Source organism: Bradyrhizobium sp. 138, from assembly GCF_023074075.1.
Classification (GTDB): domain Bacteria; phylum Pseudomonadota; class Alphaproteobacteria; order Rhizobiales; family Xanthobacteraceae; genus Bradyrhizobium.
The window spans coordinates 111,757-166,633 of the sequence record NZ_JADPKT010000020.1; the positions used below are offsets into that span (position 1 = coordinate 111,757).

The following is a 54,877-nucleotide window of genomic DNA, read 5'->3' on the forward strand; positions in this document are numbered from 1 at the left end:
ACTGGTCCATATGGTGGTATTTGCAGTCTACGTGTTCATGGTCTTCGTGCCGTGAAGTGCGATAGGGGGAGTTCCGATGCTTGCCGCCAAGTCCGAGGTTCAGGTCGACAATCAGGAGGTCCGGGTGACGGAATGGCGCCTTCCGCCCGGCGGTGCCACCGGGTACCACACCCACGGCATGGACTACGTCATTGTTCCCGTCGTCGCGGGGGAGATGACCATCGTTGCGCCCGGCGGCGAGCGTTCCAAGGCGCAGCTTGCGGCAGGGAAATCCTATTTCCGCAAGGCCGGTGTCCAACATGACGTACTTAACGAAACCTCAACCGAGATCGTGTTCCTTGAAATCGAGTTGAAACCGTAGGTTAGCGCCCCTGTTTGCCATCGATCCGTCGCAGTTGATCCCTCACAATGCCCTAAAGTTCCCGCATCAGATCGCGCGGGGAGTGGCCGAGAAATGCTGAAATACCTCGCTAAAATCTCGATGGATATTTTCCCCTCGGTGCTCGCGACGATCATCGGGGCGTACATCGTTAACCATTACATCAACGCCAAGCCGGCGGCTGATGCCCCCGCGGCCGTCGTGGCGCCGGCCGAGGCCGGCAAGAACGGCAAGCCCGCCGATGTCGCCAATCTCCCAGCGCCCGGCGTCAAGGCCAAAGGCATTCCCGAGAAGAGCGTGACGGACAAGCCGGCGGCCGAGAAGGCCGCCGATCAGCCGGTCGTCGAGCACAAGGCTGCGGATGTGACACCGGCCGAGGCCAATCCGCGCGGCAAGCCAGCGCGTGAGAAGGCGGCCGCCAAGTCTGCGCCGACCTCGACCCCGGCCGTCACTGCAGCCGCTCCCGCTGCCCCGGTGGCGGAGGCTAATGCGGCGCCGGCTGCAACCCCCGACGCCAACGATCTCGTGCGTGCCGCGATCGAGCGCCTGCGCAAGTCGCCTGAGGGCAAATCCGCTGAGGGCAAATCGTCCGCTGAGGCCAGATCTTCCGAAACCAAGCCCGCCGAGGTTCGGCCGGCCGAGGCCAAAGCAGCCGAGAGGCCGCCAGAGCCTGCGGTGCGGGAAGCCGCTCGCACGCCGGAGGCCCCGCGGGTCATCAGCATGGAGCCGGCTCCGGTCCGCCCGCTGCCGCCGCCGATCACGGTATCGACGCCCTCATCTGATGCTTATGGCAATGATGGCGCCTCGTCGGCCAATCCGCCCCACACGGCCTCGGTCAGCAACGACGATCCGAATCGAGTGACGCCGCCGGCTGACATTCCCGTGCCGGTGATCGCGCCGCCGCTCGATCTGCGCGCCGATGCCGGTGCCTCCTTGCCGCGGCCGAAGAAGACCAATGTCGCCGACGAGATGCTCTCGGGCATGAAGTCGATGTTCAACTCCGTTCTGCCGAAGAGCGCCACCCCCGACTAAGACAGCGCCTGCGCCGCGTCCAAATCGTCACCCGCCGACGCGAGCGAGGCCGCTGCGCGCAGCGTCGTCGCGTGGGCGAAGCGAGACAGCCCTGGTGTAGGACGCCGCCGCCTTGGTCTTGTCGCCCAGCCTTTCATAGGCCTGTCCGCGCGTGGTCCAGACCTGGGCGTTGTGCGGATCGGCCTCGGAGGCCTCATCGAGATCGGCCGCGGCCTCCTTGACCTTGCCGAGCGCAAGATAGCTGGCGGCGCGGCCGAGCAGCGGCTCGACCTTCTGCGGGTTGAGGCCGCTCGCAGCACTGAAATCGGCGATCGCGAAATCGTGCTGGTGATTGCCCTGGTAGATCAGGGCGCGGCCATAAAGCGCCTGCGCATTATAGGGATCGAGCCCGACGGCGCGATTGAACTCGTCGAGCGCTGCCGCGGTCTCGCCGGACTTGGCCAGGGATTGGGCTTTTGCAGTGTGGGCCTGGGCTTCGGTGACGTTGCCGGCGCTCACCGCGCTCTCAACCGGCGCAGCCGCCTTGGGTGCTTCCTGAGGCTTGTCCTTCTCCGGCATCAGCGATCCCAGATCGAAGGAGCAGCCGCACAGTGCGATCCCCATCAAGGTCAGCGCGAACGGCCGCTGCCAGGTCTGGCGTAGCCGTGCCAAGCCGCGCTCGGAGAAAGGAGAGGCCATCTACGGTTCGCTCGCGCTAGAGCATGATCCGGACCCGAAGGGCCGCGTTAGCGAAAAGTGGGCAGTGATCTTCCAAAGAGATCATGCCCAGACAACAAACTAAAGGGCGATGACACTTTGTCCTAAACTCATCGCGCATTGGCGCCGCATCGGGAAGTGCCGGTTTAGAAAGGCACCGCTCACAAACAATAACGCGGGCCAGGGGGCCCGCGTCATCGGAAACTGAAATCTTGCTAAATGCGGTAGGTCAATCAGCGCGGACCGCGCGGACCCGCACCGGGGCCGCCACGACCGCCGCGATCACCGCCCGGGCCGGCGCCGAACACCGGCTTCGGCTTCATCGGCAGCAGGCCTTCGCGCTGCAGCTTCTTGCGGGCCAGCTTGCGCGCGCGGCGCACGGCTTCGGCCTTTTCGCGGGCCTTCTTCTCGGAGGGCTTTTCGTAGTGACCGCGGAGCTTCATCTCGCGGAAAATTCCCTCGCGCTGCATCTTCTTCTTCAGCGCCTTGAGGGCTTGATCGACATTGTTATCGCGAACGAGAACCTGCACGCGGCATCCTCTTTGGTGGATCGGATTTGAATTCTGATAAGACGAAGGGGATGGCGAAACGCGCAAGCCCTTAACCTTGAGGGCGCGGATGTATCAGACAAAAGGGGGGATGTCCACCGGCCAAGCGGGGATTCGGGCCAAGTTCAGCCATTAAATGAGGCAGAATGCCTCCGTGCGGCCCTGATTTGGGAGATTCGACGCCAAAGGTGGGGCCGTTTCCGGAGCCTTGTTCCGGATACTTGAAAGTAGGGGACGACACATGGATATCAAGAAATACGCCGCTGAAGCCATCGGCACGTTTTGGCTCACATTCGCAGGTTGCGGGAGCGCGGTGATCGCCGCGGGCTTTCCTCAGGTCGGAATCGGCCTGGTCGGTGTTTCCCTCGCGTTCGGCTTGAGCGTCGTCACCATGGCCTATGCCATCGGCCATATCTCGGGTTGCCATCTCAACCCGGCCGTCACGGTCGGTCTTGCTGCCGGCGGCCGTTTTCCCGCCGGGCAGATCCTGCCCTATGTGATCGCCCAGGTCGCCGGGGCGATCGTGGCGGCGTGGCTGCTCTATGTCATCGCCAGCGGGGCTCCCGGATTCGACGTCAGCAAGGGCTTCGCATCCAACGGCTATGACGCGCATTCGCCCGGCCAGTACAGCATGATCGTGTGCTTCCTCACCGAGGTGGTGATGACCATGATGTTCCTGTTCATCATCATGGGCGCCACGCATGGCCGCGCGCCCGCAGGCTTCGCACCGCTCGCGATCGGGCTCGCGCTGGTGATGATCCATCTCGTCAGCATCCCCGTCACCAACACCTCGGTGAACCCGGCGCGCAGCACCGGCCCAGCGTTGTTCGTCGGCGGATGGGCAACGGCGCAGCTCTGGCTGTTCTGGGTCGCGCCGTTGATCGGCGGCGCGCTGGGCGGGGTGGTCTATCGCTGGCTCAGCGAGGAGCCCGCGGGCGTCGTCGCGGGCGCGAAGACGGCGTAGAGAGCGTTTTCGAGCGAAGTGGATACCGGTTCGCGTCAAGAAAACGCGTCAAAACAAAAATCGCAAAGTGGGATCGCAGCGGTTGCTGCGGTCCCGCTACGTGCCCTTCGGCGGCCTGACTTCGGTGACGTGACCCATCTTGCGGCCGGGGCGCGGCGTGCCCTTGCCGTAGATGTGCACGGTCGCGCCCGGCATGCTGAGCCACTTCTCGTAGTCGTTGATCTCGTCGCCGATCAGATTGGTCATGGTGACGATGTCACCGTGGCGCACCGGCTTGCCGAGCGGCCAGCCGGCGATGGCGCGGATATGCTGCTCGAACTGCGAGACGGAGGCGCCGTCCAGCGTCCAGTGCCCGGAATTGTGCACGCGCGGGGCGATCTCGTTGACCAGCACCTTCGGCCCGGTGCCGTTGGCGAGCACGAACATCTCGACGGCGAGAACGCCGACATAGTCGAGCGCGCTCGCGATCTTGCCGGCGATGCTGCGCGCGTCCTCGGCGAGCGAATCCGGGATCGGTGCGGGCGCGCGCGATATTTTCAGGATGTGGTCGCGGTGCTCGTTCTCGGTGACGTCGAAGCATTCGACCTGGCCTGTGACCGATCGTGCGGCGATCACGGAGATCTCGCGCTCGTACGGCACGAAGGCTTCCAGGATCGCCGATTTCGTGGCGAGGCTGGTCCACACCTTGGCGATGTCGTCGCCCTCGCGGATGATGGCCTGGCCCTTGCCGTCATAACCGAAGCGGCGGGTCTTGAGCACGGCGGGAAGACCGATCCTGAGGATCGCCTCGCGCAATAAAGCCACTGAGGTGACATCGGCGTAGGCTGCGGTGCCGATGCCGAGCCGGGTGACAAAATCCTTCTCGGCGAGCCGGTCCTGGGTGGTCTCGAGAATCTTGCGGTTGGGCAGCACGGGTCGGCGCGCATCGAGCACCATCGCGGCCGCGGCGGGCACGTTCTCGAATTCGTAGGTGATGACGTCGACGTCGCCCGCGAACATTTCGAGCGCTTCGACATCGGCATATTCGGCACAGGTCGCGTTCAAGACGACGTCGAAGGCCGGCGAGTCCGGATCGGGCGAGAACACCTGGGAGCGTAGGCCGAGCCGCGCCGCAGCCATGGCCAGCATCCGGCCCAATTGTCCGCCGCCGAGGATTCCGATGGTGTCACCGGGCTTCAGCTTGACGTGCCTGCTGTCGGTCACGCCTTGTCCTCCGGGAACTCGGCGACGGCCTCGGTCTGAGCCTTGCGCCAGGCGGCGAGGCGATTGGACAAGGCCGGGTCGGACAAGGCCAGGACGGACGCTGCCAGCAGCGCGGCGTTGATCGCGCCGGCCTTGCCGATGGCGAGGGTGCCGACCGGGATGCCGGCGGGCATCTGGACGATTGAATAGAGCGAATCGAGGCCCTTGAGCGTCTTGGATTCGACGGGAACGCCGAACACCGGAAGCTCGGTCAGGGCCGCCGCCATGCCGGGCAGATGGGCAGCGCCTCCAGCGCCGGCGATGATGACCTTGTAACCCGCCGCCTTGGCTCCCTTGGCGAAAGCAAACAGCCGGTCGGGGGTGCGGTGAGCCGAAACGATGCGGCTGTCGGCGGCAACGCCGAGTGCGGCAAGCGTGTCGGCGGCGTGCCGCATCGTGTCCCAGTCCGACTGGCTTCCCATGATGATGGCGATCGGCGCGGTCATGACTTTAATTGTGCCCGAAAAACAGAAGGATAGGCCAGATTAACGGTTCCGGCCGGCGGCTCGCAAGGCGGTGGCAAGGAGAAGGGAATCCACTATCCTGTCTTGGTGAATCCCCGCAAGCCTTCATTGAGCAGGATGCCCATGAAGAAACTGAAAAGGGCGAGCGCTGCGAAGGCCAAAAAGGGCCGGAAGACCAGCGCCGGCCGATCCAAAGCCACCCCAAAGCGACTGACCAAGCGTCCGGCGAAGCCGCCGGCGCCCGGCGCGTCGGGCGATGATGGAGCCAGGGATGGCGTAAGGGCGACGATCCGGGGCTTGCGGACCAAGCTCAAGGCGGCACAGCGCCGGGTCGCGGAACTGGAAGCTGCGGCCGACACCGATTTCCTGCTCGAGATTCCCAACCGGCGCGGCTTCGAGCGCGAGCTCGCGCGCGCCGTCGCCTACATGAAGCGCTACCGCGCCAGCGGGGCGCTGATCGTGCTCGACGTCGATCGGTTGAAGCCGATCAACGATTCATTCGGTCATGGCGCCGGCGACGAGGTGCTCAAGGCGATTGCCGCCACGCTGACGCGGCAGGTCCGTGCCTCCGATGTGGTCGGCCGGCTCGGGGGCGACGAGTTCGCGCTGCTGCTCTGGAATCTCAGCGAGACCGACGCCAAGGCGAAGGCGGCCGCCTTTGAGCAGGCGGTCGACGAATTGTCCTTTGTCTTTCGCGGCCAGCACGTGACTGCGGGCGCCTCCGCAGGGGTCGCGCTGCTGGGGGCGCAGTCCGACGCAAGCCGCGCCCTGGAGGAGGCGGATGCCGCCATGTATGTGCGCAAGGCACACCGGCGGCACGAGCCGCGGATCAGGCTGGTCAGCAGCTGACTTCTACAGCGTGGCGAGATCTTCGGGCACGTTGCCGAATTTGCGCAACAGCGTGGCGTCGCCGAATTCGCCGGTCATGGGATCACCGCTGCGGCTGAAGGCGACCGCGCCGATATGGCCTGCACCCCGCGACAAGAGTTCGGCGCGCCGCAACGCGGCCGTCGAACTCTGGCATTCTTCCGCTGCGCCCGCGACAGGCGAGCCGTCGGCATCGATCAAAAAGGGCATTGCAACGTAATAGGTCACGTCCGACATGGCGTTGCTCCAATACTAAAACTCAGGCGGCGCTGCTCCGCATCTTGCTGCGTGAAGTCTCCGGAATGCAGCCGGCGGAAATCGCCGCCTGCAATTCCTCCAGCTCGGCTTCCAGATATTCGTTGGCCATGATCAGCGCCTTGATGGTGCTGCGCAGATTGCCGTCGCACATTGCGATCGCCTGATCGCAGGCCTGTTCATAATGGCTGTTGTCGAGAAGGGCGGTTGGCGACATCTGCGTTGTCCTGTTGTCCTTGGGCGTTTCCTGGGGGCGTTGGGGTGCTCAAATGTTCCTATTTTGTTCTTTTCGAGTCAAGCGGATTCATGTGGCGATCCACTGCACGAAGTGGCGCACGGATCAGGCGATGATGTCCGGGGTAATCTGGTCTTCGATGAACGCGATGCGGTCCCGCAACAACAGCTTGCGCTTCTTCAACCGCTGTAGTCGCAACAGGTCGGGGGCGGGCGATTGATGCAGTGCATCGATCGCCGCATCGAGATCTCGGTGTTCCTGCTGCAACCGGGTGAGCTCGGTTTCGAGCTCACGCTCGTCTTCATTGGTCATGTCTGCGGTGGCCGAAAACCGATAGGCGTGAGACTTAAGGCTGTGGATGCCCTGTGGAAATTATCGTCCTTGCGCGGCGTGATCGCAAGCGATCTGCAACCTTCGCTCGCCGATCTCCCGCAAGATATTTCTGCGGGGTGCTTATAGGTGCCGCGCAAGCGCATTGATATCATGGATTTTTCCCTGTGCGGTTCCTTTACTCACGCTTCGTTACATATGAATTTTCAAAAATGAAGCTGCGACGACGGATACCCATCGACAGAACGAATCGGTGATGTAGACTTCGGTGTCCGGATCGAATCCTGAGGTTCAACCCTACCGAGGAGGTTTCGAATGACAATTCAGGCACATCTCGTTGAATTGGAGCGGAAGCACAAACTTCTCGAAAACGAATTGCACGAAGCTCTCGTGCACCTTTCAACAGACGACCTGCAAATTGTTGAGTTGAAGCGCCGGAAGTTGATGGTCAAGGACCAGATCGAGCGTCTCAGGCAAGGCGACACGCTCCACTAGTAACCCCCGTAACAGCGTAGAGTTGATCGTACCCTATCCCGCAGGGATGAGTGCCTTTGCGCTCATCCCTGCGGCAGGGTGCGTACCGTGCAAAGATGTTTGCGCGATTTAGCTGCTTGCGAGCTCGGCGACGTGATCGGCGATCGCGAGCGACGACGTCAGTCCCGGGGATTCGATACCGAACAGGTTGACCAGCCCTGCGACGCCGTGATCGCGCGGGCCTTGCATCAGGAAGTCCTGCGTCGCCACCGCGGGCGGCACGATCTTCGGCCGGATTCCCGAATAGCTCGGCATCAATGCGCCGTCCGGCAGTGTCGGCCAGTATTTGCGGATCGCCGGATAGAAGCGCTCGGCGCGTGACGGATCGACCTCGTAATTGATCGTCTCGATCCACTCGACGTCGGGGCCGAAGCGCGCTTGTCCCGCCATGTCCAGCGTCAGGTGCACCCCTAAGCCGCCGGGCTCGGGCACCGGGTAGATCAGGCGCGAGAACGGCGCCTTGGCATTGCAGCTGAAGTAATTTCCCTTGGCGAGATAGGCCGGCGGAATCCGCTCCAGCGGCATGCCCTCGATGTTGCGGGCCACATGCGTCGCCGACAGCCCCGCGGCGTTGACGAGGAGGCTGCATTGCAGCGTCATCGGCGCCTCGCCGCCGGCCTCGATTTCGATGAGGCCGTTCGCCGCCTTGGCGCGGATCAGCGGGGTATGAAACGCGAAGGCCGCGCCCGATGCCTCGGCTTCGCCGCGCAGCGAAAGCATGTAGGCGTGGCTGTCGATGATGCCCGTTGATGGCGACAGCAGCGCGGCGTCGCAGGCGAGCGCCGGCTCCAGCGCGCGTGCCGCCTCGCCCGTGAGCAGCTGCATGTCGAGCACGCCATTGGCCTCGGCATGCGCCTTGATCGATTGCAGCTTCGCGGTCTCCTGCGGGCTGGTCGCGACGATCAGCTTGCCGCAATTGCTGTGCGGGATGCCGCGCTCGGCACAATAGCGGTAGAGCGCGTGCTTGCCGTCGACGCACATGCGCGCCATCCAGCTCCCGGCCCGGTAGTAGATGCCGGCATGGATCACCTCACTGTTGCGCGAGGAGGTGATGGTGCCGATCGCCTCGGCCTCCTCGAGCACGATGACTTCGCGCCCGGCCTGCGCCAGCTTTCGGGCCACCGCGAGCCCGACCACGCCGGCTCCGATGACAACGCAATCGACCCTATCCATGGTTGTGCAGGATGTCCGCTGGAAGCGCCGGTGGCATCAGGCCTGGGAAGAGCGGCGCGGGGCCATTTTCCGTTAAGGAAGAATTTATCATGTCAGGCCAATTGGCGTATTTTACGTCACATTTTTCTGTTGCGCGTACAGGCGTTTACCCGATCCAAACGCGTGAAGCCAGACAATCCGACGTTGAAATCGCGGGTGGCTGATGGCTGAGAAGAACTGGCACGTGGGCAGCACGCTTCTGATTGCTGTGCAGGCCGTTGTGTGCCTGGCCGGCACGGTTGCGCCCGCGCGCGCCTTTGCGCTGTCGGACAGCCTCGCCGCGCCGAGCTATCTCGGCCAGCTGGATCCCAACGTGGTCTGGGAAGTCCTGATCGCGGGCATCGTCGTCTGCGCGTTCCTCGCCGCGATCGTGCTGTGGATCCATTCCTCGCTGCGCCGGACCAGGCGTTTGCAGTTGCGGCGCAACGCCTTCGTCTCCTCCGCCATGAACAATCTCAATCAGGGCGTAGTGATGACGGATGCGCAGCGACGCGTCATCTTCTGCAATGACCGCTATCTCGAGATCTACGGGCTGACCCGCTCGGAAGTCTGGGCCAACATGAGCGGCCATGAGCTCCTCGAACTGCGACGCAAGCGCGGCGTGCTCGGCGTCGCCTCCGACGACGAGTTCTACGAGAAGGCGGCCAGCACCAACGGTCTGATCACGGAACTGCCGGACGGACGGGCCATCCTGGTGAAATATTTCGTGCTGCCGAACGGCGGCTCGGTGGCGACGCATCTCGACGTCAGCGAGCAGCGCCGGCTGTCGCGACAGCTCGCCTCGACCAAGCAGTTCCTCGAAACGGTGCTGGACAATGTGCCGGCCTGCGTGGCCGCGAAGAACATCGAGGACGGCCGCTATATCTTCGCCAACACCGCCTATGAGCGGTTCTGGGGGTTTTCGCGCGATCATGTCGTGGGCAAGAATGCGCGCGAGCTGTTCGCGTCCGTCTCGGCGGCCACCATCGAGGCGACCGACCAGGCGGCGCTCAATTCACCGGACGGCCAGTTCCGCAACGAATTCGAGGTCGATCGTGGCGGCGAGCGGCGCATGGTCGCCTCGGTCCGGATCGTGGTCCGCAACGAGAGCAACAAGCCCGAATTCCTGATGCTGGTGTTCGAGGACATCACGGACCGCCGCTCGCTGTCGAAGGAACTGGAGAGCGCCAAGAAGTTCCTCGATCTGGTGGTCGACAACATCCCGGTGGCGCTGATCGTCGAGCAGGTCAAGGACGGCCGCTATCTGCTCGCCAATCGCAGCGCGGAGACGATCCTCAACCGCCGGCGCGAGGAGGCCACGGGCCTCACCGCGTCCGACATCTTCAATCCCAAGGAAGCCAAGCTGATCGTCGCGCGCGACGAGGCCGCGATCAAGAAACGCGGGATGATCACCGAGGAGCATCCGATCTCCACCAAGGACGGCCTGCGGCTGTTCCTGACCCGCCGCGCTACCGTGCTGAGCGATGCCGGCGAGCCGCAATATCTGATCAAGACCCACGAAGACGTCACCGACCGCCGGCAGACCGAGTCGCGCATGGCGCACATGGCCTATCACGACGGCCTCACCGATTTGCCGAACCGCGCCGCCTTCCTTCAAGCGCTGACCCAGATGATCGAGGCCTGCGAAGGCACCAGCGAGGAGTTCGCCGTCCTCTGTGTCGACCTCGACGGCCTCAAGGAGGTCAACGACGTCTTCGGCCATGCGCTCGGCGACAAGCTCCTGATCGAGGTGGCCCAGCGGCTTCAGGATTCCGCCCGCGGCGGCGTGGTCGCGCGCCTGTCCGGCGACGAATTCGGCCTCATCATCGACGGCAAGCAGCCGGACGCGGGCCTCGCGCTGGCCCAGCAGCTCGGCGAAGCCGTCGCGAGGGAATTCCAGATCGACGGTCGGGCTGTCCGCGCCGGCGTCACCACCGGCATGGCGGTCTTCCCGCACAATGGCAGCGACGGCGCCTCGCTGCTCGCCAATGCCGGTGCGGCGCTGTTCCGCGCCAAGCAGAAGTCCCGCGGCACGATCAGCCTCTACCAGCCCGAGATGGACCAGCAGATCCGCGATCGCCGCGTGCTGCACCAGGATCTGTCGATGGCGATCAAGAACGGCGAGCTCTCGCTCGCCTTTCAGCCGCAAGGCGCCGCCGGCCAAAGCGTCGCCGAGAGCGAGATCATCGGCTTCGAGGCGCTGGCGCGCTGGCAGCATCCGGTGCGCGGCCAGGTCTCGCCGGCCGAATTCATCCCAATCGCCGAAGAGAGCGGCCTGATCGTCGAGATGGGCGAGTGGATCCTGCGCGAGGCCTGCCGCGAGGCGGCGTCCTGGCCGAAGCCGCTCCAGGTCGCGGTCAACCTGTCGCCGGCGCAGTTCATGCACGGCGACGTGGTTGGCCTCGTCCATTCGATCCTGATCGAGACCGGCCTTGCACCCGGCCGGCTCGAGCTCGAGATCACCGAGGGCGTGCTGATCGAAGATTTCGACCGGGGCCTGGCGCTGCTGCGCCGCCTGAAGGCGCTCGGCGTGCGGATTTCCATGGACGATTTCGGCAGCGGCTACTCCTCGCTGAGCTATCTCCAGGCGTTCCCGTTCGACAAGATCAAGATCGACCGCACCTTCATCATCAATCTCGGCCGCAACCCGCAATCGGCGGCGATCGTTCGCGCGGTGATCGATCTCGGCCACGGCCTCGACATGTCGATCATCGCCGAGGGCGTCGAGACGATCGAACAACTCGCCTTCCTGGCCAAGGAGGGCTGTGACGGCGTGCAGGGTTATCTGCTCGGCAAGCCCTCGCCGATCGGGAAATATGCCGGCCTCGTCGGCCGCGCCGAAGTCATGGAGCTAGCGCTGAAGACCGGCTAGAAGCGTTTTCGAGCGAAGTGGATACCGGTTCGCGTCAAGAAAACGTGTCAAAACAAGAATCTAGAGCCCCGTTCCGATTTCATCGGAACGGAAATGGCTCTAGTGATGATGGGGCGCTTCGCTCCTTCTCGACGGCTTCATGGCGGACTACGACCTTGCGATCATCGGCGGCGGTCTGAACGGTGTCAGCCTTGCGCGCGATGCGGCGGGCCGCGGCCTGCGGGTTATCCTGTTCGAGCAGGGCGATCTCGGCGGCGCGGCGTCGTCGGCGACCCCGCGTCTGATCCACGGCGATCTGTCAGTGCTGGAACGTCGCGGCTTCCGGCGGGTGCGCCGGGCGTTGGCGGAGCGCCGGATCTGGCTCGCCATCGCGCCGCATCTGGTCCGGCCGATGCGCTTCGTGATCCCCGCGCATTCCGAGGAACGTCCGCCATGGCTGCTGCGTGCCGGCCTGTTCCTCTATGACAGCCTCGCCAGCCGGAGCGGGCTGCCTGGATCGGCGACGCTCGACATCACCCATCATCCGGTCGGCAACGCGCTCAAGCGCCCGTTCGGCACGGCCTTCGAATATTCGGACTGCGTCGTCGACGATTCCCGCCTGGTGGTGCTCACCGCGCTCGACGCCGTCGAACGCGGCGCGGCGATCCGGACCGGGGCGCGCTGCGTGCGCGCCGATCGAACCGATACCTGGCGGCTCGCGGTGGTCGATCGCGGCCATCGCCGCACCATCACGGCCCGGGCGCTGGCCAACACCACCGGGGCGTGGGCGCCGATGGTCGCGGAGACCGTGCTGCGGCAGCCGCAGCCCACTGTCGCGGCCATGCAGATGAGCCAGATCGTCGTGCCCAAGCTGTTCGATTCAGACAACGTCTACGTCTTCCAGAACAGCGATGGCCGACTGATCTTCGCATCCCCCTTCGAGCGCGACTTCACCCTGATCGGCACGGTCACGCATGATTTCACCGGCGATCCTGCAATCGTCGCGATGCGAGGGGCTGATGTGAGTTATCTCTGCGAGGCGGCCAGCCGCTATTTCCGTGAGCGCGTCGCCCCGACCGATGTGGTCCGGACGGTCTCCGGCGTCAATCTGGCACCCGCGTCCGCTCGCCGGGGTGACGGCACGACCCTGTTCCATGCGCGCCGGCGCAAAGCGCCGTTGCTCACGATGTTCGGCGGCGACGTCACCACCTCGCGTCTGCGCGCCGAGCGGGCGGTGACGAAGCTGACGCCGTTCTATCCGATGTCGCCGCCTTGGACCGCCGGCGCAACGCTGCCCGGCGGCGATTTCGCCTGGGACCGCTTCGACACGGAGGTCGACCTTGCGCGCGACCGCTGGCGGTTTCTTGGGGAGACGGAGGCCCAGCGGCTGGTCGCGGCCTATGGCTCGCGCGTGTCGGTGGTGTTCGGCGAGGCGAAGACGCGCGAAGAACTCGGCCCAGCCTTCGGCCCCGAACTGACCGGTGCCGAGGTGCGCTATCTCATGACCTGCGAATGGGCGCGTTTTCCGGATGATGTCCTGTGGCGTCGTTCCAAGCTGGGCCTGACGATGCCGGCGGCGGATCGCGACGCGCTGGCGGTATTCATGGCAAGTGTGAACGATCCATCCCGAACCTGTTGAGCAAAGCCTGATCGGCCGCTAGCGTGCGGCGGAATCGGGGTTGGCAGGGAACATGACCGACGTATTGCCCAAAACGCACGCCGCAACAGGTGCGGCCGATGGAGACCCGGCCGCCGCCGGCCAGCCGTTGCTGCGCATCGAGGGCGTTGCCAAGACCTTTGGGACGTTCCGCGCCGTGGACGGCGTCTCGCTCGACATCAAGGCCGGCGAGTTCTTCGCGCTGCTGGGCCCGAGCGGCTGCGGCAAGACCACGCTGCTCCGCATGCTCGCCGGCTTCGAGGCGCCGGACGAGGGGCGCATTTTGCTCGGCGGCAAGGACATCGCGAGTACGATGCCGCATGAGCGCCCGATCAACATGATGTTCCAGAACTACGCGCTGTTTCCGCATCTGTCGGTGCGCGACAACATCGCCTTCGGCCTGAAGCGCGCAGGTATGGCGCGCGCTGATATCGCCACGCGTGTTGCGGAGATGGTTGCGCTGGTGAAGCTCGACGGGCTGGAGAAGCGCAAGCCGGACCAGCTCTCCGGCGGCCAGCGCCAGCGCGTCGCGCTCGCGCGCGCATTGGCGCGTCGGCCGCAGCTCCTGCTGCTCGACGAGCCGCTCGCGGCGCTCGATAAGAAGCTGCGCGAGAGCACGCAAGCCGAGCTGATGGAGCTGCAGCGCCGGCTCGGCATGACCTTCATCATCGTCACCCACGACCAGGAGGAGGCGATGACGATGGCGAGCCGGATCGGCGTGATGAAATCAGGCAAGCTGGCCCAGGTCGCGAGCCCGCGCGAACTTTACGAGGGGCCGCGCTCGCGCTGGATCGCCGAGTTCGTCGGCGACGTCAATGTGTTCGACGGCGAGTTCAAGCTGCGTGACGGTCATCGCCTGGTGATTGCCACGCGTGAAGCGGGCACGCTGGTGACGGCCGAGCCGCGCGAGCCGGTCGGCGAGACGAGATTGTCGGTCGCGATCCGGCCCGAGAAGGTCAAGCTGTCGCGTCGCGCCCCGGTGTCCGAGGCCGGCCGTGAAACGGCGATCAACAGTCTGGACGGCGTGATCGCCGACATCTGCTATCTCGGCGGCACCACCACGTACAGGGTGAAGCTCGACACCGGTGGAACGGTGCAAGCTTCAGTCGTCAACAGCGCGCGTCTCGACGTCGACGCCTACAGCGTGAACCAGAACGTGGTCGCATGGTTCACCCCCGACGATTGCGTGGTGCTGCAATCATGAGCTCCCGCCGCATCTTCGCGCGGCCGGCGCGCTTTGCTGCCATAACACCCTATGTCTGGATGGTGCTGTTCTTCCTGGTGCCGTTCGCCTTCGTGCTGAAGATCAGCCTGTCGCAGACCGCGATCGCGCAGCCGCCCTACGATCCGGTGTTCGACCTGACGGCGGGATGGGAGACGCTGAAGACGGCGCTTGCCGCGTTGTCGATCGACAATTTCAGGCTGCTGATCTCCGACGACATCTACGTGTTCGCTTACGTGCGCAGCCTCACCGTCGCCGTCACGGCGACTGCGCTGTTGCTCCTGATCGGCTATCCCATCGCCTATGGCATGGCGCGGCTGCCGAAGAGTTGGCAGGCGGTGGCGATGGTGCTGGTGATCGTGCCGTTCTGGACCTCGTTCCTGATCCGCATCTATGCCTGGATCAACATCCTCCAGCACGACGGCCTGCTCAACCAGATCCTGCTTACGCTGCATCTGGTCAGCCAACCCGTAGTGTGGCTCTCCACCGACAGCGCGATGTATATCGGCATCGTCTATTCCTATCTGCCGTTCATGATCCTGCCGCTCTATGCCACGCTCGCCAAGATGGAGCCGGCGCTGGAGGAGGCCGCCGGTGATCTCGGCGCGCCGCCCTGGCAGGTGTTCTGGCTCGTCACCTTCCCATTGTCGCTGCCCGGCGTCGGTGCCGGCGTGCTCCTGTGTTTCATCCCGATCGTCGGTGAGTTCGTCATCCCGGACCTTCTGGCCGGCTCCAATTCGCTGATGATCGGCCAGACGCTCTGGCTCGAATTCTTCACCAACAAGGACTGGCCGGTCGCGTCCGCGGCGGCCATCGTGCTGCTGGTGGTGTTGCTGGCGCCGCTGTTGCTGTATGAGCGGCTGCAGAAGCGGCAGCTGGAACAGGGGCGCTGAGACGATGCGCAAGCTCTCCCGTCTCTCCCGCTTCAACATCGCCGCGCTCACGCTCGGGCTGGCGTTCCTTTACCTGCCGATCCTCATCCTCGTCATCTATTCCTTCAACGCCTCGCGGCTGGTGACGGTGTGGGGCGGCTGGTCGCTGCGCTGGTATCACGAGTTCTTCAATGACCGCGCCATGATCGAGGCGGCCTGGATGAGCCTGCGGGTCGCGGTCTCCTCCGCCACCATCGCCACGCTGCTCGGCACGCTCGCGGCGGTCGCGCTGTCGCGCGGCGAGCGGTTTCGCGGCCGGACGCTGTTCTCCGGCATGCTCTATGCGCCGCTGGTGATGCCGGAGGTGATCACGGGATTGTCGCTGCTGCTGTTGTTCGTGGCGCTCAACGCCGAGCGCGGCTTCTGGACCGTGACGATCGCCCATACCACGCTGACGATGTGCTTCGTCGCCGTGGTCGTGCAGTCCCGGCTCGGCTCGCTCGATCGCTCGCTGGAGGAGGCCGCGATGGACCTCGGCTGCGACCCGGTCCGCGCTTTTCTTTCGGTGACGCTGCCGCTGATCGCGCCTGCGATCGTCGCCGGCTGGATGCTGGCCTTCACGCTGTCGCTGGACGATCTCGTGATCGCGAGCTTCACCACCGGCCCCGGCTCAGCCACACTGCCGATCCGGATCTACTCGGAGGTGCGGCTGGGCGTGAAGCCCGAGATCAACGCGATCTGCACGCTGGTGATCGCCCTGATCGCAGGGGTCATCGTCATCGCCTCGCTCGCTTCGAAACTGTCGAGCTCGCAGGGCGAGAGCGCCGCGCCGCTGTAGCCGTCCGCGCCGCGAACCGCGCTCGGGTTGCGTCCTGGACGGCCGCGCCGAGCTGCCGCAGCGCCAGCGCATCGAGTGGAAACTCCAGAAGGATATGGATCAGGCTCAGCGCAAGCAGGAAGGTGAAGCCGAATGCATAGTCGTAGAAATAGAGCGCAGTGGCAGCTGCACTGGCGGCGGCCATCGCCGCCAGCCGCACCTTCGGCACCGCGGTCCAGCGGATCACGTCGGCTTTGATGAACCAGTTGAGGTAGTGATAGGTGTAGACGAACGCGAGCAGGCTGGTCAGCCTTGCGTCGAGGACGAGGCCGGGCACGCCGAACAGCCGGCCGAGGGCCGGGCCGACATTGCCGAAATAGTCCTGTCCGACGCGGGCAAAGCTTGCAACGCGGATTTCGGCGGTTGGCGGCAGCAACAGGATCGTGGCGATGGCGACGAGGTAGGCCACCACCAGCGCAGCCTGCACCCGGCTTCCGGACCGGTAAGCGCCGAGCACCATGAAGATCAGTGTGAACAATGAGACGTGGATCAGGGTCGGAATCAAGATGCCGATGACGGCGAGCGAGGACCCGCTCGAATACATGATCGCGGACAAAGCGATCGCCGCCATGAACAGCAGCATGCTCTCGATCGCCGAATTCGTTGCCGCCAGCATGGCGCACGCGATCAGCGCTGCCCACATCGCAAAACCGAACCACGAGGCGTTGTCGATCAGCGCCGCGACCACGGCCACGATGGCGAGGGCCGCGGCAATCCCGCGATGGGGCAGATAGTAGCTGCGGTCATGCAGCCACGAGATCTCGGTGAAGTAATGCGCCGGACCGAGCACGACATAGGCCAACAGCAGCAGCTCGAACGGAACTAGATAGGCGGCCGCGAGCGCCAGCAGCATCAGGCCGAGATGGATCGCGTCGTTGCTGCGCATGATGCGGGCCCCCGCCATAGGACCCGGAGGTTAGAGCAGGCGTGGACAATCTTCAATTGCCCACGCTGTCACTCAAACATCCCTGCTTGCAGCGCCGCGATGCGTCCTGCAGCGTCAGGACTTCACCGCGCCCGCCGTGAGACCGCCCACCATATAGCGGCGGAAGGCGTAGTAGACTGCGGCCGGCGGCAGCGCGTAGATGAAGCCGGTGGTCATCAGCAGCTCCCAGGGCGAATCGTCGGCGGCGAGGAAGTTGCCGAGCGCGACGGGGAGGGTGATCTCGCGGTCGTTGGAGAGCAGCAGGAACGCGTAGAGATATTCGTTCCAGGCCAGCAGCACCGCATAGGTGCCGATCGCGACCAGCGAGGGCATCATCAGCGGCAGGTAGACCAGGCGGAAGATCTGAAGCGTCGTCGCGCCGTCCATCACGGCGGCCTCGTCCAGCTCGACCGGCAGCTTGTCGGAGGCCTGCTTGAGCACCCAGATCGCGTAGGGGCTGGCGATCGTCACCATGGCCAGGATCAGCGACCAGTGATTGTTGAGCAGGCCGTAATTGCCCATGGTCCGGTACATCGGCACGGCGAGGAACGCCGCCGGGATGAAATAGGTGAAGAGCGCGAGGTTGAGCACCACGCGTCCGCCCGGCACCTTCAGCCGCGAGATCGAAAACGCGGCCGCGGTCGCGATGAACAGCGTCAGCACGCCGACCGATGCCGCGATCACCACCGAATTCCAGAACTGCACGTAGAAATCGCGCAGGAAGTAGTGCTGCTGCTTGAACACGATCTCGAAATTATGCAGCGTCGGATGATCCGGCCACAGCTTGCCCGAGAACGCGTCCTCCTTCGGGGAAATCGCGAACAGGAACATGTGATAGATCGGGATCATCGTCCACAGGAAGACGGGAATGCCGATCAGCAGGAGCCGCGCTTCGGTCCCGACTTCGCGCAAGGAGGGGATCTTCATCGCGACAACCGTTTCATCATGAAGTACACGAGCGGCAGGACGAACGGCATCGCGCAGACGATGGATGCCATTGCCAGCGAGAGCTGGTCGAGCCGGAGATAGCGGATGCCGAGCGTCGACAGCACATGCGTGAGGTCGGCAGGTCCCCCGCCGGTGAGCAGATAGACGCTGTTGAAGTCGCCGAGCGTCCAGATCATCGAGAGCAGCGTGCAAGTGACGTAGAGCGTCTGCATCGACGGCCAGGTGATGTAGCGGAATTTCTGCCACCAGCTCGCGCCGTCGACCTCGGCGGCCTCGAACAGATCATGCGAGATCGCAAGGCGGCCGGTGATCAGGATCAGCGTCCAGAACGGCAGCGACTTCCAGATGTGCACGGCGATCGCCATGCTGAGCGCCACGGTCGGGTCGTTCAGCCAGTTCGGGCCGTCATCGCCGGTGAAGGAGAAGATGAAATGGTTGATCATGCCCCATTCGGGATTGAGCATGAACCGGACCGACAGGATGGTCGGGATCGACGGCACTGCCCAGGGCAGGATGAAGATCACCGAGAGCCATTTGATCCAGGGGCGCTGCACGGCGAAGAAGCCGGACAGAAACAGCGCGATCAGCATCTTGATGTTGATGCCGATGACCAGGAAGATCAGCGTGTTGACCGCGGCCCGCGCGAAGATCGGATCGTTGTAGAGCGCGACATAGTTTGCCGGAGCGCGCGCCAGCCACAGCCCGTAGCAGACGGGATAGACCACGAAGGCCAGGAAAACGAGCAGATAGGGCGCGAGCAGCACGATGCCCCAGACCTGCGCCGGGGTCAGCCGCGACGACAGGGGCGGGCCGGGGATTGCCTGATCGCCAGAGAGCGTGATCGCCATTCTTTTCGGACTCTTCAAAGAGAAGCCGGCCGCGAAACGCGGCCGGTGTTGTTCTTACACCTCTCTCCGCAACGTGGGGAGAGCGGCGGGCTATTTTAACCCGCGACCTGCTTGATGCGGGCGATCAGTTCGTCGACGGCCTTGTCGACCGGAACCTTCTCGCTGACCACGCGGTTCATCGCCTTCGCCCACACGTTCTCGTTGTTGAGGATCGTGAACTTCCAGTTCTTGGTGAAGTCGAACGCCGCGGTGCCGCCCTTGAACTGCGTGTAGACGGCCTTGCGGTGCTTGTCAGCCTGCCAGAACGGGCTTTCCTGGCTTTCCTTCGTCACCGGGAACCAGCGGCCGAGCGCGCCCTCGATATAGGGACGGACGTTCTCTTCCTGGAGCAGGAAGCTGATGAACTGCTTGGCCTCGGCCTTGTTCTTGGCCGCGGTGAACACCAGTCCGGTCTTGACGTCGGAGCGGTAGCGGATGGTCGAACCATCCGGCCCCTTGGGGAAGGACGCCGTGATGATGTCCTGCTCATAGGCCTTCTTGCCGGCCTCGCGCTGCTCTGGCGTCAGCGCCTGGTTCGAGGAATCCTCAAACCACTTCGCCGCGATCGAGATCGTGAAGTTGTGGGTCATCACGATGGTCTTGTTGTGGAAGGCGACGTTGTTGTCGGGATCCTTCCAGGTCGTGGAGGACGGCGGCGTGCAGCCCTTGATGTAGGTGTCGGTGTAGTCCTTCATCGCCTTGATCAGGTTCTCGCGAACCTTGGGATCATCGACCGTGAGCTTGCCGTCATCGTCGACCAGCTTGACGTGATAGGCGTCCATGAAGGTGTAGAACGACTGGAAAGCGTCGGTGGATTCCACGCCCATCGGCTGGCCGACGGCATAGATGCGCTGGCCGGTGGCCTTGCGGATCGCCGGCTGCACCTTGTCGCACCAGAACGTCCAATAGCCGGTCCAGTCGTTCGGGATATCGGCCACCTTGAAGCCGGCCTTCTCCAGCATGTCGTTCCAGATCTGGACGTGCATGCTCTGCTGCTTCAACGGGAAGCCGTAATAGGCTTTCTTCTTGGCGACGTCGTTGTAGAGGATCGACGCATCGAGCGTGTTCTGCACGAACCGGCCCTTGATCGGCTCCATGACGTCGGAGAGATCCTCGAGCTTGCCCTCATAGGCCCACTTGCCCTGCGCCTGGACGTCGTAGGAGTCGGAATAGGCGACATCGGGCACGGTGCCGGCATCGAGCGCGGCGACCGTCTTCGGAATCATGTCCTGGATCGCGTATTGCGACAATTCGACCTTGATGCCGGTCTTGGCTTCGAATTTCTTGATCGTCTCGATCAGTGCGTCGTCTTCGGAGCGATAAAAGCCCTTGCCCCACCAGACCGTGATCGTCTTCTGCTGCGCAAATGCGGGTGCAGCGGCTGCAAACAGCCCGGCCGCAGCGACCGCCAGTGATACTGCGCCAATAACCTTGGATTTCACGTTTTTCTCCCTCAAACGGCCGGTGTTTTTAACCGGTCGTAGAAAACACTAGCGCATGGCCGTCATCCGATCTAGCGGCTTCTTGTCAGACCTATGTCGCGGTTGGCGCGAGGCTGTGGAGATGCGAATTCGCGTATCGATCCAAAGGCCGCATCAATACATGCCAATCAATTCGCCTCGTGGTGTTTGGCCTGATCAGCGTTTCCCTCTGGGGCTGCTCGATGTGGCATTCGGGCTCGTGTCAGCCGATCGCGCGCGTGGCTTGCCTTGCCCGCTGGTCCGAGCAGGCGAGCGCCAGGCTTCGAGCAGCATCTTGAGAAACTGGCTGGCATGAGGGGACAGAGTCGCTCCGCGCCTCCGCACGATGCCGATCGTCCGCGACACTTCCGGCTCGATCAGGCGAATGGTCTGAATGATCGGATGGCCGGCCGCGGGAGTCGCGAGCTTCGGTAGCACGGCGATGCCGAGGCCTGCTTCGACCAGGCCAAGCGAACCGGAGAGGTGAGCCACTTCATAGGACCAGTTCAGCTGCAGGCCGTGTCGCGCCAGCGCATTGTCGATCAGCGCACGATTGCCGCTGTTGCGGCCCACGGTGATGACCCGGTGCGGCACGATCTCCGGCCAGCTGACCTGCTTGCGCAATGCCAGCGGATGGTCATGGCGGCAGGCCAGCACGAAAGGATCCTCGACCAGTTTCTCAAATTCGATTTCGGCGTGCGAAGCACCAATGAAATTGATTCCAAAGTCGACTTCGCCGCGTGCGACCGCTTCCAGGCCCTCATTGGCACCGATGTCCAGAATGCGGACGCGAATGCGCGGATAAGCTTCGGCAAACCGGCCGATCGCGCGCGGCAGGAAGTAGAACACCGCGGTCGGCACCGCCGCCACCGAGACCAGGCCTGAACTTCGCGCGCCGATATCCTGGATGGCGAGCACCGAGGTCTCGAACTCGTCGATGAGGCGGCGCACCTTTGGCAGGAAGTCGCGGCCCGTCATGGTGAGATTGACGTGGCGCGTCGAGCGTTCGAGCAGCGGCGCACCGAGGCCCTCTTCCAGCTTCTGGATGCGCCTGCTGAGCGCGGGCTGTGACAGATTCAGTGCCCGAGCGGTGCGGACGAAGCTTCCCGTCTCCGCCACGGTGATGAAAGCCTTGAGGTCGAGCAGTTCCGCGTTCATGGCTCCTCCAATTATACCGATTTACGAAATAATACCTCGGATATTTGCATTTCACAAAAGAGTTCTGCCGCGGGATTGCTCTGGCCGGCGCGAAGTTGTTGCCGAACGGAACAGCTCCATGAACGATCAGATTGCCATTCCCTGTGTGGTCATGCGCGGAGGTACCTCGCGCGGGCCGTTCTTCCTGGCCCGCGATCTTCCGGCCGACGCGAGGTCGCGTGACGCCGTCCTGCTGTCCGTGATGGGAGGTGGACACGACCTGGGAATCGACGGGATCGGTGGCGGCAATGCCGTCATCAACAAGGTCGCGATCGTTGGACCGGCATCGGTGCCTGGCGCCGACGTCGACTATTTGTTCGCCCAGGTGCGTGTTCGTGAAGGCATCGTCGATACCTCGCCAAATTGCGGAAACATGCTGGCGGCGGTGGGGCCGTTCGCAATCGAGGCTGGCCTCGTCGCCACCACCGCAGATCGCACCCATGTGCGCATCCACAACGTCAACACCGGCAAGCTGATCGACGCGACGGTCGCCACGCCGGGAGGCCGGGTGACCTACGACGGCGAGGCGCAGATCGACGGTGTGCCGGGGACGGCCGCACCCATCGAGCTGTCGTTCCCCAACGCGGCCGGCGCACGCACCGGTCGTCTCCTGCCGACCGGACGAGCCGTCGACAGCATCAAGGGTATCGACGTGACCTGTCTCGACGCGGCGATGCCGGTCATGCTGGTCCGTGCGGCGGATCTGGGATGGAGCGGGCGCGAGGCTCCCTCGGACTTTGCCGACAGCAGCTTCCGCGCGCGCCTCGAGGACTTGCGGATCGAGGCCGGACGCCGGATGGGTTTTCCAAATCCCGCGTCGATGGTGATCCCGAAGCCGGTCCTGATCGCGCCCGCGAGCGGGGCGACGTTGAACGTCAGGTACTTCATGCCGCACGACTGCCATAGCGCGCTGGCGGTGACCGGCGCTGTCGCGATTGCGACTGCATGCGTCACGCCCGGAACGATCGCCGCCGAGATGGTCGGACCGCTGGCACCGCCGGTGCCGATCACGCTCGCTCATCCCTCTGGCCGGCTCGTCGTCAGGCTGGAGCCCGGACCGGTTGCCCGGGTGCTGCGGACAGCCCGGCGAATCTTCGAGGGCCACGTCTTCGCCCGCCGGGCCCACGTGCCTCATTCGGTCCTGGCGGCCTGAGCCACATCGCCTGCGAAGCCACCAAGAAAAATCAAAGCCATGGGAGAAACGTGAATGCAGATGCAAGCATCGGCTGGGTCCACGAGCGGTGAGCCGCGAAAGCCATTCTACCGGATTCTCTACGTCCAGGTGCTGATTGGCCTCGTGCTAGGCGTCCTCACGGGCCATTTCTGGCCTGAATTTGGTGCTGCGCTGAAGCCCTTTGGCGACGGCTTCGTCAAGCTGGTCAAGATGATGATCGCACCGATCGTGTTCTGCACCATCGTCAGCGGCATCAACAGCATCAGCGATTCCCGGGAGGTCGGCCGTACGCTGGTGAAATCCATGGCACTGTTTTACCTGCTGACCGTGCTCGCGCTGCTGGCCGGGCTGGCCGCGGTGTCGCTGATCCAGCCGGGCGTGGGCATGCACGTTTCCGTCAGTACGCTGGATCCGTCGGTGGCTGCGAAATTCACCAAGCAGGCAGGGGTGACCGGATTTGCGGACTTTATGCTGCACATTATTCCGCATTCGTTCTTTGGAGCGTTCGCCGATGGTGAAGTACTGCCGGTCCTGCTGATCTCCATCCTGATCGCTTTTGGCCTCAGTCGTGCCGGCGATAGTGGTGTCGTGGTGACAAAGGCGGTCGCCTCGTTCTCTCACGTGCTGTTCGTGTCCTTCGGCTTCATCATGAAGCTCGCGCCGCTCGGCGCCTTCGGCGCCATGGCGTTCACGGTTGGCCGCTACGGCGTCCGTTCGATTGGCTCGCTCGGACTGTTGATCCTGACATTCTATCTCGCCTGCTCCATCTTCGTGGTGGTCGTGCTTGGCACGCTGGCGCGGCTGAACGGCTTCAGCCTGTGGAAGACCATCCGCTACTTCAGGGAAGAACTGCTGATCGTGCTCGGCACATCGTCCTCGGAGCCCGCGCTGCCGGGTGCGCTGCGCAAGCTGGAGCAGCTCGGATGCCGCAAAGGCGTCTCGGGGCTCGTGCTGCCGATGGGCTATTCCTTCAATCTGGACGGCAGCGCCATCTATCTCACCCTGGCCTCCATCTTCATCGCGCAGGCCTGCGACATTCACCTGTCATGGGGGCAGATCGCGGCGATGCTCGGACTGATGCTGCTGACGTCCAAGGGTGCGGCCGGCGTCACCGGCAGCGGCTTCGTCGCGCTCGTCGCGACGCTCTCCGTGATGCCGGATCTGCCCGTGACGGGCGTCGCCCTGCTCGTCGGCATCGACCGCTTCATGTCGGAGGCGCGGGCGCTGACCAGCATGATCAGCAATTGCGTCGCGTCCATCACCATTTCGCTGTGGGAGAACGCCTGTGACCGCGAGGTGTTGGTCCGTGAACTCGGCCAGGGCAGCACGCCTGCGGTCGCGGCCGCGCCGACGATTGCTGCAGCGCCCCTAGTGCGGGAGGAGAAGAGCTGGATTTCGACGACCCAATCGGCCGCGTGACGCCGCGCCGGATCTTGCCTCAGTTGGACTTGGCGTTTTCCTTGGCATTCTCCGCCGTCGGCGATCCGTCCTGCGCGGGGCGCTTTCCGCCTCCGGTGATGCGCTGCTTCAGGAGATCGAGGAAGGGAGACGCCGCGGGCGATTGCCGGATCAGGCTTTCAGGGTCTGGGAAAATCAGCGGATCGTCCCAGGGGCCCTGCACCATGAAGGGCAATTGAAAGCCGGACGTCGTATTGAGGCTCGCCACGCCCTTCATGTCGTATTCGCGTGTCGGCACCGAGGCGGTGCCGGTCAGCGTGATCTTCGCCGCCGGCCCTTCGATGCGGATGTCCTCGGCGGTGGCGATCCCGTCGGAAAATTTCACCGCAATGGTGAGATTGTTATAGGGCGTCGAGCCGCTGCGGAAATTGCCGCCGCCCGACAACGGCCGCCGCTCCAGGCGCTTCAGGAGTTGTTCGGCGTTGAAGCCCGAGATCGCGCCGTCATGTCCGGTGACGGTGGCGCTGCCGTCGAGCGACTGCACGAGGCCGAACGGGCTCGAGCCCGAGGCGAGCAGCGACACGTTGATGTTGCCGCGTCCGGACAGCTTGTTGAGGCCGAACAGCTCGGTGGCGCAGGCCTGGAGATCGACGTCGGTGAACTGGAATTGCGCCTTGATGTCGGCGACGGTGTCGGAGCGCGCGATGCCGAACGAGCCCTTGGCGATCCCGCCATAGACCTGGGCTTCGCCGACCGAGAGCGCCAGCGTGCCGTTGCGCAAATTGGCGCCGATCGCGGTGCGGCCGAGCTTCGTCGGCCCGACCGTCAGCTTTGCCGCCGACAGGCGCATGTCGAGGTCGGTGGTCGACAATCCCTGGAGATCGAACAGCTGCCTGTTCCAGTCGCGCGCGCCGCTCGCGAGCAGGCGGAAGGTGGAGATATAAGGTGTGAAGTCGAGCGCGTCGGCGGCAAGCGTCGCCTGCAGCGTCTGCCGGCCGTTATTGGCATAGGTCATGACGCCCTCGGCGGCGTTGCCGTCGAGTTCGACATTGACGTTGGTGAGCGCGATCGAGGCCCCGACCACGTTGGCGCGCGCCTTCAGTGCGAAGCGGCCGAAACCGCCGCTGGCGGGCTGCGGCTGCCCGGTCCAGCGCAGCGCATTGCGCAAGGACGGGCTGTCGACGGTGAGCGTGCCTTCCATCATCGGGCTGGTGCGGTTGGCGACGCTGCCGTCGAAGGCGAGCTTGAGCGGTGCGCTGGCGATCCGCGCCTTCAGCCCCGAGCGCTCGCCGGAGAGGGCGGCGGCGAAATCGGAGAAGCTGATCGTGCCGTCGACGCGTTCGCCGCGCCAATCGAACTGTCCGGTCGCGGCGAAGGAGCGCGAGATCGAGGGCCAGGCGAGCGACAGGTCGATGTCGTCGAACTGCTCGGTGGCGTGGGTAGCGGCGTCCTCGTACTCGAGCACGCCGTCCTGGAGCCGGATTTCGGAGAACGAGATCTGGTTCTCGGCCCCTGGCTTCATCGTGCGCGCGATGGTCTGGATGAAGGGCGTCCAGTTGCTCTCGCCGTCCGGCTTCAGGCTGACATGGATGCGCGGCCGCAGCAGCGTCAGGTCGGCGATCTCGAACCGTTGCAGCAAGAGCGGCAGCAGCCGCAGATTGGCGGTGAGCACCTCGACACGGAGCACGGGATCGCTGGTGCCGCCGCCCTTGAGGCCGACGTCACGGAAGGAGATGTAGCTTGCCGGCAGCAGCGAGATGTCGATGCTGCCTGCGACATTGAGCTCGAGCCCGGTGACGTCGCGGATCTGCGCTTCGACCGCCTTGCGCAGCGCGTCGCGGTTGATGAGCCAGGAGGTCGCGATCAGGGCGATCAGCGCCACGCCGAGCAGCGCCGCGATCGGCGTCCCGAGGCGCTTCATTCCTTGGGCCATGGTCAATGGCATGTCCTGATCGGGTTGGTCGTAGGGCGGGCCGGGAAACCAGCATGCCCACGCCCAAGCCCTATTATGTTAAGTGCCGCAACTTGATGGGTTTTCTTGTCGCTTTCAAGGCCGCGGACGATTCTGCCCATGGCGTGGGCAGCTTCTATCACCCCGGGACGGGACGGAGAACCCCGTATCATTGACGGCTTCGGAGGATTTCGCCTAATAATCGCCGCCAATAAGGCGCGACGCCCCCGCAAGCCGAAGGTTCAGTCGAAGGTCATTTGCATGAACAAGGTCTATCCCGACGCCAAGTCGGCTCTGTCAGGCATTCTGAAAGACAACATGATGATCATGTCGGGGGGCTTCGGCCTCTGCGGCATCGCCGAGGAGCTGTCGGACGCGATCCGCGAGTCCGGCGTCAAGGGCCTGACGGTGGTCTCCAACAATGCCGGCGTCGACGGCATCGGGCTCAGCCGTCTCCTGGAAACCCGGCAGATCAAGAAGATGATCTCGTCCTATGTCGGCGAGAACAGGCTGTTCGCCCAGCAATTCCTCGCCGGCGAGCTGGAACTCGAATTCAATCCGCAGGGCACGCTGGCCGAGCGCATCCGCGCCGGCGGCGCCGGCATCCCGGCCTTCTACACCAAGACCGGTGTGGGCACGCTGATCGCTGAAGGCAAGGAAGTGAAGGAATTCGACGGCGAAAAATACCTGATGGAGCGCGGCCTGTTCGCCGACCTCGCCATCGTGCATGCCTGGAAGGGCGATACCGCCGGCAACCTCATCTATCGCAAGACCGCGCGTAACTTTAACCCGATGATGGCGACCGCCGCCAAGATTACGGTGGCTGAGGTCGAGCATCTGGTTCCGGCGGGTGAACTCAATCCCGACCACATCCACACGCCCGGCATTTTCGTGAAGCGCATCGTCGAGGTCGGCTCGGCCAAGAAGCGCATCGAATTCCGCAACACCCGCCCGCGCACGGCAGCTTGAGATCAGGAGACTAAGATGGCCTGGACCCGTGAACAGATGGCCGCGCGCGCCGCGAAGGAATTGCGCGACGGCTACTACGTCAATCTCGGCATCGGCATCCCGACGCTGGTCTCGAACTACATCCCCGACGGCATGGACGTCAGCCTTCAGAGCGAGAACGGCATGCTCGGCATGGGCCCGTTCCCCTATGAAGACGAGGTGGACGCGGACCTGATCAACGCCGGCAAGCAGACCGTGAGCGAGCTGCCCTCGACCTCCTATTTCTCGAGCGCGGATTCCTTCGGCATGATTCGTGGCGGCCACATGGATCTGTCGATCCTCGGCGCCATGCAGGTGGCCCAGAACGGCGATCTCGCCAACTGGATGATCCCCGGCAAGATGGTCAAGGGCATGGGCGGCGCGATGGATCTCGTCGCCGGCGTCAAGCGCGTCGTCGTGGTGATGGAGCATTCGGCCAAGGACGGCCCGAAGCTGCTGAAGCAGTGCAATTTGCCGCTGACCGGCGAGCGCGTGGTCGACATGGTCGTCACGGATCTGGCCGTCTTCACCATCGACAAGCACGGCGACGGTGGCATGGCCTTGATCGAGCTCGCCGACGGCGTCTCGCTCGACGAGGTCAAGGCCAAGACCGAAGCCGAGTTCCGCGTCGCGCTGAAGAACAGCTAGGGTCTTCGTAAAAGGGGGCGCGCATGACGATCCGGTCAGCGCGTCCCGAGGACGCCGATTTCATCGCAAGAACCATCCTGTCGTCGCAGCGCGGCTACCGGCCGCGCGGCTGGTTCGACGTCGCGCTCGGCTGGCCCGAAGCGCAGTGCCGCGATTTCGTCGCGCGCGTCGCGGTCGCCCGCACCGTCTCGATGTGGCACGTCTCGCAATTCCTGGTCGCCGATGTCGACGGCACGCCGGCCGCGGCGCTGTGCGCGCTGCCCGCCGCCGGTACGGGACCTGCGGCCTGGCGCGCGATCGAGGAGGTCGCGGCGGCGACCGGGCTCGCTGCGCCGGAGCTCGAGGCAGTCCGGCGACGCGGCGCCTACACCGGCGCCTGCTGGGTTCAGGGCGGCGAGGGCGACTGGATGATCGAGCATGTCGCAACCGATCCCGCATACCGCGGCCGCGGTCTGGTCCAGGCGCTGATCGCGCACGCGCTGGACAAGGGACGGGCGGCGGGATTTGCCCAGGCGACGATATCGTTCCTGATCGGCAACGAACCCGCCGAGCGCGCCTACGCCAAGGCCGGATTTGTCTTTGCGGAGGAGAAGCGCGATCCCGCGTTCGAGGCGATCATCGGCGCGCCCGGCTTTCGCATGTTCACACGGGAGATTTGATCCGCCGCGCAGGCAGTGACGGCTGAGGGGCAGGCGCGCACCTCAATCGCGTCATTGCGAGGAGCTCTTGCGACGAAGCAATCCAGGCTGTTTCCGCGGAGAAATCATGGATTGCTTCGCTGCGCTCGCAATGCGGCGAGTAGCCCGATGAGTGAAGCGATATATGGGACCTTCCCCGGGTGTCGCTTCGCTCACCCGGGCTACGCGTTCACGACCTCGCTGCCCGCACCTTGCCCCACCTTGCCGACACGCTCGCCACCCACGACGCCTGCTCGCGCACCAGGCGGAAGCCGAGATTGGCGGGCGGCACGCCCTGGGCGCATCCGCCGGCGCGGGCATCGCGGATGAAATCGGTGACATAGGCGCGGTGGGCGCCCTCGGCGACACGCACGCCGCAGTTCACGGTCGGGCGGCCGGCATTGCCTGATGCGTCGACGCGCGAGCGTACGAAGCAGGTCGAGGTCCACTCCCAGACGTTGCCGGCGAGATCTTCGACGCCGTGTTCGTTCGGGCCGAACTTGCCAAACGGATAGGCCGTGGTGTCGGAGAGGTCGCGCTCGGCTTCGCGCTCGTAGCGGCTGATCCAGCGCTTTGAAGGATCGTCCGCGTCGACCGGCGCGCCGTCGTCCTTGAACCTGGAGCCGGCTGCAAAAGCCCTTTCCGCATCGCTCGGCAGGCGGTAATGCTGGCCCGTCTTGCGCGACAACCAGCCCGCATAGGCCTCGGCGTCGTGCCAGTTCACCTGCACTGCGGGGCGATCGGGGGCGACCGCCACGTCGCGATCGAGCGCGCGGCAGGCGCCATCCTGCACGCAAAGCTGATAATCGGATGACGAGACTTGGTTACGCATGATGTGCAGCGGCCGGTCGACGCGCATCGCGCGCAGCGGCGCCTCCGCCTGCTGCCCGCCGCGTGTGAAATCGCCGGCCTCGCGATAGGACTGGCTGCCCGGCGCAACCCTGACGATCGCAGGCTCAGCCGCCGTGCCGTGGACCGCCATGTCCGAGACCAGCGGCGCCATCGCGATCGGCCCTGCGAGCCCGGCGGCGCAGGCGAGTGCCAGTTTGAGCTTGAATGCGATCAGCATCGTCATTCCCCGAAGAAAGAAGGGGCCGGTGATGACCGGCCCCTCGTCGCGTCTAGTTGGTGCTGGCAGGCGGTATTTCAGCGGGCGCCTTCACCTGGGTCATCAGATCATCGTTCCACTTGCCTTCGACCTTGAAGTGCGCGGTGGCGCCGAGATCGGCGGCTTCGATCAGATTGTGCGTGACGTAGGCGTAGATGCCGGGCTGCATGAACTTGTAGAGCGCCGCTCCCGCCGAGCCGCCCCGGATGAACCAGGTCTCGAGCCCGACCTCCGGTGCATTGCCGAACTTGCCGGTCTCCCAGACATAGTCGCCGTGGCCGCCGATCAGATGCGGGCGGCTGTCGCGGTTGGCCTGCGAATGCACGATCAGCACGTTCTCTCCGACCTTGGCAGTCAGCGCGTTCTTGCCGGTGAGCGCGCCGACCTTGCCGTTGAACACGACATGGGTCGGGATCAGCTTCTTCATCACCTCTTCGGTGTCGGTGAAGGCTTCGCCCGGCGACTCGTAGGACTTGAAATTGCCTTTCTCGTCACGCGGCACGTACATGTCCTGTTCGCCGATGTAGTAGACCTTGTCGTATTTCAGCGCGCGGCCCTTGCCGTCGTTGAGCCCGTCGCGCGGTAGCACCATCACGGCGCCATTCATGCCGGAGACGACGTGCCAGGGGATCATCGGGCCGCCCGGTGCGCAGTGATAGACGAACACGCCGGTCTTGGTCGCCTTCCAGCGCAGCACCACCTGCTCGCCGGGATTGATCAGCGTGAGTTCGCCGCCGCCCAGCGCGCCCGTCGCGGAATGAAAGTCGATGTTGTGCGGCATGGTGTTGGTCGCGGGATTGACCAGCGTCAGCTCGACATAGTCACCCTCGTGCACGACCATGAGCGGTCCCGGCATCGAGCCGTTGAACGTCATCGCCTGGAAGGTGGTGCCCTTGTCGTCGACGACGACCTTCTTCTCCTCGACCGTCATCGTGAACTCGACGATCTTGGGGCCCTGCGTCGTGGCCTGCTCGTGCGCATGCACGAAGGGCGGAGCGACCAGCTCGACCTTCTGACGCGGCAGCTTGAGATCGCTGGCGGCGAAGGCCGGGGTCGCCAACATCAGGGCGGTCGCGGCGGCGCCGATCAATGCGGCTCTGCGGGTGAACATCGGAAGCATCCTTCATGTGAAAAGGTTTTGATGACGGATGCAGTGTGCGCCTGTTGCGGCAAGAGTGTTTGCGCTGCGACAAGCTTTTGCCGGATTCACCTCCGCGGTCGACTTTGCGCGAGCGCAAGGTCGCCTCCGCGAATCCGGTTAGTGGAATGCATTCCGTGATTTGCCGTGATGCCTGCACACGGCGGAAGATACGAATGGGTAAGACATGAGAGCTGATCTCGCGGCAAGCTACGGCGAAGAACGATTGCCACGTTACACGAGCTATCCGACCGCACCGCATTTCTCGCCGGCGATCGGCGAAGGTGCCTACGCCCAGTGGCTGGCGGAACTGCCCGCGGGCGCCAGCGCCTCGCTCTATCTCCACGTGCCGTTCTGCCGCGAGATGTGCTGGTATTGCGGCTGTCATACCCAGATCGTCCGCCGCGACGAGCTCATCGCCGGCTATCAGCGGACGTTGCGCAACGAGATCGTCCTGGCCGCCGAAACCATCGGCCGCCGTATCAAGGTGGAGCACATCCATTTCGGCGGCGGCACGCCGACGATCATGGCGCCGGAGGCTTTCGTCGAGTTGATGGCGACGATGCGCCAGAAGTTCTTCGTGCTGCCCTCGGCCGAGATCGCGGTCGAGATCGACCCCCGCACATTGACCGCCGACATGGTCGAGGCGATGCGGCTCTCCGGCGTCAACCGCGCGAGCCTTGGCGTGCAGGGCTTCGATCCCGTGGTGCAGCGGGCGATCAACCGCGTGCAGAGCTTTGAGCAGACAGCTTCCGTGGTCGACATGCTTCGCCGAGCCGGTATCGCGGGAATCAATTTCGACCTGATCTATGGGTTGCCGCACCAGACCGTCGCGTCGTGTCTGGATACCGTTCGGCGCAGCCTCGCGCTCGCGCCCGATCGCTTCTCCGTGTTCGGCTATGCTCATGTGCCTGATTTCAAGAAGCACCAGCGCATGATCAACGAGGCCGTGCTGCCTGACGGGCTTGCGCGCCACGACCAGGCCTGCGCGATCGCCAATGCGCTGATGGAAGCCGGTTACTTGCAGATCGGGCTCGATCATTTCGCTCGGCCCGACGATTCCATGGCGGTGGCTTTCGAGGAGCGGACGCTGCGGCGCAATTTTCAGGGCTACACCACCGACAAGGGTGAAGTCTTGATCGGTTTCGGCGCGAGCGCGATTGGGCATCTGCCGCAGGGTTACGTCCAGAACGAGGTGCAGATCGGCGCCTATGCGCAGAGCATCGCCGCCGGCCGTCTCGCCACCGCGAAGGGCTATGGGCTCACCGATGACGACCGGCTGCGCGCTGATATCATCGAACGGATCATGTGCGAATTCAGCGCCGACCTCGGCGACATCTGCGCGCGCCATGGCGCGGAGGCGGGGACGATGCTGAGCTCGGCGGCGCGTCTGAAGCCGCTGATCTCCGACGGCGTCGTCAGGCTGGACGGCAATCGCCTCGCAGTCGCCAAAGATTCGCGCTTCCTGGTCCGGAGCGTCGCCGCCGCGTTCGATGCGCATCTCAATCCGGCAAAGCAGCTGCACAGCCGCGCTGTGTAGTTGCCTCGCTCGCTCTCGAGGGCGAAGGAAGCCGCCGCCAGCTTGCGCTTCGACAAGGAGACTCCGGCCCGTTCTGCTATCGTCGTTTCGGAACGGAGTTGTCCATGTCTTTTGGATCCGACGATCTGGTCGATGACATCATGCGTACGGAGCCGCACACGATCCGCGTGTTTCTGGCCTTCAGGATGGCTTGTGTCGGTTGCCCGATCGCAACCTTCCACACGGTGGATGACGCCTGCCGCGAGCACGGCATCGACCGCGACAAATTCCTCGCCGCGTTGTGCGATTGCGTGCCGGCGTGAAACGGTCTGGAATTCGCGCGGGCGCGCGCGGATTCCCGGGTGAGGGACGGCTTGCGCCGTAAGCGGAAGCGCCCCTCACCCCTATTCCTGGCTCACGCCGGCCCGCTGTCGGCGTTCCGCTCCGCCAATACGACGATCCCGTGCGGATCGCGCAGGATGATGCGCTGTCGGCCGCTCTCGACGAGGCCCTGGCTTTCCCAACCGCTCAGGATGCGGCTGACGGTGTGCAGCGTGGTGCCGGTCATCTGCGCGATGTCCTGACGGCTGATCGGGAAGTCGATCTCGATGCCGTGGTCGAGCTTCTTGCCGGACTGTTTGGCGAGGCGCAGCAGCGCATGCGCGACGCGCTGCTCGACCTGCTGGGTCGACATTTCCAGAATGCGGGTGTGGCTCTCCTGCAGGCGCGTGCCGACGGTCTGGAGCGTGTTGGCGGCCAGCGAGGGAAACCGCTCGACCAGCCGGGGCCAGGCCGAAATCGGCCAGATCAGCACCACGCTGTCTTCGACCGCGATCGCCGTCGCCGGATACCGCGTGGCACCGATCGCCATGGCCAGCCCGAAGGTTTCGCCGGGCGCGACATAGCGCACCACTATCTGCTCGCCGGTCGGCGAGGTCTTGGCCGCGCGGACATGGCCGTGCAGCAGCAGGAAGAAGGATTGTGCGCCCGCGCCCTGCTCGAAGATGGCGCTGTTCTTGGGATAACGCGCCGAACGGGCCTCACGCAGGATCTCGTCGAGAGCTTCCGGCGTGACCCCGGCAAACAGCGGCAAATGCGCAACCAGCGATGTGTCGACCTTGGCCATTCTGCCTCCTTGACGCTGGGGCGTGTGATGGCATCTGCAATCGTCCGATAGTTTGCGATAGCGCAAAACGGGACGGCCGGCTGGCAGTATTTTTCCAGACAACGGTCTAAATTTATTGGAGTAACCCCATGGCTGGCGCCCGATCCCGCAATCTTCAGGGCTGGCCGCTGTTTGCGAACAGTTTTCGGCCCTTTTTCCTGCTCGCCGCGATCCAGGCGGGGCTGTCGATCCTGGCCTGGCTGCCGATGTTCTATGGCGAATTGTCGGTGGGATCCGCATTCGCGCCGCGCGACTGGCACGTCCACGAGATGCTCTATGGCTTTCTGCCGGCTGTCATCACCGGGTTCCTGTTCACGGCCATTCCGAACTGGACCGGGCGGCTGCCGATCCAGGGCACCTCGCTGGGGGCGCTGCTGATCGTCTGGCTTGCCGGGCGTATCGCGGTGACGTTGTCGGCCGATATCGGCTGGGCGTCTGCGCTGCTCGTCGATGCCGCCTTCCTGACGCTGGTCATCGCCGCCGCGGCGCGCGAGATCATCGCGGGCGGCAACTGGCGCAACCTGCCGGTGGTGGGGCTGGTGTCTGTTCTGCTCGCCGGCAATGTCGCTTTTCATATCGAGGCGCATGACCAGGGCGTGGCCGACGTCAGCATCCGCGTCGGCATCGGTGTGGTCATGCTGCTGATCGCGCTGATCGGCGGCCGCATCATTCCGAGCTTCACCCGCAACTGGCTGGTCAAGTTCAATCCCGGCCGTCTGCCGGTGCCGTTCGGACGCTTCGACGGCGCAGTGATCGGATTGAGCGCGCTCGCGCTCATCTCGTGGGTTGTGGCACCGTTGAATGTCGTCACCGGTGTTCTGATGGCGCTGGTCGGCGGGCTGCATCTGGTGCGGCTTGCGCGCTGGGCCGGCGATCGCACTTTCCGCGAGCGGCTGCTGGTGATCCTGCATGTCGGCTACGTCTTCGTGCCGTTCGGCTTCATCCTGCACGCCCTGGCGGTTCTCGGAACGCTGCCGCCAAGCGCCGGCATCCACGCCTGGATGACGGGTGCGGCGGGAACCATGACGCTCGCTGTGATGACCCGCGCGAGCCTCGGCCATACCGGACAGGCGTTGACGGCTTCGCCGGCGATTCAGGGAATCTATGCTGCGATCATCATAGCGGCTCTGGCCCGGGTCGCTGCCGTGGTGCTTCCCGCGCAGAGCGATGTGTTGCTGCACATCGCCGCCTGCGGCTGGCTCGTCGCGTTCCTTGGATTTGCCGTTGCGTTCGGCCCGCTGCTGGCCGGCAGCCGGCGGCGCGCCCTCGCCACGATGGGCGTGCCCGCGCCGGCGCGCTGAAATCAAGCTGCGGTCGCCGAGGGCGCATCGGGCGGCGCTGCCTGTGGTCGCACGCCCTTGCGCCAGTCGGTGATGGTGCAGCCGAAGCGGCCGCGGAACCAGCGGGCCATGGCGCTCTGCGCGGAGAAACCAAGCTGCACCGCGATGTCGGCCAGCGGTCGGCCGGGGTCGTCGATCAGCTGGGTCGCGAGGGCCGCGCGTTGCGCATCGAGGATGGAAGAGAAGCTGGTGCCTGAAGCGGCGAGGTGGCGGTGGATGGTGCGTCGGGTGCAGGCGAGATGCTCGGCGACGCGCTCCACCGTGCAGTCGCCGCCGGCGAGCAGGGTGCGCACGACCTCGTCGACCTTCCCCTCCCAACTCGCGGGGCGTGTCTCGATCGCCTCGATCCGCTTGCGCAGATAAGTCGCGATCAGCGGATGGGCGCTCGGAATCCGGCGCGCCATGTCGTGCGCGGACAGCAGGATCGCATTGTCCTCCGCGTTGAAGGTGACGCGGCAGCCGAAGAAGTCGCGATAGCGCTTGCGATCGTGTGGCGGCCGATAGTGCAGATGGACCTCCTGCGGCCGCCAGTCGTGCCCGTACAGCGACTGGATGATGCGGTGGACGCTGCCGAGTGCCAGGTCGATCGACTGACGCGGCGCGCTCGGCCGACGGCCGCGTAAGTGCAGCGTGACGGTCACGGTCTGCTTGCCGCGCGCAACGTCCAGCCGCATGCCGTCATGATGGACATGGATGAAGCGCGAGAACGCTTCGATCGCCTCGCCGACGGTCGCCTGTTCGCGCACGATCAGGCCGACCGCGCCGAAATTGGTCAGGCCGCCGCGCTCGGCGAGACGCAAGCCGAAATCTTCGGCGCCGGACGCCGCTGCCGACAATTCGAGCAGACGGCGCAGGCCGGCGACGGCAATCGGGGTGTCTGGCTTGTCGAGGCAGGCCAGCGGCAGCCTGGCCTTGCGCATCATCTGTCTGGGATCGAGCCCGACCGACCGGGCAACTTCCGGGTAATAGCTCAAGCCTGCGCTGCGAACGAGGTCGGTCATGCGAACCGTTCCTGCCAGCCATTCCCGCAGATGTCCCGAAAGGTAAAGTTTCTGTCCCGATCCGTCAAATCCAGGAACCAGCCGGAACGTACATAAGGGAAACCGAAGCACTGGCGTGAATGCCGTGCTCATGACGGCGCAGCTGGGCGATGGGGCCCGCTGCCGTCTCGGGCCATTTTGACAAGACATTGCTGGATCGGATTATGCCGGGAAACATGCTTTCCAAGGGTGAGGTATTCGTCATCGACACCGACGCTGCCTCCCGCGAACAACTTTCGACTGCGCTCCAACAGAGCGCGTATGATGTGATCTGTTTCGCTGACGGTGCGTCTCTGTTGTCCGAGGCAAGGGCGCGGATGCCGGCTTGCGTGCTGATGGAGCTGCCGCCCGATCGCTCCGGCCTCGACATGCTCAGGCGGTTGCGTGAGGAAAACTGCATGGCACCGGTGCTGGTGACCTCGGCGAATGGCAGCATCGCCATGGCAGTCGACGCCATCAAGAGCGGTGCGGCCGATTTCATCGAGAAGCCGTTCCGCACCCATGACATCGTCGATCGGATCGATGCCGCCATCGACGAATTCACGCAACCCGGCGCGAGCCGGCAACGCTGGCTGCCCGGCCGCGAGCCGCTGACAGCGCGCGAAGTCGACGTGCTCGAGCACCTTGCCGCCGGCCTGACCAACAAGGAGATCGCCCGCCGCATGCATCTGAGCGCGCGGACGGTTGAGGGCTACCGCGCCGGCATCCTGAAGAAGGCTGGCGCGAAGAACGTGACCGATCTGCTCCGGCGCATCTTCGGCCAGGGCTCGCCGACCCAGGCCTGAGACTGCCGCGGGACCGCGTTCCACAGCCTTGGTGCCGCCGCAGCGGCGCCCCAAGGAAACCCCAATCGAACCAGTTCCTTCCCTGCCGCGTCCAACCAAGTTGGCGAGGCATTTGATCGCGTGCGTCCGGCTGGCGGCGCGGCGAGCTGGCAGGAGGGACTTTATGCGCATCACCGCAAGATGTTTGGCGACAACGAGCCTGGTTCTGGTGACCATGGCGACGGCATCGCCGTCATGGGCCGCCGAATTGGACACCAGTTCGGCCATCGACACCGTCACCGTCTATCCCGATGGCGCCACCGTTACCCGCATCATCACGGTCGACCTGCCATCCGGGGACTCGACGCTGGTCGCCAGGGACTTTCCGCTGGCCCTCGATACGTCCTCCATCCGGGTCGAGGGTGAAGGCGGAGCCAAACTCACCATCGGCACGATCGATGCGGGGCCGCCTCGTGCGGCGCCGGTCAATCTGCCCGAGCTGGAAAAGCGGCTCGAAGCCCTGAACGACCAGCGCGCCGACCTGCAAGGCGCGATCGACTCGGCCAATGCCCGCCGCAAGTTCGCGGAGCACTTTGCAGAAGCGTCTCCCGTCGGCATCGGCGAGAAGGGCGAGGCCCGTCCGATCGCCGAATGGCGCGCGGCCTTTGCGGCGGTCGGTGAGGAAATTGCGAGCGCCGATACGGCCATCCGTGACGCGACGCGCAAATTGCGCGAGATCGATCGTCAGATCGCTCAGCTCGAGGCCGAGCGCAAGGCCAAGCCGGCGAGCAAGCTGGAGGTTCGCATGGACATTGCCGCGCCGGCCGCGACCAAGGCGACGTTGCGGGTCACTTACAATGTGCGCAATGCGCGCTGGCTGCCGCTCTATGACGCCCGGCTGGACACCGGCGCCAAGGACCGCAAGCCGCAACTGGAGCTGGTCCGTCGCGCCGAGATCACGCAATCGACCGGGGAGGACTGGTCCAACGTCACGCTCGGCGTCTCCACGGTTCGCATCAGTCGCGGCGGCAGCGCGCCGGAGCTCGGCTCACTCGTCGCGCAATATCCGCAGGTGCCGAAGCCGCTGGCGCTCGGCACGGCCTCGGATCTGGCGCGGCCTGCGCCGATGGCACGCCAAGCGATGCCCAAGGTTGCGGAAGCGGCCGAACCGCGCGAACGCGCCGACGAACAGCAGGCAATTGCCGAGATCGGCGACTTCCAGGCCACCTTCAAAATTCCCGGCCGCGTCAGCCTCGGCGCCGCCGAGGGCGCCAAGAGCCTGCGCATCGCGGCGATGACCGTGCCCGCCGACCTGGCTGTCCGCGCCGCGCCGGTGATCGACCCGACCGCTTTCCTCGAAGCCAGCTTCAAGCAGACGGATGACACGACCCTGCTGCCCGGCAAGGTCGCGATCTATCGCGACGGCGTCTTTGTCGGTCGCGGCAAGATCTCGGCTTCCGCCAAGGACGACATCGTGCGGCTCGGCTTCGGCGCCGACGACAAGGTTCGGATCGAGCGCGCTGTGCTCAAGCGCAACGAGGGCTCTGCCGGCCTGCTGGTCACGACGTCGAAGACCGACGAGCGTTCGTTCAAGACCACCATCCGCAACGGTCACGACTTCCCGATCAAGGTTGCGATCGAAGATCAGTTGCCGGTCAGCGAGAGCGAGGACATCGTGGTCGAGATGCTGCCCGCGACCACACCGCCCACGGCAAAAGATATCCGTGACAAGCGTGGCGTGCTGGAATGGTCGTTCGACGCCAAGCCGGGCGAGGTCAAGGATATCAACTTCGCCTGGCGCGTCCGCTGGCCAAAGGACAAGAGCATGGTGATCGCTCCGGCGGGGTAGGCGGCGCCCTTCACCTCTCCCGGAGGGAGAGGTCGGAACGCATCGAAGATGCGTTCCGGGTGAGGGGTTACGCCTTCACTTAATGCTGCGGCCCCTCACCCGGATTGCTGCGCAATCCGACCTCTCCCCGCCGGGGAGAGGTGAGGAGCACCGCCTGCATCGATTGCGGCAGCACATAGGGCACGCCGCCGTCATCCCGATGCACCACGGCGTCGATCTCGAAGATGTCGCGGATGGTCTCGCGGGTGATCACATCGGCGCGCGAGCCATCAGCGGCGAGCCTGCCGCCGTTCAATACCACGAGCCGGTCGGCAAAACGGATGGCGAGATTGAGGTCGTGCAGGATCGCGATCACGGCCGTGCCGCCGCCGGCGCGGCGGCGCGCCGCCTCGACGAGATCGATCTGGTGACGCAGATCGAGGCTCGAGGTCGGCTCGTCCAGCAACAGAAGTCCCGGGCCATGCTCGGCCTCGCCGCAGGCGAGCTGCACCAGGACACGGGCGAAATGGGCGCGCTGCTGCTCGCCGCCCGATAGCGTCGGCAATTGCCGTTCGCGGAAATGTGCAAGGCCGACCTCGTCCAGGGCAGCGTCGACGAGCAAGCCTGCTTCACGCGCGCTGCGCTCGCCGGCGCCCATCAGCACGATCTCCTCGACGGTGAAGGGGAAGGTGACGTTGATGTGCTGGGACAGCATCGCGCGGCGCGCGGCGAGCTCGCGCGGCGTGAAGCTGCGGATGTCGCGCTGCTTCAGGCGCACCTCGCCTGCGTTCGGCCGGAGATCGCCGGAGAGCAGCCGCAGCAGCGTCGATTTGCCGGCGCCGTTCGGACCGATGATGGCGACCATCTCGCCGGCCGCAGCCGTCAGGCCGACGCCATCGAGCAGCGTCGCGCGGCCGGCGCGCTTGCTGAGGGATCGCGCCTCGATCACGGCACTCATAGCGAGGCGAGCCCGCGCTGCCGCAGCAGGATGAAGAGGAAGACCGGCGCGCCGACCGCCGCGGTCAGAATGCCGATCGGCATCTCCGCCGGGGCCACGATGGTGCGCGCCAGCGTGTCGGCGCCGACCATCAGGATCGCGCCGAGCAGGACCGAAGCCGGCAATAGCAGCCGATGTGTCGGTCCAATGACGAGCCGGAGCAGATGCGGCACGACGATGCCGACGAAGCCGATGACGCCGCTGATCGACACCGCGACGCCGGTCATGGCGGAGACCATGACGATCGAGATCCGCTTGAGACGCTCGACGTCGACCCCACTGTGAAAGGCATCGGCCTCGCCGAGCACCAGGAGATCGAGACCGCGTGCGACGAAGGCGCAGGCGGTAAGCCCGATGACGAGGATCGGCGCGAGCACGGCGGCCTTGGTCCAGGTCGCCCCGCTCATCGAGCCCAGCAGCCAGAACGTGATGTCGCGGAGCTGGCGGTCATCGGCGACGAAGACCAGCAGCCCGATGCCGGCATTGGCGATGGCGGTGATGGCGACGCCGGCAAGCAGGAAGATCGCGATCGAGGTGCGGCCCGATCGGCTCGAGATGCCGTAGAGGATGACGGTCGTGGCCAGGGATCCGGCGAATGCCGCGAGCGGCAACAGCTCGGTCTGGAGAAAGCGCAGCGTCTCGCCGAAGCGCGAATCGGTGAAGACGATCGCGCTTGCGGCTGCGAGCGCGCCGCCGCTGGAGACGCCGACCAGCGCGGGATCAGCCAGCGGGTTGCGAAACAGTCCTTGCATGATCGCGCCGGCCGCGGCGAGCAGGCCGCCGACCATGGCGGTCGCCGCGATCCGGGGGATGCGGATCGACCACAGCACGAGCTGGTCGCGGGCCGTCATGGCCGTGCTCTCGCCTGATAGCCCGAGCGCGGCAGGCAGGCGGGAGAGGGGGATGCCGGCGGCGCCGAGGGTCAGCGCCACGATCGCGGTGAGCACGAGCACCGCGATCAGGAGCGGGATCGCGAGCGATGCGGACCGTCGTCTGGCGCTGGCGCGTCGTTCCGGGCTGCGCGCTTCAGTCCCGATCGCCACGCTCATTGCCGGCAATTCGCCGCCGACAGTGCCGACGTGAATGCATCGCCCGGTGCGGCCAAGGCCGGATAGAGTTTTACGGAGAGATCGCGCGCCGCTGCCGCCGTCCGGGGGCCGAAGCCGAGTAGATAGAGCCCATCCATGGTGATGAAGCTCTTGTTGGCCGCGACCGGCGTCAGCGCAAAGCCGGGATGGGCATAGATCGCGTCGGCCTGGAGCGAGTCCTTGCCGCGTTCGATCGACAGCGCGAATTCGGGTCTTGCCGCCGCGATCGCCTCGTCGCCGATGATCTTGTAGCCGTCGAAATCGTCGACGGCGTTGGCGGCGCCGGCGAGCTGGATGATTTCGTCGGCCGCCGTCTTGCGGCCGGCCACCATGGCCCGCCCATTCTGGAGCGACATCACGAACATCACGCGCACCGGCTTGGTCACCTTGGCGCGCAGCGCGCGAAGCTGCGCAAGATCGGCACCGACCGCGGCGCTCAGGCACGCGGCGCGTGCGTCGACGCCCATGGCATGGCCGACCAGTCTTATCTTCTCGATCAGGCCATCCTCGGAGAAGGTGTCAGGCACCAGCACCATCGGCACTTTCGCCGTTTCCAGGATCTCCAATGTCTCGCGCGGACCCGAGCCCTGGATCGCCAGGATCAAAGTGGGATTGAGGCCCAGCACGCCTTCGGCGGAGATCTGGCGCATGTAGCCGACATTGGGTTTGTCGTGCAGCGCCGCCGCTGGATAAAGGCTGGTGGTGTCGACGCCGACCAGCCGGTTCTCGAGCCCGAGCGCATAGAGGATCTCGGTGATGGCGCCGCCGATCGAGACCGTGCGTGCGAAATCGGTCACGGCGACGTCGCGATTACGCGCGTCATGCACTGTGATGCCGGCGGCGTGCGCGGCCGACCCGAGCGCGATTCCGCTGGAGAGCAAGAGGTTGGCGAGGGTGCGACAAAATGTCATTGCGGATTACTTCGTCAAGATCAGCTTGTTCTGCGAGGTCAGGCGAAGCCGGTAACTGTCCCCGCCATGCGCGATGATGATCTCGCGGGCGGCCGCGAACAGCTCGCGGCTGTCGATCTGGCTCCCACGCATGGTCAGGGTTCTCGTTGTCGCAGAAGAGCTTCCTGCTGTCTCAGCCGCGCTGCCATCGTTGTCTACGGACGTTGCTGACATGTGAAGTGTGATGCTTTCGAGACCGTGGAGTGCAGCTAGTTTGTATAGGCGGCGCGGAGCGCATTCCAACGGCAGCAATTTACAATCGATATAAACTGCAACCTGATGTCATTGACCGTCAGAGTGTTGCCACGTAACCAATTATGGCGACGGGGAACATGCCCGCGCCTTGAGAAAATTAGCCAGCCAGCCGTTCGCGTTGCGAACGCACGCCAGCCAGAAGACGCCAAATCTAAAAGTGAAATGCAGGCTGGGGCTAATATGGCTGACGGGGCTAGGTATTCGCGCGCCCTGATTTTGGGCGCGTCGGTGGTTTCAATCGCGGCAATGATGACGGAGAGCGGTCTTGCACAGACCGCGGAGCCGCAAGCCCACCGCGCGCCGGCGGAACGGCCGAAGCAGGCGAAGCGGAAGCCGGCCAAGCCGCAAGTCGATCAGCAACAGGCCAGCGCCGGCGTCCGGGATGCGCACGCGCAGGTGGTTGTCGGCGTCCAGGCGCTCGATACGATCACGGCTGCCGCCACGAAGACCAAGGAGCGCGCGATCGACTCACTCGCGCCCGTCAGCTCCATTTCGCTCGACCAGATCCAAGGGCTTCAGCCCAACCGGTTGTCAGGTATCTTCTATGCCGTGCCCGGCGTGTCGTTCCAGGAGCGCGGCGACGATCCTGCCACCGTTATCAACGTCCGCGGCTTGCAGGATTTCGGTCGCGTCGCGGTCGTCGTCGACGGTGCGCGGCAGAACTACCAGCGCACCGGTCACAACGCCAATGGCTCGTTCTTCCTCGATCCTGAATTGATCGGCGGCGTCGATGTCGTGCGCGGTCCGACCGCCAACATCTACGGTTCAGGCGCGATCGGCGGCCTCGTCTCGTTCCGCACCAAGGACATCAACGACGTGCTGCGCCCCGGCGAGCGCTGGGGTGTCGATCTCTCCGGCTCCTACGGCACGAACAACAATCGTGGTCTCGGCTCGGTGTTCGGCGGCGTCCGCGCCACGCCCGACGTCGATATCTTCGGCGGCGCGGTCTACCGCACGCAAGGCAATTACAAGGACGGCAACGGCACCGAGATCGGCAACACCGGCAATCAGGTCGCGGCCGGACTGATGAAGCTCACGGTGCGGCCGGCCCTCGGTCACGAGGTCAAGCTCGGCGCCGTCTTCCAGGACTACCAATACGATATCGGTCAGTTCAACCGCGGCCCGGTGGCAACAGCGGCACAGCGCGCGCTCTATCAGGGCTCGTCGGTCTATGCCTCCGACGCCAAGAATTACACCGGCACCATCACCTGGAACTACTCGCTGCCGAGCGACAATCTGTTCGACTGGCACATGTCGATCTACGGCAATCGTGTCGACAACGACCAGACCAAGACCTATCACTATTCAACCGGAGGCGCGGCCTATTGCGGCGCGGGCAATTTCGGCAACAACATTTCGGGCTGTGTCGGCGACAAGCGTGGCTATGTGCTCGACACAATCGGTATCGATGCCAACAACACCACCCGCTTCAATGTCGGCGACTGGCGTAACGCGCTGACCTGGGGTGTCGACGCGTTCCAGGACGATGTGAGGACGACCGACAGCCGCGGCAACTCCAACATCACCACGCCGAGCGGCATCCGCACGGTATCGGGCGGCTTTCTTCAGTTGAAGCAGAACTACAGTACCTGGTTCGAGGCGGTGAGCGCGATCCGCTATGACCGCTACGATCTGGACTCCGGTAATACCCACGCCGGCGGCGACCGCTTCTCGCCAAAGATCACCCTTGGCGTGACGCCCGTCCCGGGCTTCCAGCCCTATGTCAGCTATGCCGAAGGCTATCGCGCACCGTCCATCACCGAGACGGTAATCTCAGGTGCGCATGCGACCGGCGGCGGACCGGCCTTTTTCCCATGTCCCGACGGCACGGTCGGCCTGTTCTGCTTCCTGCCCAACCCGAACCTTCGCCCCGAAGTCGGCAAGAACAAGGAAGTCGGCTTCAACCTGAAATACGACAACATCTTCAGCGCCAACGACTCCTTCCGCGGCAAGATCAATCTCTTCCGCAACGACGTCAGCGACTACATCGACCTCGTTGCTTCGGCGCCGGTCCCGGTGCCACCGTTCGGCTCGTTCAGTCAGTTCTACCAGTACCAGAACATCGCCAATGCCCGGATCCAGGGCTTCGAGGCGGAAACGATGTACGATGCCGGAGACTGGTTCATCGGCGTCGCCGGTCATTACATCCAGGGCAAGAACGTCGCCACCAATATCGGCCTCGCAACCATCACCCCGCGCAAGGTCGTTACGACCGGCGGCGTCCGCCTGCTCGACCGCACGCTGATCCTGTCGGCGCAGTGGGCCTCGTTCGGCGCCAACAACGATGTACCCGCCAACTATCTTCCTGCGACCGGCTACGAGCTGGTCAATTTGTACATGACCTACAACGCGACCAGGGACATCGTGTTCACCGCCTCGATCGACAACCTCCTGAACCAGTACTACCGGCCTTACGCCATTCCGGGCAGCTCGACCGATGGCACGTCGCAGAACGACGTGCTTTGGTCAGCCCCGGGAGCGGGCAGGGTCTACAAGGCCGGCATGAAAATCCACTTTGGAGGTGCGTAAGCCGACAGGGCCTTAACCCCATCATCTCCGCCGGGCCGCGCTGATGCTCCAGCGCGGCTTCGGCGCGTTTCGTTTTGATCAGAAGGAGTGACTTTCATGTTCATCGCAATGAATCGTTTTCAGGTGAAGCTCGGCTCGGAAGCCGCGTTCGAGACCGTCTGGGCTACGCGCGAATCCTATCTCGGCAGCATGGCCGGCTTCGTCGAGTTCCACCTGCTCAAGGGGCCGGTGCTCGAGGACCACACGCTGTATTCCTCCCACACCGTGTGGGTCGACAAGGCGGCCTTCGAGGCGTGGACGCGCTCGGACGAATTCCGCCGCGCTCATGCGCGCGCCGACAACAAGACCGGGGAGAGCCTCTATCTCGGCCATCCCAAGTTCGAAGGATTCGACGTCATCATGACCGAGCGCAAGGCGAACGCGGCCGCCTGAGGCGGCCAGCTTGATGAGGAGCCGGACATGCTGAGTACTGATCTCGCCGATCTCAAGGCCTATATGGCCGACAATCCCGGCGCGGTGATCGAGGACGTCGCGCGCGAGCGCAAGGTCACCCCGCGCGCGGTGATCGAAGCGCTGCCGTCGTCGATGGTGCGTGTGGGCGGCGGCGAGCATTTCGCCCCGGCCATGCAGGACATCGCGGAATGGGGCGAGGTCACGCTGATCGTGCACACGGACGATGCGATCTTCGAGTTCACCGGCGCCGTTCCCGCGGGCGAGATCGGCCGCGGCTATTTCAACCTGATGCAGCCGAAGGGGCTGCACGGCCATCTCCGCCACGAGCGCTGTGCGGCCGTTGCCTTTGTCGAGCGGCCCTTCATGGGCAAGACTTCGGCGTTCGTCGCGTTCGTGAACGCCGACGGCGGCATCATGTTCAAGGTCTTCGTCGGCCGCGACGAGACCCGGGCGCTGCGGGCGGATCAGCTGGTGCGGTTTCGGCAGCTTGCGGACCGGATCGTGCCCGCGCCCGCGGCATAACTTGCTTCACTCTGTCGGGAGATCAGGATGCAGAGCAATTTTGGGCTTCGGCATGTGATCCTAACAATCGCGCTGGCGCTCGCGTCGACGCCGGCCCTTGCGATAGACGAGGCCCTGCTGCCGCGCAATCTGTCGCCCTGGGGCATGTTCGTCAGCGCCGACATCATCGTGAAGACGGTGATGGTGGGGCTCGCCGTCGCTTCGCTGGTGACCTGGACGGTGTGGCTCGCCAAGACCATCGAGCTGCGCCGCAAGGGCGCGCTCGCCTTGCAGCGGACGCGCGCGCTCGAAGGCAATATGACGCTGGCGGAGGCATCCGCACGCGCCGGCGACGGGCACGACGCCGTCGCCCAGCTCATCCAGTCCTGCGCCAGGGAGGCCGAGCTCTCCGGCGGCGTGCTCGACGAAGGCCTGCAGGAGCGGGTGGCGCTGCGGCTGGAGCGGGTCGAGGCGGCGATGTCACGGCAGATCGCGCGCGGCACCGGCGTGCTCGCGACCATCGGCGCCATTGCGCCGTTCGTCGGTCTGTTCGGCACGGTCTGGGGCATCATGAATTCCTTCATCGGCATCTCCGAGAGCCACACCACCAGCCTCGCGGTGGTCGCACCCGGCATCGCCGAGGCGCTGCTCGCCACCGCGCTCGGTCTCGTCGCGGCGATCCCGGCGGTCGTGATCTACAATCATCTCGTCCGCGGCATCGCCAATTACCGTGCGCTGCTCGGCGACGCCTCGGCTCAGCTCATGTTGCTGGTAAGCCGCCAGCGCGACCACAGGGAATTCCGCTTGGCGCGGGCGGCGGAGTAGAGCCATGGCCGCAAAGCTCGGCGCATCGAAGCTCGGCTCGCGCTCGGGATCGCCGCTCAGGCGCGGCGACCCGGATGATCTCGACGTCACCCACGAGATCAACGTCACGCCGTTCATCGACGTGATGCTGGTGTTGCTGATCATCTTCATGGTGGCGGCTCCACTGGCCACCGTCGATATCGGCGTCGAGCTGCCGGCGACTGCGGCCGAGCCGGCGCCGCGGCCGGACAAGCCGGTGTTCGTCACCGTCAAGCCGGATCTTTCGATCGCTGTTGGTGAGGAGCTCGTCTCGCGCGATGCGCTCGGCACTTCGCTCGCTGCCGCCACCAGGGGCCGCAAGGACGAACGTATTTATCTGCGCGCCGACAAGGCCGTCTCCTATGGCGACCTGATGGAGGTGATGAACAGCTTGCGCAATGCCGGCTATCTCAAGGTCGCTCTCGTCGGCCTCGACGGACGCAGCTGATGGCCGCCGCGAACGCGTTTGCCCTGCACGAGCCGCTCGGCGAGCGAGAGGGCGCGCGCTGGGGCCTGTCGGCGGCGGTGATCGTGGCGTTGCATATTGCTTCCGCGCTGCTTGCGATGAGCTGGCTGAAGCACGTGCCGGACGAGGGTGTCAACATGCCGGCCATCCTCATCGACATGAAGCCGGAGACATCGGCGCCGCAATCGACGCCGCTCGATATGGCGCCGGGACCGGTGATGCAGCAGGCGGATCCCTCGCCGCCGGAGCCGGTGCAACAGCAGGCCGTCGAAGAAATGATTCCGCCGACGCCGCCGCAGGAAAGGCCGGACGTGGTTGCGCCGCCGGAGCAGAAGCTCGAGCCAGTTCCGCCGAAGCCCGAGCCCGCGAAAGTTGTGCCCGTTGAGAAGCCGACGCCGGCCAAGCCCAAGGTGGTGCGCCCCGATGCCCGGAAGCCGTCGGAGGCGCCGCCCGCGCCGCGCACCAGCGCACCGCCACGCGTTGAGCGTGAGGCGCCGGCGGCGTCAGCCATGAGTGCGGGCGCTCTTGCGTCTCTGGTTGCGGCTTATAATCAGCGCGTTCGAGCGCACCTCATGCGCTTTCATTCCTATCCCTCGGGCGGTAACGATCAGCGCGGACTGGTCCGGGTGAAATTCACGATCGGCCGCAACGGCCAGATCATGTCCAGCCGCATCAGCCCGTCCGGCGTTGCCGCGTTCGACGCGAAGGCGCTGTCGATGATCCGCCAGGCCGCGCCGTTCCCGCCGATCCCGCCGGAGATCAAGAACAGCTCGATGGACTTCACTATTCCCGTGGACTTTACGGTGCAGTGAGGCTGCTCTCGCCTCGCATCATCCTCTTTGTCATGCTCCCTCGAAAGCGGGCATCCAGTACTCCGCGGCCTTGCACGTGACGCGGACGCCGCGGCGTACTGGATCACCGGTCGAGCTGGACGACGACCATGTCGAGAGAGCCTCGCCTTACTTCGCCTTCAGGAACTCCGCGACTTCGAGCAGCATGAACTCGTTGTCGTCGGCCTTGTTGGGATCGCGGCTGGAAGAGAACGGCAGATTGTTGTCGTTGCCGACGATGATGTGGGTGTCGTCGACGCGATCGACGTTCTCGATGGTGAAGAACGGGAAGGTGTAGACGCCGTCGTTGAGCGGCTTCTTCGCCTTCTTGTCGGGATCGCTGATCTTCATCAGGTCGATATAGCCGATCTTGCGCACGGGCTTGCCGACATTGGCCTCCATGAGCTCGATCTTGTAGATGCGCTTGAATTTGGCGAGATCCGGGAAGCAGTTCTCGCCCCGGGTGCCTTGCGGGCAGGACTTGTCGGCCGTGCCTTCGCCATTGTCGCGCTCGATGATGAGGCCGGAGGCCTGATCGATCATGTTGAAATCGCCGATGGCGTTGCCATTCTGCTCGAACACATATTGCCAGTAGCGGCCGGTGAATTTCTCTGCGGCGACGTCGAATTCGAGGATGCGGGAAGCTTCCTTGCCGTCGACCTTCTCCCAATCCTTCTTCTCGGCGTCCCACAGCGGTCCTTCGAGCAGGCCGTAAATGAACTTGCCGTCCTTGGACGATGCAAATCCCTCATAGCCCTTGGAGCGGCGGAGGTTGACGTTGGTATAGGTCGCGCCCGGCGCGCCCGGCGTCGCCACGGCCCAATTGTCCGGCGAACGCACCGGCTTGCCGTCCGCGACCGTATCGAACACGCCGAGGATCTTGCCTGATTTGTCCGCCTTCAGGATGTAGGGGCCGAACTCGTCGCCGATCCAGAAGGTATCGCCGATGATCTGGAAACCTTCGGTGTCGAAGTCGGAGCCGGTGAGATAGCGCTTCTGCGTGTCTTCGTGCACGATGCGGAACGGCACCTTTTTGTCGGGATCGTGCAGGAAGATGGTCTCCAGCCGCTCGATCTTGCCGCTGGCCCAGTCCATCTTGTGGCGGTTGAGGTACAGCATCGAATCCGGCGAGTTGGCACGCGCGCCCATGCCGTTGTCGGTGATGACCCAGAAACTGCCGTCGAGCATGGTCTTGATGCCGGAATGACCCTGCAGCGGCTGGCCCTTGAACGGAAGCGACACGCCGGTCGGACGTTCATAGGATTTGCCCATCACCGTGCCGAGCGCATCGACGCGCTTGCCGGTGGTGTATTTGCCCGACGTCTTGAGATCGGCGGGGGCATCGGCGGGCGCGTCGATGAACGTGGCGGCCGGCATCACCACGTGGCCGGCGAGCTTGGCCGGGAATTCGCCTTCGCTCTGCGCGAGCGCCGTGCTCGCGGTGAGAATGATCGTTGCGACGGTGCTGAGAAAAGTCGCGCGCATGTGCGTCTCCTGTTGGCGGACGCACGCGTTATGCGGATCGCGTGTTGCAGTATTGTGAAACCGGGCCAAACGCCGCAGCCGCGATCTATTCCTTTACCGCGCCGGTCAGCGAGGACACGTAATAATCCACGAACAGCGAATAGAAGATCGCAACCGGCAGCGATCCCAGCAGCGATCCCGCCATCAGCGCGCCCCACTGGTAGACGTCGCCGGTGACGAGCTCGGTCAGGATCGCGACCGGCACGGTCTTGTTGGCGCCGCTCTGGATGAAGGCGAGCGCATAGATGAACTCGTTCCAGGACAGCGTGAAGGAGAAGATGCCGGCCGAGATCAGCCCGGGCACGGCCAGTGGCAGCGTGATCCGGCGCAGGATCTGCAGGCGCGTCGCGCCATCGACCAGCGCGCATTCCTCGAGCTCGTAGGGGATCGACTTGAAATAGCCGATCAGGAGCCAGGTGCAGAACGGCACCAGGAAGGTCGGATAGACCAGGATCAGGGCAAGCGGCGAGTCGAACAGGCCGAACTGCACCACGACGGTGGCGAGCGGGATGAACAGGATCGACGGCGGCACGAGATAGGCGAGATAAATTCCGAGGCCGACATAGGGGCTGCCGCGGAAGCGCAGGCGCTCGATCGCATAGGCGGCGAGCGTAGACGCGATCAAGGACAGCGTGGTCGAACCGATCGCGACCAGCATCGTCGTCTTCAGCCAGCGTGGATAGGCGGTGTCGAACAACAGGTGCTTGATATGGGCGAGCGTCGGCGAGGAGATCCAGAACGGGTTGTGATCCCGGTAGTTCATCAGCTCCGCGTTCGGCTTGAACGAGGTGATCGCCATCCAGTAGAACGGAAACAGCAGGATCAGCACGAAGCAGCCGAGCGGCAGGTAGATCATCATCAGCCGCCGCAGCCCGGAATCCCAGGCCATCGTGTCGGGTGCGGCCTTGGCGTCCGCGACGGCCGGTTGCGCGGCGGTATCAGTCATTGGCCTCTCCCTGCTGCCATTTGCGGCGCGCCAGGCCGAAATAAGAGAACAGCGTCGCGAACACCAGGAACGGGATCATCGACACCGCGATCGCCGCGCCTTCGCCGAGCTCACCGCCGGCGATGCCGCGCTGGAAGGCCAGGGTCGCGAGCAGATGCGTCGAGTTGACCGGTCCGCCGCGGGTGATGGCGTAGACCAGCTGGAAGTCGGTGAAGGTGAAGATGATCGAGAAGGTCATGACGATGGCGAGGATCGGCATCATCATCGGGAAGGTGATGTAGCGGAAGCGCTGCCAGGCGCTGGCCCCGTCCAGCATCGCGGCCTCGTAGAGCGAGGGCGAGATGGTCTGCAGGCCCGCCAGCAGCGAGATCGCGACGAAGGGAATTCCGCGCCAGATGTTGGCGGCGATCAGCGAGAAGCGCGCCGGCCATGGCGAGCCGAGGAAGTCGATATTGCTCGATCGCCAATGCAGCACGTCGACGAGGAGATAGGAGATGATCGAGAACTGCGGATCGTAGATCCACCAGAACGCCAGCGCCGAGAGCACGGTCGGCACGATCCAGGGCAGCAGGATGATCGCTCGCAAGACGCTCTTGAACGGAAAATGATTGTTGAGCAGCAGCGCGAGCCAGAAGCCGAGCGCGAACTTCCCGAAGGTCGCGATCCCCGTATAGACCACGCTGTAGAACACCGCGTTCCACCACAGCGGGTCGGTGAGCAGATACTGGAAGTTCTCGAAGCCGACGAAGATGCCGCGCCGGCCGATCGTGGTGTCGGTGAAGGCCAGCCAGATGCCGAGGCCGAGTGGATAGGTCAGGAACACCGAGAGCAGCCCGATCGCGGGCGCCAGGCACATCACGATGAGGAACGGCTTGTAGTCGAACAGCCGCACCAGCCAGGACGGCTGCCGGTGCGCCAGCGTATGGGAGGAGAGGGTAGTCACGGACATCAGGTCGTTGTCCTGTCGTTGAAGGTCACTCCACCGTCATTGCGAGGAGCTCGCGACAAAATTGCGTAGCAATTTTGCGCTGAAGCGATGAAGCAATCCAGACTGCAACTGCGGAGACAGACTGGATTGCTTCGGTTCGCTCGCAATGACGGCTGCGCTGTCAGTCCTTACCGCTGCCGCCGGAAGTACCGCTTGCAGCGTTGCTCGGCTTCCGCTGCGGCGGCTTCCGGCGTGGCCGCGCCGGTCGCGACGGATGCGCACATCTGAATCAGCACGTAGTCGGCGCTGACCGCTCCGGTCGCCGTCGAGATCGGGCCTTTGTAGCCGTCATAGTAAGTGCTGTTCATTGTGTTCTTGAACAGCTGCACCTTGGGATCCTGCGACCACACGGCGGCCTCGGCATAGGCGGCCAGCGGCTGGGACCAGTAACCGGAATTGGCGTTGAGCCACGGCTCGTATTGGTCCTTTTCCAGCATGTATTGCAGGAAGGCCTTCGCGGCGTTCGGATATGGGCTGTGCTTGAACACCATCGCGTTCAGCGTCAGGCCCGCCATCGGAGAGACCTTGGCGAGGCCCTTGGGCAGCAGCTGATGCTCGCTGTCCTCGGCGATCGCCTTGGTCGCCGGGTCGTTCTTCAGCGAGAAGTACAGCGAGACGCCGTTGGCGGTCAGCGAGATCTCCTGCGAGGAATAGGCGCGGTTGTTGCTGACGTCGTTCCACGATGGCGTGCCGGCGATGAAGGTCGGATAGAGCTCCTTGACCCAGTTCAGCGCGGCGATCGTCTCCTTGCTATTGATGACGACATTGCCTTCCTCGTCGAGCAGTGCAGCGTTGTGCGACCACAGCGCCCAGTTGGCGAAGCCGTTGCCGTCGCCCTTGGCGTTGCCGAGCGCGAAGCCGGCCGGCTTGCCGGCCTTGTGCAGCTTGCGGCAGAGATCGACGACGCCCGCATGATCCTCCGGTACCTTGTCGAAGCCGACCGATTGCAGGATCGACTTGCGGTAGATCAGGGGACCGGCGGTGGCGCCAAACGGCAGGCCGATCCAGGACTCGCTCTTGCTCTTCTTGCCGTATTTCTGCGCCAGCGGCAGCCATCCGCCATAACGCTTGCCGAGATAGTCGGCGACGTCGGTCAGCTCGATCAGCTTGTCGACATAGATGTGCGGTGCATCGGAGAAGCCGATGATGATATCGGGACCGGCGCCGGAGTTCGAGGTGACCGCGGTCTGCTGGTTGATGTCCTCCCAGCCGACGAAATCGACCTTGACCTCGACCCCGGTCTCCTTGGTGAACTTTGCCGCATTTGCGCGGAACACGTCCTCATCGGCCTGGACGAAACGCACCGGGCGCAGCATCCGTAAGGAAGCGCCCTTCTCGATCTCGCGCTTGGGCGCCGCCACGTCCGCGGCCTTGATATTAGATGTTTGCGCTGCAGCACCGGTGGCGGCGAACGTTGCAGCGGACAGGCCCAGCGCCAAGGCATCACGACGGGTGATGTCGTTCCTCATCAGTTCCTCCCTATGATGTCTCCCTTCCCGGCGTTGCTCGCCGGTGAAGGGTCGTTTCGGTCGTTGGCGCCTTGGCGCCGGCCGCCTAGCTGTTCGGGCCGCGATCCATGCTGACGGGTTGCCAGCGACGGAGCGAGGTAGTCTGCAGCACCGACGGATTGACGCAGCTTACCGGCCACATGCCCTGCAGCACCAGTGACAATTCGTAGCCCACCCGGCGCTTGCGCGCTTCGTCAAACCGTGCCGAGGCCGAGGCGACATGGGCGGTCAGGGTCACGTTCTCCATGCTGAGCAGGGGATTGTTGTGCGAGGGCGGTTCCTTCTCCAGCACGTCGAGGGCGGCGTGCGCAATCCAGCCCTCCTGCAGCGCCTTGATCAGGCTCTCCTCGTCCACGGTGGCGCCGCGCCCGGTGTTGATGAAGATCGAGCCCTTCTTCATCTGCCGGAAGTGCTTCTCGGTCAGCATGTGATGGACCTCGGGCCTTGCCGGGGCATGCATGGAGACGAAGTCGGATTGCGACAGCACCTCGTTCAGCGTCGCCGGGATCACGCCGTGGTCGTACATCAGCGTTTCCTGGATGAACGGATCATAGGCCATCATGCGCAGGCCGAAGGGCGCGGCGCGTTTCGCAACTGCACGCGCGACGCGGCCGAACGAGATGAAGCCGAGCGTCTGGCCCATCAGCCTCGGGACCTTAAGCAGAGCCGGCCGGCCCTCGGCCCAGCGGCCGTCGCGCACCATGCGGTCCTGCTCGACCAGGCGGCGGAAGCCGGCGAGCAGCAGCATCATGGCGTGGTCGGCGACCTCCTCGATGAAGGTGTCGGGGATGTTGGTGACGGGAATGCCGCGCGCCGTGGCGGCCTTGACGTCGACGCTGTCGACGCCGACCGAGCCGAGCGTGATGACCTTGCAGGTCTCCAGGCTGTCGATGATGGTCTTGGTGATGGGGATGCCCTTGGCATAGATCGCGTCGGCATTCTTCGCGGCGGCAATGAACCCGGCTTCGTCAGCGGGCGCCTCGACGATCTCGGCGTCGATCGGGTCGAGCGCCTCGCGCTCATAGGAATAGTCGCTGCCCGCGACCGTGAAGCTCGCGCCCTTCGGCGTCACCACCCTGTATTTCGGCATTTTTGGCTCCCGATTTGGTTTCTTGTTGTGACCCGCCTCCGCGGGCGGGCCTTTGCGTCTTTTACGCGAAATCGATGCAGCTGCGTACAATCGCCGGTTGTTGTGATGGAGATAAATTGCCGGTTTTCGCGGCTGCGTTCGGGCTTCTACGGAGAGGTGTAAGTAACTTGCTAAGGGGTCGACCACTAAACGTTGGTTCGATTTTGATCGATCTGGTCGCGTGCCCGTATCCCATATTTGCCGGAGCCATCCCGTGAAGTTGAGCAATCTGAAGATCGCCCCCAAGCTCGGCATTCTTGTCGGCGTCACCTTGTTTGGCCTCTGCATCTCCGGTGTGCTCGCCGGCTATCTGATGAAGCGCGAGATGGTGAATGCGCGCATCGATCAGGCCAAGGCGATCGTCGAGCTGGCGCGCAACTACGCGGCCACGCTGATGAAGCGGGTCAATGCCGGTGAAATGACCAAGGACGCCGCGTTCGCCGAGTTGCGCCGCTACGGCAATGCGATGACCTATGACAAGGGTGCCGGCTATCTGTTCGGCACGTCCTACGATGGCCTCACCCAGCTTGCACCCGATCCGAAGGTGATCGGCACCAACCGAATGGACGTCGTGACCAACGGCCGCAAGCTGTCGGTGGAATTGATGGATGGCGTCAAGGCCAATGGCGAGATTTTGCTTCACTACGAGTATATGAAGCCCGGCCAGGAAACGCCGATCCGCAAGATCGGCTACGCAGTGGCGGTGCCCGGCTTCGATATGTATCTCGGCACCGGCGCTTATCTCGATGACATCGACACCAAAATGGGCCCGGTCTACTGGATGCTCGGCTTTGCCATGCTCGGCATTTTCATCGTCGCCGGCAGCGTCGCCTGGCTGATCGGCCGCGGCATCAGCCGCCCGCTGGCGCTGCTTGGCGCCCGCATGAAGGATCTCGCTGACGGCAAGCTCGAGGGCGACATTCCGGGCGTCGGCCGCGGCGACGAGGTCGGCGCAATGGCCGCCACCGTGCAGATCTTCAAGGACAACGCGGTCCGCATCCGTGACCTCGAGAAGACCGAAGCCGATGCCAAGGAACGCGTCGCGGCGGAACGTCGCAGCGCGATGGAGGACATCGCCAACGACTTCGAACGTAGCGTCAACGGCATCGTCCGCTCGGTCTCCTCGGCCGCGGCCGGCATGCAGACGACGGCGCAGTCGATGACCGCAACCGCCAGCGACGCCTCGTCGCGTGCGGCGACGGTCGGCGCGGCCTCGCAAAAGGCCTCCGGCAATGTCGGCACGGTCGCGGCGGCCGCCGAAGAGCTGTCGAGCTCGGTGGCGGAAATCTCCCGCCAGGTCACCCGTTCGACCGAAGTGGCGAGCCGCGCCGTCAGCGACGCCGAGCGCACCAACGCCACCGTGCAGGTGCTCTCGACCGGCGCCGAGAAGATCGGCGAGGTCGTCAAGCTGATCCATTCGATCGCCGCGCAGACCAACCTGCTCGCGCTCAACGCCACCATCGAGGCGGCCCGCGCCGGCGAGTCCGGCCGCGGTTTCGC

At 64.6% G+C, this 54,877-nt stretch carries 55 protein-coding genes (2 of these 55 running past the window's edge); 28 read left to right on the forward strand and 27 right to left on the reverse strand.

From position 1 onward, the window contains the following. From IVA79_RS11070 to IVA79_RS11080, 3 genes are all read left to right on the forward strand, one after another. Positions 1 to 55: the 3' end of an ionic transporter y4hA gene (locus IVA79_RS11070; protein WP_247552752.1), read on the forward strand. 1,043 nt of this gene lie to the left of the window's left edge; the window shows 55 of its 1,098 coding nt (coding positions 1,044-1,098); the start codon falls outside the window, past its left edge; the stop codon is at positions 53 to 55. Between the two features lie 21 nt (positions 56 to 76). Next, positions 77 to 361, forward strand: a complete 285-nt coding sequence (locus IVA79_RS11075; protein ID WP_247552754.1) for a cupin domain-containing protein — start codon at positions 77 to 79, stop codon at positions 359 to 361. Positions 362 to 454: 93 nt separating this feature from the next. Continuing rightward, a complete protein-coding gene (locus IVA79_RS11080) occupies positions 455 to 1,411 on the forward strand; it encodes a hypothetical protein (protein ID WP_247552756.1) in 957 nt (318 codons plus the stop codon). A gap of 27 nt (positions 1,412 to 1,438) precedes the next feature. Here IVA79_RS11080 and IVA79_RS11085 read toward each other — a convergent pair whose 3' ends face one another. Beyond that, complete coding sequence (locus IVA79_RS11085; protein ID WP_247552758.1) at positions 1,439 to 2,089, reverse strand: tetratricopeptide repeat protein; 651 nt, start codon at positions 2,087 to 2,089, stop codon at positions 1,439 to 1,441. 251 nt (positions 2,090 to 2,340) lie between these two features. After that, positions 2,341 to 2,637: a 30S ribosomal protein S21 gene (gene rpsU, locus IVA79_RS11090; RefSeq protein WP_008546194.1), complete on the reverse strand. Its 297-nt coding sequence runs from the start codon at positions 2,635 to 2,637 to the stop codon at positions 2,341 to 2,343. 259 nt (positions 2,638 to 2,896) lie between these two features. On the opposite strand from rpsU, the gene aqpZ reads away from it, so the two are divergent. Beyond that, on the forward strand, positions 2,897 to 3,619 hold the full coding sequence (aqpZ, locus tag IVA79_RS11095) for an aquaporin Z (RefSeq protein WP_247552760.1): 723 nt from the start codon (positions 2,897 to 2,899) through the stop codon (positions 3,617 to 3,619). A 96-nt stretch (positions 3,620 to 3,715) separates the two neighbouring features. Here the strand turns inward: aqpZ and IVA79_RS11100 are convergent, their stop codons facing one another. Both IVA79_RS11100 and purE read right to left on the reverse strand, forming a co-directional pair. Further along, on the reverse strand, positions 3,716 to 4,822 hold the full coding sequence (locus IVA79_RS11100; protein WP_247552762.1) for a 5-(carboxyamino)imidazole ribonucleotide synthase: 1,107 nt from the start codon (positions 4,820 to 4,822) through the stop codon (positions 3,716 to 3,718). Then, complete coding sequence (gene purE, locus IVA79_RS11105) at positions 4,819 to 5,307, reverse strand: 5-(carboxyamino)imidazole ribonucleotide mutase (protein ID WP_247552764.1); 489 nt, start codon at positions 5,305 to 5,307, stop codon at positions 4,819 to 4,821. Before purE ends, IVA79_RS11100 begins: the two co-directional genes overlap by 4 nt. Before the next feature lie 141 nt (positions 5,308 to 5,448). Between purE and IVA79_RS11110 the strand changes: the two genes are divergently transcribed. Next, on the forward strand, positions 5,449 to 6,174 hold the full coding sequence (locus tag IVA79_RS11110) for a GGDEF domain-containing protein (protein WP_247552766.1): 726 nt from the start codon (positions 5,449 to 5,451) through the stop codon (positions 6,172 to 6,174). 3 nt (positions 6,175 to 6,177) lie between these two features. On the opposite strand, the gene IVA79_RS11115 is transcribed toward IVA79_RS11110, so the two are convergent. The 3 genes from IVA79_RS11115 to IVA79_RS11125 all read right to left on the reverse strand — a co-directional run bounded on the left by IVA79_RS11115 (position 6,178) and on the right by IVA79_RS11125 (position 6,994). Beyond that, positions 6,178 to 6,429: a hypothetical protein gene (locus tag IVA79_RS11115; RefSeq protein WP_247322107.1), complete on the reverse strand. Its 252-nt coding sequence runs from the start codon at positions 6,427 to 6,429 to the stop codon at positions 6,178 to 6,180. Between the two features lie 22 nt (positions 6,430 to 6,451). Continuing rightward, on the reverse strand, positions 6,452 to 6,664 hold the full coding sequence (locus tag IVA79_RS11120) for a hypothetical protein (RefSeq protein WP_247552768.1): 213 nt from the start codon (positions 6,662 to 6,664) through the stop codon (positions 6,452 to 6,454). Between the two features lie 123 nt (positions 6,665 to 6,787). Continuing rightward, positions 6,788 to 6,994: a DUF465 domain-containing protein gene (locus IVA79_RS11125; protein ID WP_148771963.1), complete on the reverse strand. Its 207-nt coding sequence runs from the start codon at positions 6,992 to 6,994 to the stop codon at positions 6,788 to 6,790. A gap of 333 nt (positions 6,995 to 7,327) precedes the next feature. Here IVA79_RS11125 and IVA79_RS11130 point away from each other — a divergent pair, with 333 nt between their 5' ends. Beyond that, a complete protein-coding gene (locus IVA79_RS11130; RefSeq protein ID WP_247552770.1) occupies positions 7,328 to 7,507 on the forward strand; it encodes a DUF465 domain-containing protein in 180 nt (59 codons plus the stop codon). 108 nt (positions 7,508 to 7,615) lie between these two features. Here the strand turns inward: IVA79_RS11130 and IVA79_RS11135 are convergent, their stop codons facing one another. After that, positions 7,616 to 8,719 carry an NAD(P)/FAD-dependent oxidoreductase gene (locus tag IVA79_RS11135; RefSeq protein WP_247552772.1) on the reverse strand — a complete coding sequence of 368 codons (1,104 nt, stop codon included), beginning with the start codon at positions 8,717 to 8,719 and terminating at the stop codon, positions 7,616 to 7,618. A 202-nt stretch (positions 8,720 to 8,921) separates the two neighbouring features. Here IVA79_RS11135 and IVA79_RS11140 point away from each other — a divergent pair, with 202 nt between their 5' ends. The 5 genes from IVA79_RS11140 to IVA79_RS11160 all read left to right on the forward strand — a co-directional run bounded on the left by IVA79_RS11140 (position 8,922) and on the right by IVA79_RS11160 (position 16,177). After that, a complete protein-coding gene (locus IVA79_RS11140; RefSeq protein ID WP_247552774.1) occupies positions 8,922 to 11,609 on the forward strand; it encodes an EAL domain-containing protein in 2,688 nt (895 codons plus the stop codon). A 139-nt stretch (positions 11,610 to 11,748) separates the two neighbouring features. After that, entirely contained in the window at positions 11,749 to 13,227 is a 1,479-nt protein-coding gene (locus tag IVA79_RS11145) for a glycerol-3-phosphate dehydrogenase (protein ID WP_247552776.1), read from the forward strand. Between the two features lie 52 nt (positions 13,228 to 13,279). Beyond that, positions 13,280 to 14,449 (forward strand): ABC transporter ATP-binding protein, encoded by a 1,170-nt coding sequence (locus IVA79_RS11150; protein WP_247552778.1) that lies wholly within the window; start codon positions 13,280 to 13,282, stop codon positions 14,447 to 14,449. Beyond that, positions 14,446 to 15,360, forward strand: coding sequence for an ABC transporter permease (locus IVA79_RS11155; protein ID WP_247552780.1), 915 nt, complete (start codon positions 14,446 to 14,448; stop codon positions 15,358 to 15,360). Before IVA79_RS11150 ends, IVA79_RS11155 begins: the two co-directional genes overlap by 4 nt. Before the next feature lie 4 nt (positions 15,361 to 15,364). After that, positions 15,365 to 16,177, forward strand: a complete 813-nt coding sequence (locus IVA79_RS11160) for an ABC transporter permease subunit (RefSeq protein WP_247552782.1) — start codon at positions 15,365 to 15,367, stop codon at positions 16,175 to 16,177. Here IVA79_RS11160 and IVA79_RS11165 read toward each other — a convergent pair. From IVA79_RS11165 to IVA79_RS11185, 5 genes are all read right to left on the reverse strand, one after another. After that, complete coding sequence (locus tag IVA79_RS11165; protein WP_247552783.1) at positions 16,116 to 17,102, reverse strand: hypothetical protein; 987 nt, start codon at positions 17,100 to 17,102, stop codon at positions 16,116 to 16,118. The two genes, IVA79_RS11160 and IVA79_RS11165, sit on opposite strands and share 62 nt — an antisense overlap. Positions 17,103 to 17,216: 114 nt before the next feature. After that, complete coding sequence (locus IVA79_RS11170; RefSeq protein WP_247552785.1) at positions 17,217 to 18,068, reverse strand: carbohydrate ABC transporter permease; 852 nt, start codon at positions 18,066 to 18,068, stop codon at positions 17,217 to 17,219. Next, on the reverse strand, positions 18,065 to 18,937 hold the full coding sequence (locus IVA79_RS11175; RefSeq protein WP_247552788.1) for a sugar ABC transporter permease: 873 nt from the start codon (positions 18,935 to 18,937) through the stop codon (positions 18,065 to 18,067). The genes IVA79_RS11170 and IVA79_RS11175 overlap by 4 nt, the downstream gene beginning before the upstream one ends. 95 nt (positions 18,938 to 19,032) lie before the next feature. Beyond that, positions 19,033 to 20,418 carry an ABC transporter substrate-binding protein gene (locus IVA79_RS11180; RefSeq protein WP_247552791.1) on the reverse strand — a complete coding sequence of 462 codons (1,386 nt, stop codon included), beginning with the start codon at positions 20,416 to 20,418 and terminating at the stop codon, positions 19,033 to 19,035. 195 nt (positions 20,419 to 20,613) lie between these two features. Beyond that, positions 20,614 to 21,594, reverse strand: coding sequence for a LysR family transcriptional regulator (locus tag IVA79_RS11185; RefSeq protein ID WP_247552793.1), 981 nt, complete (start codon positions 21,592 to 21,594; stop codon positions 20,614 to 20,616). Between the two features lie 118 nt (positions 21,595 to 21,712). Between IVA79_RS11185 and IVA79_RS11190 the strand changes: the two genes are divergently transcribed. Next, on the forward strand, positions 21,713 to 22,786 hold the full coding sequence (locus IVA79_RS11190) for a 4-oxalomesaconate tautomerase (RefSeq protein WP_247552795.1): 1,074 nt from the start codon (positions 21,713 to 21,715) through the stop codon (positions 22,784 to 22,786). Positions 22,787 to 22,840: 54 nt separating this feature from the next. Continuing rightward, the gene (gene dctA, locus IVA79_RS11195) at positions 22,841 to 24,226 is read left to right on the forward strand and encodes a C4-dicarboxylate transporter DctA (RefSeq protein ID WP_247552797.1); all 1,386 of its coding nucleotides are present in this window, start codon (positions 22,841 to 22,843) and stop codon (positions 24,224 to 24,226) included. Positions 24,227 to 24,245: 19 nt separating this feature from the next. On the opposite strand, the gene IVA79_RS11200 is transcribed toward dctA, so the two are convergent. Continuing rightward, entirely contained in the window at positions 24,246 to 26,138 is a 1,893-nt protein-coding gene (locus IVA79_RS11200; RefSeq protein ID WP_247553013.1) for an AsmA family protein, read from the reverse strand. A gap of 279 nt (positions 26,139 to 26,417) precedes the next feature. Between IVA79_RS11200 and IVA79_RS11205 the strand changes: the two genes are divergently transcribed. From IVA79_RS11205 to IVA79_RS11215, 3 genes are read left to right on the forward strand one after another with little or no spacing between them, the layout of a single operon-like run. Then, entirely contained in the window at positions 26,418 to 27,125 is a 708-nt protein-coding gene (locus IVA79_RS11205; RefSeq protein ID WP_247552799.1) for a CoA transferase subunit A, read from the forward strand. A 15-nt stretch (positions 27,126 to 27,140) separates the two neighbouring features. Beyond that, positions 27,141 to 27,791, forward strand: a complete 651-nt coding sequence (locus tag IVA79_RS11210) for a CoA transferase subunit B (RefSeq protein ID WP_247552801.1) — start codon at positions 27,141 to 27,143, stop codon at positions 27,789 to 27,791. A 23-nt stretch (positions 27,792 to 27,814) separates the two neighbouring features. After that, positions 27,815 to 28,450 carry a GNAT family N-acetyltransferase gene (locus IVA79_RS11215; protein WP_247552803.1) on the forward strand — a complete coding sequence of 212 codons (636 nt, stop codon included), beginning with the start codon at positions 27,815 to 27,817 and terminating at the stop codon, positions 28,448 to 28,450. Between the two features lie 208 nt (positions 28,451 to 28,658). On the opposite strand, the gene IVA79_RS11220 is transcribed toward IVA79_RS11215, so the two are convergent. Together IVA79_RS11220 and nirK are read right to left on the reverse strand one after the other, a co-directional pair. Next, positions 28,659 to 29,537, reverse strand: a complete 879-nt coding sequence (locus IVA79_RS11220; RefSeq protein WP_247552806.1) for an SUMF1/EgtB/PvdO family nonheme iron enzyme — start codon at positions 29,535 to 29,537, stop codon at positions 28,659 to 28,661. Between the two features lie 52 nt (positions 29,538 to 29,589). After that, a complete protein-coding gene (gene nirK, locus IVA79_RS11225) occupies positions 29,590 to 30,687 on the reverse strand; it encodes a copper-containing nitrite reductase (RefSeq protein ID WP_247552808.1) in 1,098 nt (365 codons plus the stop codon). Positions 30,688 to 30,901: 214 nt separating this feature from the next. Here nirK and hemN point away from each other — a divergent pair, with 214 nt between their 5' ends. Beyond that, a complete protein-coding gene (hemN, locus tag IVA79_RS11230; RefSeq protein ID WP_247552810.1) occupies positions 30,902 to 32,254 on the forward strand; it encodes an oxygen-independent coproporphyrinogen III oxidase in 1,353 nt (450 codons plus the stop codon). A 104-nt stretch (positions 32,255 to 32,358) separates the two neighbouring features. Next, a complete protein-coding gene (locus IVA79_RS11235; protein WP_247552812.1) occupies positions 32,359 to 32,556 on the forward strand; it encodes a DUF1858 domain-containing protein in 198 nt (65 codons plus the stop codon). Between the two features lie 92 nt (positions 32,557 to 32,648). On the opposite strand, the gene IVA79_RS11240 is transcribed toward IVA79_RS11235, so the two are convergent. Continuing rightward, complete coding sequence (locus IVA79_RS11240) at positions 32,649 to 33,359, reverse strand: Crp/Fnr family transcriptional regulator (RefSeq protein WP_247552814.1); 711 nt, start codon at positions 33,357 to 33,359, stop codon at positions 32,649 to 32,651. Positions 33,360 to 33,487: 128 nt separating this feature from the next. Here IVA79_RS11240 and IVA79_RS11245 point away from each other — a divergent pair, with 128 nt between their 5' ends. Continuing rightward, on the forward strand, positions 33,488 to 34,699 hold the full coding sequence (locus IVA79_RS11245; protein WP_247552816.1) for an NnrS family protein: 1,212 nt from the start codon (positions 33,488 to 33,490) through the stop codon (positions 34,697 to 34,699). Positions 34,700 to 34,701: 2 nt separating this feature from the next. Here IVA79_RS11245 and IVA79_RS11250 read toward each other — a convergent pair whose 3' ends face one another. Next, positions 34,702 to 35,739: an AraC family transcriptional regulator gene (locus tag IVA79_RS11250; protein WP_247552818.1), complete on the reverse strand. Its 1,038-nt coding sequence runs from the start codon at positions 35,737 to 35,739 to the stop codon at positions 34,702 to 34,704. A 203-nt stretch (positions 35,740 to 35,942) separates the two neighbouring features. Between IVA79_RS11250 and IVA79_RS11255 the strand changes: the two genes are divergently transcribed. After that, the gene (locus IVA79_RS11255) at positions 35,943 to 36,563 is read left to right on the forward strand and encodes a response regulator (RefSeq protein ID WP_247552821.1); all 621 of its coding nucleotides are present in this window, start codon (positions 35,943 to 35,945) and stop codon (positions 36,561 to 36,563) included. A 163-nt stretch (positions 36,564 to 36,726) separates the two neighbouring features. Next, positions 36,727 to 38,391: a mucoidy inhibitor MuiA family protein gene (locus IVA79_RS11260; protein WP_247552823.1), complete on the forward strand. Its 1,665-nt coding sequence runs from the start codon at positions 36,727 to 36,729 to the stop codon at positions 38,389 to 38,391. 79 nt (positions 38,392 to 38,470) lie between these two features. On the opposite strand, the gene IVA79_RS11265 is transcribed toward IVA79_RS11260, so the two are convergent. Genes IVA79_RS11265 through IVA79_RS11280 form a run of 4 tightly spaced genes read right to left on the reverse strand, consistent with a single transcriptional unit; the run spans position 38,471 to position 41,579 of the window. Next, on the reverse strand, positions 38,471 to 39,328 hold the full coding sequence (locus IVA79_RS11265) for a heme ABC transporter ATP-binding protein (protein WP_247552825.1): 858 nt from the start codon (positions 39,326 to 39,328) through the stop codon (positions 38,471 to 38,473). Continuing rightward, the gene (locus tag IVA79_RS11270; RefSeq protein WP_247552827.1) at positions 39,325 to 40,416 is read right to left on the reverse strand and encodes an iron ABC transporter permease; all 1,092 of its coding nucleotides are present in this window, start codon (positions 40,414 to 40,416) and stop codon (positions 39,325 to 39,327) included. Before IVA79_RS11270 ends, IVA79_RS11265 begins: the two co-directional genes overlap by 4 nt. Further along, on the reverse strand, positions 40,413 to 41,366 hold the full coding sequence (locus IVA79_RS11275) for a hemin ABC transporter substrate-binding protein (protein ID WP_247552829.1): 954 nt from the start codon (positions 41,364 to 41,366) through the stop codon (positions 40,413 to 40,415). Before IVA79_RS11275 ends, IVA79_RS11270 begins: the two co-directional genes overlap by 4 nt. 6 nt (positions 41,367 to 41,372) lie before the next feature. Next, entirely contained in the window at positions 41,373 to 41,579 is a 207-nt protein-coding gene (locus IVA79_RS11280; RefSeq protein ID WP_247552831.1) for a hemin uptake protein HemP, read from the reverse strand. Positions 41,580 to 41,822: 243 nt separating this feature from the next. Between IVA79_RS11280 and IVA79_RS11285 the strand changes: the two genes are divergently transcribed. The 6 genes from IVA79_RS11285 to IVA79_RS11310 all read left to right on the forward strand — a co-directional run bounded on the left by IVA79_RS11285 (position 41,823) and on the right by IVA79_RS11310 (position 47,264). Then, entirely contained in the window at positions 41,823 to 44,189 is a 2,367-nt protein-coding gene (locus tag IVA79_RS11285; protein WP_247552833.1) for a TonB-dependent hemoglobin/transferrin/lactoferrin family receptor, read from the forward strand. 96 nt (positions 44,190 to 44,285) lie between these two features. After that, positions 44,286 to 44,621 (forward strand): antibiotic biosynthesis monooxygenase, encoded by a 336-nt coding sequence (locus tag IVA79_RS11290; protein ID WP_247552835.1) that lies wholly within the window; start codon positions 44,286 to 44,288, stop codon positions 44,619 to 44,621. Positions 44,622 to 44,648: 27 nt separating this feature from the next. Continuing rightward, complete coding sequence (gene hutX / locus IVA79_RS11295; protein ID WP_247552837.1) at positions 44,649 to 45,164, forward strand: heme utilization cystosolic carrier protein HutX; 516 nt, start codon at positions 44,649 to 44,651, stop codon at positions 45,162 to 45,164. A gap of 27 nt (positions 45,165 to 45,191) precedes the next feature. Continuing rightward, entirely contained in the window at positions 45,192 to 45,968 is a 777-nt protein-coding gene (gene exbB / locus IVA79_RS11300; protein ID WP_247552840.1) for a tonB-system energizer ExbB, read from the forward strand. 4 nt (positions 45,969 to 45,972) lie between these two features. After that, a complete protein-coding gene (gene exbD / locus IVA79_RS11305; RefSeq protein ID WP_247552856.1) occupies positions 45,973 to 46,434 on the forward strand; it encodes a TonB system transport protein ExbD in 462 nt (153 codons plus the stop codon). Next, positions 46,434 to 47,264 (forward strand): energy transducer TonB, encoded by an 831-nt coding sequence (locus IVA79_RS11310; protein ID WP_247552858.1) that lies wholly within the window; start codon positions 46,434 to 46,436, stop codon positions 47,262 to 47,264. The genes exbD and IVA79_RS11310 overlap by 1 nt, the downstream gene beginning before the upstream one ends. Positions 47,265 to 47,411: 147 nt before the next feature. Here the strand turns inward: IVA79_RS11310 and IVA79_RS11315 are convergent, their stop codons facing one another. The 5 genes from IVA79_RS11315 to IVA79_RS11335 all read right to left on the reverse strand — a co-directional run bounded on the left by IVA79_RS11315 (position 47,412) and on the right by IVA79_RS11335 (position 53,338). Further along, positions 47,412 to 48,767, reverse strand: a complete 1,356-nt coding sequence (locus IVA79_RS11315; RefSeq protein ID WP_247552860.1) for an esterase-like activity of phytase family protein — start codon at positions 48,765 to 48,767, stop codon at positions 47,412 to 47,414. An 85-nt stretch (positions 48,768 to 48,852) separates the two neighbouring features. After that, the gene (locus tag IVA79_RS11320; RefSeq protein WP_247552862.1) at positions 48,853 to 49,752 is read right to left on the reverse strand and encodes a carbohydrate ABC transporter permease; all 900 of its coding nucleotides are present in this window, start codon (positions 49,750 to 49,752) and stop codon (positions 48,853 to 48,855) included. Continuing rightward, positions 49,745 to 50,701: a sugar ABC transporter permease gene (locus tag IVA79_RS11325; RefSeq protein ID WP_247552864.1), complete on the reverse strand. Its 957-nt coding sequence runs from the start codon at positions 50,699 to 50,701 to the stop codon at positions 49,745 to 49,747. The genes IVA79_RS11320 and IVA79_RS11325 overlap by 8 nt, the downstream gene beginning before the upstream one ends. 167 nt (positions 50,702 to 50,868) lie before the next feature. Continuing rightward, positions 50,869 to 52,209 carry an extracellular solute-binding protein gene (locus IVA79_RS11330; RefSeq protein WP_247552866.1) on the reverse strand — a complete coding sequence of 447 codons (1,341 nt, stop codon included), beginning with the start codon at positions 52,207 to 52,209 and terminating at the stop codon, positions 50,869 to 50,871. A gap of 85 nt (positions 52,210 to 52,294) precedes the next feature. After that, a complete protein-coding gene (locus tag IVA79_RS11335) occupies positions 52,295 to 53,338 on the reverse strand; it encodes a C-terminal binding protein (RefSeq protein ID WP_247552868.1) in 1,044 nt (347 codons plus the stop codon). A 253-nt stretch (positions 53,339 to 53,591) separates the two neighbouring features. On the opposite strand from IVA79_RS11335, the gene IVA79_RS11340 reads away from it, so the two are divergent. Then, positions 53,592 to 54,877 carry the 5' portion of a methyl-accepting chemotaxis protein gene (locus IVA79_RS11340; RefSeq protein ID WP_247552870.1) on the forward strand. It continues 400 nt past the right edge of the window, so only the first 1,286 of its 1,686 coding nucleotides appear in the window; the start codon lies at positions 53,592 to 53,594; the stop codon falls past the right edge of the window.

Bases quoted from the DNA above. Each gene is read 5' to 3' on its own strand.
- dctA (WP_247552797.1), top strand. From the start codon at position 22,841: ATGCAGATGCAAGCATCGGCTGGGTCCACGAGCGGTGAGCCGCGAAAG.
- IVA79_RS11165 (WP_247552783.1), bottom strand. From the start codon at position 17,102: ATGCGCAGCAACGACGCGATCCATCTCGGCCTGATGCTGCTGGCGCTC.
- IVA79_RS11255 (WP_247552821.1), top strand. From the start codon at position 35,943: ATGCCGGGAAACATGCTTTCCAAGGGTGAGGTATTCGTCATCGACACC.
- IVA79_RS11290 (WP_247552835.1), top strand. From the start codon at position 44,286: ATGTTCATCGCAATGAATCGTTTTCAGGTGAAGCTCGGCTCGGAAGCC.
- IVA79_RS11075 (WP_247552754.1), top strand. From the start codon at position 77: ATGCTTGCCGCCAAGTCCGAGGTTCAGGTCGACAATCAGGAGGTCCGG.
- IVA79_RS11150 (WP_247552778.1), top strand. From the start codon at position 13,280: ATGACCGACGTATTGCCCAAAACGCACGCCGCAACAGGTGCGGCCGAT.
- purE (WP_247552764.1), bottom strand. From the start codon at position 5,307: ATGACCGCGCCGATCGCCATCATCATGGGAAGCCAGTCGGACTGGGAC.
- IVA79_RS11205 (WP_247552799.1), top strand. From the start codon at position 26,418: ATGAACAAGGTCTATCCCGACGCCAAGTCGGCTCTGTCAGGCATTCTG.
- IVA79_RS11250 (WP_247552818.1), bottom strand. From the start codon at position 35,739: ATGACCGACCTCGTTCGCAGCGCAGGCTTGAGCTATTACCCGGAAGTT.
- IVA79_RS11140 (WP_247552774.1), top strand. From the start codon at position 8,922: ATGGCTGAGAAGAACTGGCACGTGGGCAGCACGCTTCTGATTGCTGTG.
- IVA79_RS11245 (WP_247552816.1), top strand. From the start codon at position 33,488: ATGGCTGGCGCCCGATCCCGCAATCTTCAGGGCTGGCCGCTGTTTGCG.
- exbD (WP_247552856.1), top strand. From the start codon at position 45,973: ATGGCCGCAAAGCTCGGCGCATCGAAGCTCGGCTCGCGCTCGGGATCG.
- IVA79_RS11135 (WP_247552772.1), bottom strand. From the start codon at position 8,719: ATGGATAGGGTCGATTGCGTTGTCATCGGAGCCGGCGTGGTCGGGCTC.
- IVA79_RS11285 (WP_247552833.1), top strand. From the start codon at position 41,823: ATGCAGGCTGGGGCTAATATGGCTGACGGGGCTAGGTATTCGCGCGCC.
- IVA79_RS11160 (WP_247552782.1), top strand. From the start codon at position 15,365: ATGCGCAAGCTCTCCCGTCTCTCCCGCTTCAACATCGCCGCGCTCACG.
- IVA79_RS11130 (WP_247552770.1), top strand. From the start codon at position 7,328: ATGACAATTCAGGCACATCTCGTTGAATTGGAGCGGAAGCACAAACTT.
- IVA79_RS11265 (WP_247552825.1), bottom strand. From the start codon at position 39,328: ATGAGTGCCGTGATCGAGGCGCGATCCCTCAGCAAGCGCGCCGGCCGC.
- hemN (WP_247552810.1), top strand. From the start codon at position 30,902: ATGAGAGCTGATCTCGCGGCAAGCTACGGCGAAGAACGATTGCCACGT.
- IVA79_RS11210 (WP_247552801.1), top strand. From the start codon at position 27,141: ATGGCCTGGACCCGTGAACAGATGGCCGCGCGCGCCGCGAAGGAATTG.
- hutX (WP_247552837.1), top strand. From the start codon at position 44,649: ATGCTGAGTACTGATCTCGCCGATCTCAAGGCCTATATGGCCGACAAT.
- IVA79_RS11270 (WP_247552827.1), bottom strand. From the start codon at position 40,416: ATGAGCGTGGCGATCGGGACTGAAGCGCGCAGCCCGGAACGACGCGCC.
- exbB (WP_247552840.1), top strand. From the start codon at position 45,192: ATGCAGAGCAATTTTGGGCTTCGGCATGTGATCCTAACAATCGCGCTG.
- IVA79_RS11280 (WP_247552831.1), bottom strand. From the start codon at position 41,579: ATGTCAGCAACGTCCGTAGACAACGATGGCAGCGCGGCTGAGACAGCA.
- IVA79_RS11320 (WP_247552862.1), bottom strand. From the start codon at position 49,752: ATGACTGATACCGCCGCGCAACCGGCCGTCGCGGACGCCAAGGCCGCA.
- IVA79_RS11125 (WP_148771963.1), bottom strand. From the start codon at position 6,994: ATGACCAATGAAGACGAGCGTGAGCTCGAAACCGAGCTCACCCGGTTG.
- IVA79_RS11235 (WP_247552812.1), top strand. From the start codon at position 32,359: ATGTCTTTTGGATCCGACGATCTGGTCGATGACATCATGCGTACGGAG.
- IVA79_RS11175 (WP_247552788.1), bottom strand. From the start codon at position 18,937: ATGGCGATCACGCTCTCTGGCGATCAGGCAATCCCCGGCCCGCCCCTG.
- IVA79_RS11115 (WP_247322107.1), bottom strand. From the start codon at position 6,429: ATGTCGGACGTGACCTATTACGTTGCAATGCCCTTTTTGATCGATGCC.
- aqpZ (WP_247552760.1), top strand. From the start codon at position 2,897: ATGGATATCAAGAAATACGCCGCTGAAGCCATCGGCACGTTTTGGCTC.
- IVA79_RS11215 (WP_247552803.1), top strand. From the start codon at position 27,815: ATGACGATCCGGTCAGCGCGTCCCGAGGACGCCGATTTCATCGCAAGA.
- IVA79_RS11275 (WP_247552829.1), bottom strand. From the start codon at position 41,366: ATGACATTTTGTCGCACCCTCGCCAACCTCTTGCTCTCCAGCGGAATC.
- IVA79_RS11315 (WP_247552860.1), bottom strand. From the start codon at position 48,767: ATGCGCGCGACTTTTCTCAGCACCGTCGCAACGATCATTCTCACCGCG.
- IVA79_RS11190 (WP_247552795.1), top strand. From the start codon at position 21,713: ATGAACGATCAGATTGCCATTCCCTGTGTGGTCATGCGCGGAGGTACC.
- IVA79_RS11200 (WP_247553013.1), bottom strand. From the start codon at position 26,138: ATGGCCCAAGGAATGAAGCGCCTCGGGACGCCGATCGCGGCGCTGCTC.
- IVA79_RS11085 (WP_247552758.1), bottom strand. From the start codon at position 2,089: ATGGCCTCTCCTTTCTCCGAGCGCGGCTTGGCACGGCTACGCCAGACC.
- IVA79_RS11155 (WP_247552780.1), top strand. From the start codon at position 14,446: ATGAGCTCCCGCCGCATCTTCGCGCGGCCGGCGCGCTTTGCTGCCATA.
- IVA79_RS11240 (WP_247552814.1), bottom strand. From the start codon at position 33,359: ATGGCCAAGGTCGACACATCGCTGGTTGCGCATTTGCCGCTGTTTGCC.
- nirK (WP_247552808.1), bottom strand. From the start codon at position 30,687: ATGTTCACCCGCAGAGCCGCATTGATCGGCGCCGCCGCGACCGCCCTG.
- IVA79_RS11310 (WP_247552858.1), top strand. From the start codon at position 46,434: ATGGCCGCCGCGAACGCGTTTGCCCTGCACGAGCCGCTCGGCGAGCGA.
- IVA79_RS11260 (WP_247552823.1), top strand. From the start codon at position 36,727: ATGCGCATCACCGCAAGATGTTTGGCGACAACGAGCCTGGTTCTGGTG.
- IVA79_RS11170 (WP_247552785.1), bottom strand. From the start codon at position 18,068: ATGAAGATCCCCTCCTTGCGCGAAGTCGGGACCGAAGCGCGGCTCCTG.
- IVA79_RS11080 (WP_247552756.1), top strand. From the start codon at position 455: ATGCTGAAATACCTCGCTAAAATCTCGATGGATATTTTCCCCTCGGTG.
- IVA79_RS11330 (WP_247552866.1), bottom strand. From the start codon at position 52,209: ATGAGGAACGACATCACCCGTCGTGATGCCTTGGCGCTGGGCCTGTCC.
- IVA79_RS11220 (WP_247552806.1), bottom strand. From the start codon at position 29,537: ATGCTGATCGCATTCAAGCTCAAACTGGCACTCGCCTGCGCCGCCGGG.
- IVA79_RS11335 (WP_247552868.1), bottom strand. From the start codon at position 53,338: ATGCCGAAATACAGGGTGGTGACGCCGAAGGGCGCGAGCTTCACGGTC.
- IVA79_RS11185 (WP_247552793.1), bottom strand. From the start codon at position 21,594: ATGAACGCGGAACTGCTCGACCTCAAGGCTTTCATCACCGTGGCGGAG.
- IVA79_RS11110 (WP_247552766.1), top strand. From the start codon at position 5,449: ATGAAGAAACTGAAAAGGGCGAGCGCTGCGAAGGCCAAAAAGGGCCGG.
- IVA79_RS11145 (WP_247552776.1), top strand. From the start codon at position 11,749: ATGGCGGACTACGACCTTGCGATCATCGGCGGCGGTCTGAACGGTGTC.
- IVA79_RS11120 (WP_247552768.1), bottom strand. From the start codon at position 6,664: ATGTCGCCAACCGCCCTTCTCGACAACAGCCATTATGAACAGGCCTGC.
- IVA79_RS11325 (WP_247552864.1), bottom strand. From the start codon at position 50,701: ATGTCCGTGACTACCCTCTCCTCCCATACGCTGGCGCACCGGCAGCCG.